This window comes from Roseovarius sp. (assembly GCF_040223625.1).
In the GTDB taxonomy this organism is placed as follows: domain Bacteria; phylum Pseudomonadota; class Alphaproteobacteria; order Rhodobacterales; family Rhodobacteraceae; genus Roseovarius.
The window spans coordinates 54362-109936 of sequence record NZ_JAVKFX010000003.1 but is presented as its reverse complement, the minus strand read 5'-3'; the positions used below and the strand labels follow the sequence as shown (position 1 = coordinate 109936).

Below are 55575 nucleotides of genomic sequence, written 5' to 3'. Positions count from 1 at the left end.
TCGGCGCGCGCGCTGCTCTATACCGAAATGGTGACGGCCCCCGCGCTGGTTCGCGGCGGGGCGGTACACCTGCTCGACTTTTCGCCCCAAGAACACCCGGTCGCGCTTCAACTCGGCGGCTCCGACCCGGATGAACTGGCCGAGGCGGCGCGCATGGGCGCCGAGGCCGGCTATGACGAGATCAACCTCAATGTGGGCTGCCCCTCCGACCGGGTGCAATCCGGCACCTTCGGCGCGGTCCTGATGAAGGAGCCGGCGCTTGTCGCCGATTGCTGCGCTGCCATGATCGCGGCCACCGATGTCGAGGTCACCGTCAAGTGCCGCATCGGCGTCGACGACCAGGACCCCGAACAGGTGCTCCCCGATTTCCTCTCCCGCGTCGCCGCCTCCGGCGTGTCGCGCTTCACGATCCACGCCCGCAAGGCGTGGCTTCAGGGCCTTTCGCCCAAGGAGAACCGCGACATCCCTCCGCTCGACTACGATCTCGTCCAGCGGATGAAAGCCCTTTTCCCGGCGCTGCACCTCTCCGTCAACGGTGGCATCTCCACCCTGGCCGAGGCAAAGGCCTTCCTCGATGCGGGGATGGACGGCGTCATGCTCGGCCGCGCCGCTTACCACAACCCGGCCGATATCCTCGGGCCCGCCGACCGGCTGATCTTCGGCGAAGACACCCCCGACCGCACGCCCGAAGACGCGGTCCGTGCCATGCAGCCCTATATCGACCACCACCTCGCCCAAGGCGGCAAACTCCACCAGATCACCCGCCACATGCTGGGCCTCTTCACCGGACGCCCCGGCGCCCGCGCGTGGCGCCGGGTCCTGTCGGAAGGCGCCACCCGGCCGGGCGCCGACTACGCCCTCGTCGAGGAGGCGCTCGCACAGGTCACCGGCGCACCGGTGGCGGGGTAGGGCGCCCTCAGGCGTATTGCTCCCGCGGCAGCATCATCACGGTCAGACCCGTCGCGATCACTCCGCAAAGCGCAATTGCCGCCAGCATCGGCAGCGCCGTACCGTCGAAAAACGGCCCCGCCGCCACGATCATCAGCCCGCCCGCCAGCATCTGCAGCGTGCCGCCCAGTGACGAGGCAAGCCCCGCGATATCGCCGTGATCGTCCAGCGCCAGCACCATCGAGGTGGGGATCACCACGCCCAGACAGGCATTGGCACAGAACAGCCCCGCCACCACCAGCGGCAGCGTCGGCCCAACCGTCGCCGCCACGCCCACCAGCGCCAGCGTGAACAGGGTAAACCCCGTCACGCCCCGCCGGATCAGCCGACGCATCCCCATCTTCGCGCCCAGCCACGATGCCATCTGCGACGCCGTGAAGAACCCGATCGCATTGAGCGCGAAGGCCACCGAAAACCCGGTCGGCGACAGCCCGAACTGCTCGACATAGACGAACGGCGCCGAGGCGAGGAACACGAAGAAACTCGCCATCCCGAACCCGCCGATCAGCGTCACGCCCATGAAGCCCGGATCAAACAGCAGAACCCGGCTGCCCCGCAGCATCGAACGCACCGAGATCCTCACCCGCTGCTCTTTCGGCAGCGTCTCGGGCTGCGCCAGCAGCGTCAGCACCGCCGACAGAACACCCAGCCCCGCCAGCACGAAGAACACCGCCCGCCAGCCGGAAAGCGCCATGATCCCGCTGCCCGCCAGCGGCGCCAGCATCGGCGAGATGGCGATCACCAGCATGATCATCGCCATCAGCTTCGTCGCCTCGACCCCGGTATACTGGTCGCGGATGATCGCCCGCGGCACCACCATCAGCGCGGCGCCGCCCAGGCCCTGCACGGCCCGCCACGCCACCAGCGCCTCGGCCGACCCGGCCAGCGCCGAGCCGAGCGCGCCGACCACGAATATCCCCAGCCCCAGAAAGATCGGCAGCCGCCGCCCGGCCTGATCGGCCAGCGGCCCGTAAACAAGCTGCGCCACGCCGAAGGCGATGAAATACCCCGTCAGCGTCATCTGCACCGCCGTCTCGGACGTGCCGAACTCCGCCGCGATCCGCGGCATCGCCGGAAGATACATATCGATCGCCGCAGGCCCGACCAGCGCCAGCAGGCCGAGCACCAACCCGGTTCGTAACATGGGATGTCCTTTCACAAACGCGGCCCGATACCCGGCCGCCCATCGCGCGCCGGAAACCTAGAAGCCGGTTTCGAAAAAGGCAATGCCGGGATTCCCGCTTGCTGCCGGTGCGGATTTCCGCTCAACATGGCGCCCGCGATCCGGCGCCAATATCAAGGATATCCCCCATGCCCGACACCATGCTGCTCCTCCAGATGCTGGCGCTTTTGCTGGTGATCGGCGGCGTCGCCGGCGTCCTTGCCGGCCTGCTGGGCGTGGGCGGCGGCATCGTGCTGGTGCCCGCTTTTTTCTATGCATTCCAAACGCTTGGCTATGACGGCCCGCAGCTCATGCAGATCTGCCTCGCCACCTCGCTGGCGACGATCATCGTCACCTCGATCCGCTCGGCCCTCAGCCACAACAAGAAGGGCGCGGTCGACTGGCATATCCTCAAGACATGGATGCCCGGCATCGTTGTCGGCGCCATTGCCGGGGTCATGGTGGCCGCCTCCCTGCGCTCGACCGTGCTGCAAGGCGTCTTCGGCGTGCTCGGCATCGTCATCGGGCTCTACCTCGGCCTCGGCCGGTCGGACTGGCGGCTGGGCCCGGCCATGCCCCGTGGCGTCACCCGCGGGCTGCTCTCGCCGATCCTGGGCTTCCTGTCGGTGCTGATGGGCATCGGCGGCGGCAGCTTCGGCGTGCCGTTGATGAGCCTCTACGGCGTGCCCATCCACCGCGCCGTGGCCACCGCGGCGGGCTTCGGCGTGACCATCGCGGTGCCCTCGGTCATCGGCTTCCTGTTCCTCACCATCGCGCCCGAGAACCGCCCGCCGCTCACCTTCGGCGCGGTCAACCTCGTGGCCTTCGTCGTGGTCATCGCCATGACGCTGATCACCGCGCCCTGGGGCGTGAAACTCGCCCACGCGATGGACCCCAAGCCGCTCAAACGCGTCTTCGCGGTCTTCCTGCTGCTGGTGGCGGTCAACATGTTGCGCAAGTCGCTCGGATGGTAGACCAGCTCCTCGACAAGGGCTGGATCAAGTTCCCCGCCGAGCCGGCGGTGCGAGACTGGGCCGCCTGGGCCCTTCAGGTTGCGAGGGAACAGGTGAAAGACCCTGGCCTGCGGGCGAAATGGCTCACCTGCGAAGGCACCTGGTTCGTGGGCGTCGATGCCCTGCCCAACGATACCGCGGGCGATGCGGGCGGCGGGCCGCTCACGGGCGAGGCCTACGACGCGGCCAGAACCCTCTACGGCACCCTGCCGCTCCACCGCGCGCAGGTCTCGGTGGTCTACCCCGGCTACCCCCGCCCGCGCGAAGGCGAAAGCGACGCCGCCTTCCGCTACCGCCTCAACCGCGACGCGGCCCATGTCGACGGCTTCCACGCCATCGGGCCCGACCGCCGCCGCATGCTCAAGGAGCGCCACGCCTATATCCTCGGCCTGCCGCTGACCGAATGCAGCGCCGGCGCCGCCCCGATGACCGTCTGGGAAGGCAGCCACCACGTCATGCGCGCGGCCTTCAAAGCGCTGAAGGACATCCCCGAAACCGATTGGGCCGACACCGACCTGACCGATATCTACAAGGCCACCCGCCGCGAGGTCTTCGACACCTGCCGCCGTATCACGCTGCCGGCCAAGCCGGGCGAGGCCTATCTCGTCCACCGCCTCGCCCTGCACGGCGTCGCGCCCTGGCAGGACGGCGCCACCGCCCCGCCCGACGGCCGGATGATCGCCTATTTCCGCCCCGAGCTTCCCGACGGCACCCGCGTCTGGCTCGATCTGCCCTGAACTAAAGGGGGCGCTTCCGGCCAGAAGAAGCAGCAGCCCAACCCTTCACCGTTCCGGAAATACTCCGGGGGAGGCGTTGAAAGCCGCAAGGATTTCAACGTCGGGGGCAGCGCCCCCAGCCACGTTTCAGGACAAACTCAGCCCCGGGACAGCCGCGCCGCCCGCCCGCCGCGCCGCTTGCGCAGCATCGGCGCGCGGTCGGGCAGGGCGGCCATGATCTCGCGCCGTTCCTCGGGGGTCATCTTCGACCAGCGGGCGATCTCGTCCACCGTGCGGAAACAGCCGGTGCAGATCCGCGCCTCGGGATGCACCACGCAGACCCTGACACAGGGACTCTCGATCTCGTCGCGCGTCCAGACTGGAGCGTTATCGTTCAATTGCCTGCCCTCACATGCCTCAGCCGGTCCAGTGCTCCCTGCAGGATATATGAGGCGGCGACCGCGTCGATAACCTCTTTCCGACGTTTTCGTGTCAAATCTGCCTCGATCAGTGCCCTTTCTGCCGCAACCGTCGACAGGCGCTCGTCCCAGTAGCCGATCGGCAGCTCGGTGAGTCGCTCGAGGTTGCGGGCAAAGGCCCGGGTCGACTGGCAGCGCGGCCCTTCCGAGCCGTCCATGTTGCGCGGCAGGCCGAGGATGATCCCGCCGGCCTCACGCCCCCCGGCAATCTCCAGAAGCCGCGCGGCATCCAGCCCGAACTTCTTCCGCTTGATCGTCTCCACCGCGTTGGCCGAGGACAGAATGCCGTCCGACGCCGCCACGCCGATGGTCTTTTCGCCCAGGTCCAGCCCAAGGATCGGCCGCATCGGGGGCAGGGCGGCGGCGAAGTCCTCGATCGTCTCGCAGATCATTCCATCACTCCCGCCTCACGCGCGGCGCCGCGCAGGATCTCCAACTCCGCCTCGCGCCCCTCGAACACCTGCTGCGCCTCCTGCCAGATCGCCCGGGCCTGCTCCGTCTCGCCCAGCACGCCATGCGCGCCGATCAACCGGGCCCATTCCTCGGCCGTGCCGCCTTCGCTGGCCAGCCGCTCCGACAGGCGGGTGACCATGCCCCGGATCATCTCTCCGCGTTCGGCATCGCTCATCTCGCCCGCGGCCTCCACGTCTTCGGCGCTGGGGCCGGGGGCCTCTTCCATCTCGGGCAGTTGGTATTCGACGCCCGCACGCCATGCCACCTCCTCGATCCGGCTGCGGATCAGCGGCACCCAGGGCGCCCCGGGCCGGCTTTCCTCCAGCAGCGTCCGCCACGTGCGGAAGGCCGCGTCGGGCCGGTCGACCTGCATGTAGTAAAGCCCGAGGTAATACCGCGCCCGCGGCTCCCGCGGCTCGAGCTCCAGCGCGGCGCGGATCGCTTCCTCCGCCTCCCGAGAGATATAGCCGCCCGCGGCCGACACCATCAGGTCGGTCAGCAGCGCGTAATGCGCCGCAGTGGCCGCATCGCCCTTCACCTCGATCAGCTGCCGCTGCGCCGCATAGGCCGCCTTCAGATCACCAAGCGCCGCCTCGTTGCGCACCAGAAGCTGCAGCCCGCGCTGATCGTCGGGCCGTTGTTCGACGGTTTCCCGCAGCTTCTCCATCAGCGCCAGGAACTCCTCGGACGCGTTCGACGGCACCTCCGCCTCGGGCACCTGCGCCTCGGCCTCAGCCTGCGTCTGCCGGTTGGCCCGCGCCGCGTCCGACGCGGCGATCCGGCCCTTCAGCGGCACATCCGTATAGCCCGGCGCCCCCAGTTCCGAATAGAGCAGCATCGCCCCGCCGCCCAGTCCGATCACCGCCAGCACGGTCATCGCCCAGCCCGCCAGCCTCGGTTGCCCGCCGCTCTCGCCGCCATCTCGCAGCTTGGCATCGGCCGCCAGGATCCGGCGCGACACCTCGACCCGCAGGCGCTCGGCATCCTCCGCGTTGATCACTCCGCGCGCGAGGTCGCGATCGACCTCCTTGAGCTGGTCGCGATAGACCCGCAGGTCATAGGCCGCGGGCGGCTCCTCCCCGGCACGCCCCCTGAGCACCGCGACCCCGAGGATCGCGCCACAGGAAAGGGCGATGGCACTGACGATGATCCAGAAGAGCATGGGGCCTCCGTAACTTGCCCCCATGTAGCCGGGCCGGCGCCCAAGCAAAAGAGGCAAGCAGGTGCAGATGGTCGCAGGTCAGCGCCCGCGCCCCCGCACCATCCGCGCCCATTCCCGCCCGGCATAGCCGATCGCGACGATGCGGACCTCCTGCCTCTCATCATCCACGGCGAAACAGATCACACCCTTGCGCGCCACGGGAATGGCCCTGAGACCGGGGTGAATATCGTCACGCACCGTGCCCACATGCGGCAGGTCGGCCAACCCACGCACGGCCGTCTCGATCTCGCCAAGAATGCGCAGGGCAGTGTCCTTCACGGAATACTCGGCAATCAGCGTGAGGATATCATCCAGATCGGTCGCAACCTGCGGATGCCGAAGCAGCCTGTACCGGCCCACGCCCCGTTACCGCCCGGCCAGCTTGGTCCGCGCCCCTTCGAACAGGTCGTCCACGCCTTCGCGCCATTCCTCGTCCGGCGCGGTCATCCGGTCGCGGATCGCCTGTTCCATCGCCGAAAGGGCCGCGTCGCGTTCAGCTTCATCCTGGATCATCTGTTCCAACCCGGCCGCCACCACGCTGCTGAGCGACCCGTGCCGGCCCTCCTCGGCCAACCGCCTGGCATAGGCGTGATGGCGGTCGGTCAGGCTGATGGTGGTCTTCACGGTCATGCACCGGTCTCCGATCTTCGAGGTATGACCAAGTATGACTATGGCCCGCCGGTCTGTCAATCCTCGCGACCCGAGCCCGCAATCAACCCATGTCGCGAATCGCATATCTTATGCCGCGCCGGATATCCTGCCTGCGCCGGAGATATCGCATTACCACCTCCATGCAGACCGGCTGCGAATCCATCTGATCTGAGAGCGCGCATGAAACGATATTCCGCCTTCGCCATCGCCAAAGAAGCCCTCCGGCATCACACGGGGTGGGAGAAGGCCTGGCACTCGCCCGAGCCGCGCAAGCGGTACGACGCCATCATCATCGGCGCCGGTGGCCACGGCCTCGCCACCGCTTATTACCTTGGCAAGAACCACGGCATCAAGAACGTCGCCATCCTCGAAAAGGGCTGGCTGGGCGGCGGCAACACCGGCCGCAACACCACCATCATCCGCTCCAACTACCTGCAGGATTCCTCGGCCGCCATGTACGAGAAATCCCGCAGCCTCTACGAAACCCTCAGCCAGGACCTGAACTACAACGTCATGTTCAGCCCCCGCGGCGTGATCATGCTCGCCCAGACCGAGCACGAGGTCCGCGGCTACAAGCGCACCGCCCAGGCCAACGCGCTGCAGGGCGTCCAGACCGAGTTCATCACGCCCCAGCGCGTCCGGGAAATCGTGCCGATCATCAACCTCGAAGGCCCGCGCTACCCCGTTCTCGGCGGTCTCTGGCAGGCGCGCGGCGGCACCGCCCGGCACGACGCCGTGGCCTGGGGCTTCGCCCGGGCCTGCTCGGCCATGGGCATGGACGTCATCCAGAAATGCGAAGTCACCGGCATCCGTTCCGAAAACGGCAAGGTGAAGGGCGTCAGCACCAACCGCGGCGATATCGACTGCGACAAGCTGGGCATCGTCGTGGCCGGCCATTCCGGCCACCTCGCCGACATGGCGGGCTTCCGTCTGCCGATCGAGTCGGTGGCACTTCAGGCGCTCGTCTCCGAACCCATCAAGCCCTGCATGGACGTGGTCGTCATGGCCAACACCGTCCACGGCTACATGAGCCAGTCGGACAAGGGCGAGATGGTGATCGGCGGCGGCGCCGACAATTACAACAACTACACCCAGCGCGGCAGCTTCCACCATGTCGAGGAAACCGTGCGCGCGCTTTGCGAAACCTTCCCGATGATCCAGCGGCTCAAGATGCTGCGGCAATGGGGCGGCATCGTCGACATGACCGGCGACCGCTCGCCCATCCTGTCGAAAACCCCGCTGGAAAACTGCTTCATCAACTGCGGCTGGGGCACCGGCGGCTTCAAGGCCACCCCCGGTTCGGGCTGGGGCTTCGCCGAGCTGATGGCGACGGGCTACTCGCCGCTGACCGACGAGTTCTCGCTCGACCGGTTCCGCGAAGGCCGCTTCATCGACGAATCCGTCGCGGCCGGGGTCGCGCACTGATGCACGCCCGGACCGTCAGCCTGCCCTTGAAGGCCGCCCCGGCATTTGACGCACAGATGGCGCCGATTTTCGTACTCTCTGTGCGAAAATCGCCTGTAAGCGACCGGCAGGCACGGAATCTGGCGGGAACCGGCCCATGCCAAACCCCTGAAATGGCACCAAATGGCCCGTCCCTGCAGGGCAGGCCGGTCCATCCTCCCCATGCATGTCCGGCGCTCCTATCTCTATCTCACCAAGGAGAGGAGATCGTCCCATGCCTAGTGAACTCGACTACGACCCGAACATCCAGCGCTACCAGCGCATGCCCCGGTACCAGCTCGAAGAAGGCCGTGGCAGCGGTTGGCAAATCTGGGCCCTCGTCGTCCTTATCGCCGGCGGTGCCCTGTTCCTCACCATCCTCACCGGCTTCGGCCCGGATGAGCAGACCGGCAGCGGCACCGAGCCTGCCGTCAGCGCACCGGCCGACGGTGAAGATGGCGGCGCCGTTCCGCAATCCGTCATGGAAGCCGACGGCCAGTAACGCACGCGACCTTTCCGGTCACGCAGGCGGGCGCCAGTGGGTGCCCGCCTTTGCCATGGCCAGGGTCGAGCGGGCGGAAAATGGCCCATACGCGTCACTTGCGCGGCAGAACGGGAACCGCGACCGCCTTGGCCTCGTTGATCTGGGAGAAACATGTCCGAAAGGAATCGACCCATGTCAAACCAGACCGATCATACCCGCGACACCAACCACGAACGCGACCACACCTATATCGAGCGCACCGAAGAGCGGCGAGGCGGCGGAGCCGGCATCGCCCTGCTCGTGGGCGGCCTCATCGTTGCGGTGGGCGTCCTGTTCTGGGCCATCTACGGAGGTTTCGAAACCAGCACGACCGGCGGTGACGTCGACGTCAACGTCGAAAGCAGCGAAGGCGCTGTCGATGACGCCGCAGGCGCGGTCGACGACGCGGCCGGCGCGGTGGAAGACGCCGCCGAGACTACGGCCGGCGCCGCCGAAGAAACGGCAGACGATGCCGCCGGCGCTGCCGACGAAGCTGCGGACGACGCCGCCAACTAACGGCCCGACCCGTCTCGAGACAACGAAGCCGCGTCCTTTCGGGCGTGGCTTCGCCCTGAGCGGCCGGGCCCCTGCAACAGCGGAAACCGGCCTACAGACTCCCGGCCCGTACGCGGTCCTTCGCACGGATCGGCCGGGGATTTCCGCTCATCCTTCCGCCGCCCTGCTCATGCGGGCAACCTCCCTGTCACCGAAACAGGAGGAATGCCCATGTCCTACGAATGGCAAAGATCGAGCAACATGCCCGACTTCACCCGCAGCGGCAATGATGTCGGCTCGGGCGGCGGGCGGCTCACCGTGCTCGTGGTCGTACTCGCGATACTCGGCGCGCTCGTGCTCTTCAGCGCGTTCAGCTACGCCCCCGCGGACACCGAAGGCGAGGCCAGCGCACCCGCTGCCGCTGACGGCGCGACCGGCACCGGCACAACAACAGCCGACTGACGACCTGACGACCGAATTCCAGGGCGGGTGCCTTCCGGCGCCCGCCCTTTCCGTGCGCCACGCACATCCCATCCCCCACAACCCAACTCAAGAACGGTGGAGACGCGCATGCTGATCCTTGAATGCCCCTATTGCGGCGTCAAAGGCGAGGAGACCGAGTTCGCCGGCGGCGGCGAGGCGCACCTGAAGCGCTTCGGTCCGGGCTCGTCGGATGACGAGTTCCACGGCTATCTCTTCGAAAAGGTGAACCCCAAGGGGGTCCATTTCGAACGCTGGCGCCACGCCCATGGCTGCGGCAAGTGGTTCCACGCCGCCCGCGACACCGTCACGCTCGAGGTCTACGGCACCTATCCCGCCCAGACCACCGAGCCCCCGCAGGACATCAAGGACAGGATCTCGGCCAAAAAGCCGGGCTGGAGCTGGAGAGAATTCGCATGAGCACGCGCCTTGCCACCGGCGGGCGGCTTCTGGACAAGAGCCAACCGCTGAACTTCACCTTCAACGGCAAGCGGCTGCGCGGCGTCGCGGGCGACACGCTCGCCTCGGCCCTGCTGGCCAATGACCAGATGCTGGTCGGGCGGTCCTTCAAGTACCACCGTCCGCGCGGCATCGTCGCCTCCGGCGTGGAAGAGCCCAACGCGCTCTTCAACATGGGCAAAGGCGCCGATTTCGAGCCCAACCAGCGCGCCTCCACGACCGAGCTGTTCGACGGCCTCACCGTCGAAAGCCAGAACCACTGGCCCAGCCTCGAGTTCGACGTGGGCGAGATCAACTCCAAGCTCTTCTCGCGCTTCCTGCCGGCGGGCTTCTACTACAAGATGTTCATGCATCCCCGCCCGCTCTGGAAACATGTCTACGAACCGTTCATCCGCCAGTCGGCGGGCCTGGGCCGCGCGCCCAAGGGCGGCGACAACGACACTTATGAGCATTTCTACGCCTTCGTCGACGTCGCCGTGATCGGCGGCGGCGTGGCGGGCCTGCAGGCGGCGAAAGCCGCGGCCGAGGCCGGCGCCCGCGTGCTCGTCATGGAACAGACCGCCCATTGGGGCGGCCGCTCTCCGGTCGATGGCGGCGAGGTCGACGGCCAGCCTGTGGATAAGTTCGTGGACGAAACCGTGGCGGCGCTTGAGGCTATGGAAAACGTCACCCTGCGCACCCGGATGATGGGGGCAGGGGTCTACGACCACGGCTACCTGTTGGGCTACGAGCGTGTCACCGACCACCAGCCAGATGCGAAAGGCCCCCGCCACCGCCTCTGGCGCATCCGCGCGGGTCAGATCATCACTGCAACCGGCGCCCTCGAGCGCCCGCTCAGCTTCGCTGGCAACGACATCCCCGGCGTCATGCTGGCCTCGGCGGTGCGCGACTACGCGGTCGATTACGGCGTCTCCGTCGGCGACCGTACCGTGGTCGTCACCAACAACGACGACGCCTACCGCACCGCGATCACCCTTAAAAACCTCGGCCTCGACGTGCCCGTCATCCTCGACGCCCGCCCCGAGGGCGGCAGCGCGCTCGCCCAGAAGGCCCGCACCATGGGCATCCGCGTCGAGAACGGCAAGGCCATCGCCAAGGTCAAGGGCGGCAAGCGGGTCGAAGCCGTCGAGATCTGTGCTCAGGCCGGTGAAGGCGCCGTCCTGGAAGAGATCAAGTGCGACGCCGTCGCCATGTCTGGCGGCTGGTCGCCCGTGGTGCACCTGTGGTCCCATTGCGGCGGCAAGCTGCTCTGGGACGAGGCGCAGGCCTGCTTCCGCCCGGATGTGGATAAGGCCCCGACCGGTGACGCCGGGGAACCCTTCGTGATCGCCGCCGGCGCCGCCAATGGCGAGCTGTCTCTCGCTGGTGTCCTCACCGACGCCCATGCAGCCGGCAAGGCCGCGGCCAAGGCCCTCGGCCATACGCCCAAGCAGACCGACGCGCCGAAAGCCGCCACTATCGGCGAGGCCCCGCTTCAGCCGGTCTGGCTCATGCCGCAGGGGGCCAAGATCCAGCTCCGCATGAAATCCTGGCTCGACTACCAGAACGACGTGAAGGTCTCCGACATCCAGCTCGCCGCCCGCGAGGGTTTCGAATCCGTTGAACATGCCAAGCGCTACACCACGCTCGGCATGGCCACCGACCAGGGGAAACTGAGCAACATCAACGGTCTCGCCATCCTGTCCGACTCCCTCGGCCAGCCGATCCCGCAGACCGGCACCACCACCTTCCGCCCGCCCTATACACCGATCTCCATGTCGGCCATCGCGGGCGAAGCGAAGGGCCCGCTGTTCCAGCCCCTTCGCAAGACGCCGATCTACGAATGGCACGCCGACAATCACGCCGATTTTGAACCTGTGGGCCAGTGGCGCCGCGCCTACAGCTACCCCAAACCGGGCGAAACCCGGCATGATGCCGTCAACCGCGAGATCAAACAGGTCCGCGACAGCCTCGGCCTGCTCGACGCCTCGACGCTCGGCAAGCTGATCGTCAAGGGGCCCGATGCCGGCCGATTCCTCGACATGCTCTACACCAACATGATGAGCACGCTGAAACCGGGCCGCTGCCGCTACGGCCTGATGTGCAACGAGAACGGCTTCCTGATGGATGACGGCGTCGTCGCCCGGATCGACGAGGACACCTTCCTCTGCCACACCACCACCGGCGGGGCTGAATCCATCCATGGCCACATGGAAGAATGGCTCCAGACCGAATGGTGGGACTGGAAGGTCTACGTCGCCAACGTGACCGAACAATACGCCCAGATCGGCGTGGCCGGCCCCAACTCCCGCAAGGTGCTGGAAAAGCTGACCCAGGATGACGTCAGCGCCGAGGCCCTGACCTTCATGGGCTGGAAGGACATCACCGTCGCGGGCGTGCCGGTGCGCTGCTACCGCATCTCCTTCGCGGGCGAGCTCTCCTTCGAGCTGGCGATCCCGGCCTCGCACGGTCGCGCCATCTGGGACGCGCTGATGGAGGCGGGCGCCGAGTTCGGCGTCATGCCCTACGGCACCGAGGCGATGCACGTCATGCGCGCCGAGAAGGGCTTCATCATGATCGGCGACGAGACCGACGGCACCGTGATCCCGCAGGATCTCGGCCTCGACTGGGCGATCTCGAAGAAGAAAGAGGACTACCTCGGCAAGCGTGCCCAGGAACGCAAGCACATGGCCGACCCCAAGCGCTGGAAGCTCGTGGGCTTGGAAACCACCGATGGCGGCGTCCTGCCCGACGGGGCCTACGCCACGCTTGAGGGCACCAACGCCAACGGCCAGCGCAAGACCCAAGGGCGCGTCACCTCGACCTACCATTCGCCCACGCTGGGTCGCGGCATCGCCATGGGCCTCGTGCTCGACGGTCCCGACCGAATGGGCGAGGTGATCGAGTTCCCGAAACTCGACGGCACCGTCATGAAGGCGAAAATCGTCGATCCCATCTTCTACGACAAGGACGGGGAGAAGCAGAATGTCTGACGCAGTCAGCGCGCTCAAGGGCGCATCCTTCGACGGCACGGTCTCCGTCCGCGACTCAGGGCTTCAGGGCATGATCACCCTGCGCGGCGATCTCGGCTCGACCAAGGTGACCAAGGCAGTGAAAGACGCCACCGGCGCCGCCATGCCCGGCCAGCGCGAAATCACCGCCTCCGGCGACAGTGGGGCCGCCTGGATGTCGCCCGACGAGCTGCTCGTCATGGTCCCCTACGCCAGCGCCACCGACGCGCTCTCGAAAATCGACACCGCGCTCAAGGGCGAGCACTACCTGGCCGTCAACGTCTCCGACGCCCGCGCCATGTTCGAGATCAGCGGGGCAGGGGTGCGCGAGGTGATCGCCAAGCTCTGCCCGGTCGACATGTCCCTGGGCGCCTTCGAGCCGGGCGCGATCCGCCGCACCCGCATGGCTCAGGTCGCCGCGGCCGTCTGGATGACCGACGCGGGAACCATCCGCATCGTCTGCTTCCGCTCGGTCGCCGAATACGTCTACGGCCTTCTCTGCGACGCGGCCGAACCGGGCGGCGAGGTCGGCTACTTCGCCTGATCCGCCCCAAGGCGGGCATCGCGCAATGAAACAAGGGGGGCGGCGCCATCGGCGGCCGCCCTCCGCCGTTTTCGCAAGTTACGCCTTGACGTCACTGCCCCCCCGATCACATGTATTGCCACAGGTTTAACGCAATAACGCACGAGAGGTCCGATATGGCTTTTGAACTTCCCGATCTTCCTTACGCACACGACGCGCTGGCCGACAGCGGCATGTCCAAGGAAACGCTGGAGTATCACCACGACATTCACCACAAGGCGTATGTCGACAACGGCAACAAGGCCATTTCCGGGACCGAGTGGGAAGGCAAATCCGCCGAAGAGATCATCAAGGGCACCTACGACCCGAACGCCGTCGCACAGTCGGGGATCTTCAACAACGCCTCGCAATACTGGAACCACAACCAGTTCTGGGAAATGATGGCGCCGGGCGGTACCGGCATGCCGGGCGAGCTCGAGAACGCGCTGAAAGAGTCTTTCGGCTCGGTCGACAAGTTCAAGGAAGAATTCGCCGCCGCCGGCGCCGGTCAGTTTGGCTCGGGCTGGGCCTGGCTGGTCAAGGACACCGACGGCAGCCTCAAGGTCACCAAGACCGAGAACGGCGTCAACCCGCTCTGCTTCAACCAGACAGCGCTTCTGGGCTGCGACGTGTGGGAGCATTCCTACTACATCGACTTCCGCAACAAGCGCCCGGCCTACCTGCAGAACTTCCTCGACAACCTGGTGAACTGGGAAAACGTCGCCGGCCGCATGTAAGCCAGGACCCTGCCATTCCAGCGAAAGGCCCCGCCATACGGCGGGGCCTTTTTGCGTCGAGCGGGCGCGTATCTGCCGGCGCCACCGGTGACAGGACGGCCAAGGATGATCTATTCCAGAGACTGTACAGGCGCCAATGCCTGCCCGACCAGAAGGCCACCGAAAGGGCAGCACATGCAAATCGTCCCGGTCCTCAAGGGCTGCCTTGCCGCCTACGCAGTCGGCGTCTTGTTCAACTGGGGCGGACAGCTATTGTCTGACGCCCAACGATCCGCCCGGCGTCTCGATCCATGGAACGACCTCTGGTTCTCTGCCATCTTCGGCGCGATCCTGGCCTTGCCGGTGACCGTGCTCGTCCTCCTCCTCTGGTTTTTCCTGGCACGGCGGTCCAGCACCGTAACCTACCGCGATGCCCTGGCATCGGGCGCCGCCGGCACGGGCCTCGTGTTCTGGGCCGTGGGCAACCCGCTTCCCTGGCTGCTCGTGGGGCTCGCCCTTGGCGCGGTCTTCGGCGCCGTATTCTGGCTCACGGCCTTCGGCCGCCGGCGGCAGGTCACGCTCACCCTGCGCTGACGCCGCCTTTTCCCCCGCGTCGCCCCCGGAACCCGGGCCTCGCCCTGCGCGTTTCCTATCCAGACCACCAACGATAAGGAGGCGCCAAGATGGCTGAGCGCAAGAGATCGAAGGACGGCAGCCGCGACAGCGACAAGTTCGTCGACAAATCCACCGAGAAGCCTGATCAGGAGGGCCGCGCGGGCGGCACATTGACCCGCAAGATCGGCACCCGCGACGAGGAAAAGCGCGCCAAGGAGAAGCCTGCCGGTGCGACCCGCGTCACCGGCGCCGACGAACGCGACCACGGATCGGACAGAGGAGACGAATGACATGAGCACGCTGACCCACGGCACTTGGGTACTGATCGCCGACGGCGAAAAGGCCCTCTTCCTGCGCAACGACCTTGACGAGAAGGACCCCGACCTGAACGTCATCCGCATCGAGGAACAGGAAAACCCCTCCGATTCCGACCAGGGCACGGACAAGCCCGGCCGGATGCAGGACACTGGCGTTCAACAGCTCTCCTCCATGCAGGAGGCCGACTGGCACCAGCTCGCCAAGGACCGTTTCGCCGACGAACTTGCCGAGATGCTCTACAAGTACGCCCACAAGAACGCCTTCGAGCGGATCGTCCTGATCGCCCCACCGCGGGTCCTGGGTGAGCTGCGCGACAAGATGCACAAGGAAGTGGCCTCGCGCGTCGTCGCCGACATGCCGAAGGACCTCACCAACCACCCGCTCGACAAGGTCGAGAAGCTGCTGAAGGACGAGCTCGACCCGGCCGCCTGAACCGCGCCCCTAAACCGGCTTGTCTTCCGCGCCGTCCTGCGTCAGCAAGGCGGCGCGGACAGGCAAGGCGAGGGGCGACATGACAGACAGCGGCAAGGGCATCGCGGCGATGGTGTCCGCCTGTACCATCTGGGGCCTCGCATCTCTCTACTACAAGCTGCTGGACCACGTGCCGCCATTTGAGGTTCTGGCCCACAGAAGCCTCTGGTCGCTCGTCTTTTTCGCCGGCGTCCTGACCGTTCAGGGCCGCCTCGGCGTCCTGCGACAGGCCATCTCGCACCGGCGCGATCTCGCGATCCTCGCCTTCGCCGCGCTGATGATTTCCAGCAACTGGCTGATCTTCATCACCTCCATCCAGATCGGCCACGCCATCGAGGCTTCGCTGGGCTACTACACCTTTCCGCTGGCCTCCGTCCTGATGGGCGCCATCTTCTTCCGCGAACGGTTGGGCCGGGCGCAGTCGGTCGCCGTCGCGCTGGCGGGGCTGGCGGTCGTGGTCCTGGCCGCGGGCTACGGCGCCGCGCCATGGATTCCACTCATCATCGCCACCACCTTCGCACTTTACGGCGTCGCCAAGAAATGGCTCAGCATCGGCCCCGTCGTATCGGTCACCGCCGAGGTGCTGCTCCTGGCGCCCATCGCGCTGGCAATTCTCTGGGTGGCCCACCGCGCCGGCACCGGCCATTTCGCCGCCGACACCTCCACTACGCTTCTGCTGATGCTGTCCGGCCCGCTCACTGGCCTGCCGCTCATCCTCTTCAGCTACGCCGCCCGCCGCCTGACGCTCGCGACCGTGGGCGTGCTGCAATATATCAATCCCAGCCTTCAGTTCCTTATCGCCACGCTCATATTCCGCGAACTCTTCAGCCTCTGGCACGCCATCGCCTTCGCGCTGATCTGGACCGCGCTGGCGATCTACACCACCGCCATGTGGCGTCAGGACAGGGCCGCGCGCAGGGTGCCGCCCAGCGTCTGAACGTCGTCGCAGACGGTGATGAACCCGCGGATCGTCTCGTCGGCGAACCCTTCGGCGATCACGTGGTCGATCAGCGCGGTCAGCGGGGTCCAGTACCCGTCGGTATTGAGAAGCACCACGGGCTTCTCATGCAGGCCCAGCTGCCGCCATGTCAGCACCTCGAAGAACTCGTCCAGCGACCCCGCACCGCCCGGCAGCACCACGATGGCGTCGCAATTCATGAACATCACCTTCTTGCGCTCGTGCATCGTCTCGGTCACGACATAGCGGGTCAGGTCGGTCTTCCCGACCTCCCAGCGCACAAGGTGCTCGGGGATCACCCCGAAGGTTTCGCCGCCTGCGGCCTGCGCCGACCGGGCCACCGCGCCCATCAGGCCCACATCGCCCGCGCCATACACCAGCCGCCAGCCCTCGTCCGCGATCCACCGCCCCAGCGCCGTCGCCTCGGCCTCGTAACGGGGCTTCGCCCCCGAACGTGAGCCGCAAAAGACACAGACCGAGCGTACTGCCATGAAATCACCGGAATTTGCAAAAGGGTTGTTTTGACCCTAGATAGCGGTGTTGATATTCTCCGGCAACCATGCGGCGCATGGCCTGGGGCGGAAGGATTTGAATGAGCAAAATGGCTGGACTGGGGGGCGGTCAATCCGTTGTCATCGTGGGGGCGGTGGCTGCCGGCCTCGTGGTGGTAGGGCTCTACGTGGCGGGTGTCTTCAACCCGGCACCCGAACGCCCCGAGGCGGAACCGACCGCGATGGTCCAGACCGAAGGGCAGGCGGCGCCGGACACCGAAACCGCACCCGAGGACCTTCCGGCCACCGACGCGGGCGCATCCGACCAACCCGAAACCGACAGCCCCGAACCGCTGGCCACCGCCACCACCGGCGACGCGCCCAACCCCGACACCGAGCCCGCCTCTCAGCCCGAGGGCACCGCGGCGACCGACCCGGCCGACCAAACCGGCGACACCGCCGGCACCGCCGAGGCCGAGGACAAGCCCGACGCCCCCGCTATCAGCCTCTTCCGCCTCACCCCAGACGGCCAGATGCTCGTCGCCGGCACCGGCAAGGCCGGCTGGGATGTCTCGATCCTTGTCGATGACGAGGTGCTGACCACCGTCACCCCCGATGCCAATGGTGATTTCGTCGAATTCATCGACGTCGACAGCAGCGATGACCCCCGCATCCTGACCCTCACCATGCACTCCCCCGACACGGGCGAGGATATCGTCTCGCTCGACGAGATCATCATCGCTCCCACGCCCCCCATCGCCATGGCCGAGGCCGGCACGAATGGCGCGACCCAAGACTCCACGCAAGGCACCTCCGGAACGGCGGACGTGGCGACTGGTACGACGGGCGAGACGGGCGCTGAGAGCCCGGTGGAAATCGCGGGCATCGACTCCACCGACCAGGTCGGCACCGCCTCCGGCACCAACGGCGCCACCAACGCCACGGTCGAAATCGGCACCGCCGAACCCGCTCCCCAGGACCAGCCCGCGGCAGACGGGCAGGCAGACACCGCCACCTCCGCCTCCACGAGCGCGCCCGGCGATGACACCGGTTCAACCGACACCCCGGTCGAGATCGCCAGCTCCGATACCGCGCCTCAGGACCAGGCCGCCACGGATCGACAAGCCGATGGCACCCCCTCGGCCAACGGGGCCGAGCCGGCACCCGGCACGGAGGACCGCGCAACCGAGACCGCCGAGCCCGCCACCGAAACGTCCGAGCCGGTCGACACCGCCGCTCTCGACGTGGAAACCGCCGAACCCGAGGAGCCGGAACCGGCCGACACCGCCACGACCGGCGTGGACGCGTCCGAAACAACCGATACCGATCCGGAAACCTCCGCTCCCGCCGAACCGGCGATCACCGCCGAAACCGACCCGCCCGCCGAGGCCGACACCTCCGACCCGGAAAACGTGACCGCCGCCACCGGCGCGGAAGAATTTCAGGAACAGGACGCGACGGCAGACCAACCGGACGAACCCGCCGAACTGGCCAGCGCCGATATCGGCACCTCCGCCCCCGAGCCGGCTGACCCGGCCCCGGCCGATCCCGAACCCGACACCGACGGCGCCACCTCGCAGGCTGTGCTGCGTTCCGACGCCTCCGGCGTAAGCGTCATCCAGCCGCCCAGCCCCGGCGACACCGCGCCCGAGGTCATGTCCACCGTCGCGCTCGACGCCATCACCTACAACGACGCGGGCGAGGTCGAACTCGCCGGCCGCGCCCAGGGCGACGGCTTCGTGCGCGTCTACCTCGACAACACCCCCATCACCACCTCGCGCATCTCCGAAGACGGCAACTGGCGCTCGGAACTGCCCGAGGTCGACACCGGCGTCTACACCCTCCGCATCGACGAGGTCGACGAAGACGGCACCGTTCTGTCGCGCGTCGAAACCCCTTTCAAGCGCGAGGATCAGGAACTTCTCGGCCCCCGCGACACGACCCGCAAGATCCAGGCCATCACCGTCCAGCCGGGCAACACGCTCTGGGCCATCTCCCGCGACAAATACGGCGAGGGCGTGCTCTACGTGCGCATCTTCCAGGCCAACCGCGACCGCATCCGCGACCCCGACCTGATCTACCCGGGCCAGGTCTTCACGGTCCCGAACTGAGCGCCCACACGGCAGGCAGGCCCCACCGGCACCCCACGAACACCCCCCTGTGCGCGCATTCGCACTGGCCTCCCCGCCGTGCCCGGCCTATCTGTGGCCAACGCCTCGAAGAAGTGACCGAATGCGCCGCCGCAGAACCCTGACCACCACAGAGCCGCCCAAGAACGGCTGGAAGACGATCCGCCAGGTCGCCCCCTACCTCTGGCCCAGGGGCGAGGGCTGGGTCAAATGGCGCGTGGTCCTCGCCCTCGCGGCCCTGATCTGCGCCAAGCTCGTCGCCGTCGGCACGCCGCTTCTCTACAAGGGTGCGGTCGACTCGCTCGCCGGTGAAAGCCAGTCCGAGGCCTGGATGCTCGCCATCGGCGCCGTGGGCCTCACCGTCGCCTACGGCATGGCGCGGCTCATGAACACCGGCTTCCAGCAGCTCCGCGACGTGCTCTTCGCCCGCGTCGCCCAACGGGCGCTGCGCAAGCTCGCCTTGCGCACCTTCCGGCACATCCACGCCATGTCGCTGCGCTACCACATCACCCGCAAGACCGGCGGCCTCTCCCGCATCATCGAGCGGGGCGTGAAGGGCGTCGAATTCCTGCTCCGCTTCCTCGTCTTCTCCATCGGCCCGCTGGTCCTCGAACTCCTGATGATCGGCATCGTCCTCTGGACCCTCTTCGACATATGGTATCTCGTCGTCGTCGCTGGCGTCATCGGCCTGTTCGTGCTCTTCACCTTCAAGGTCACCGAATGGCGGGTGAAACAGCGCAAACGCATGAACGACCAGGACACCGACGCCAACCAGAAGGCCATCGACAGCCTGCTCAACTTCGAGACCGTCAAGTATTTCGGCGCCGAACAGCGCGAGGCCGACCGCTACGACAAGGCGATGGAAGGCTACCAGGAAGCGGCGATCCAGACCTCCTATTCGCTGGCCTTCCTCAACGTGGGCCAGGCGCTGCTGATCACCGGCGGGCTGGTCATCGTCATGGTCATGGCCGCCACCGGCGTGCAATCGGGCGCCATGACCGTGGGCGATTTCGTCATGGTCAATTCCTACATGATCCAGATCACCATGCCGCTCAACTTCCTCGGCACGGTCTACCGCGAAATCCGCCAGGCCCTCGTCGACATGGGCGAAATGTTCGGCCTTCTGGAACAGGACCCGGACGTGCGCGACAAGCCCGGCGCAGGCGCGCTCAAGGTCACCGGCGGCACCGTCGAACTCGATGACGTCACCTTCGGCTACGAGCCCGACCGCCCGATCCTCAAGGGCGTCAGCCTGACCGTCCCGGCGGGCCAGACCGTCGCTATCGTCGGCCCCTCGGGCTCGGGCAAATCCACCATCGGCCGGCTGCTCTTCCGCTTCTACGACGTGGCCGGCGGCGCCCTGATGATCGACGGGCAGGACGTGCGCGACGTGACGCAAGACAGCCTGCACGACGCCATCGGCGTGGTCCCGCAGGACACCGTGCTCTTCAACGACACCATAGGCTACAACATCGCCTATGGCCGCGAAGGCGCCACCCGGGCCGAGGTCGAGGCCGCGGCGAAATCCGCCCAGATCCACGACTTCATCGCCAGCCTTCCCGAGGGCTACGACACCACCGTCGGCGAACGCGGGCTGAAGCTCTCCGGCGGCGAGAAACAGCGCGTCGGCATCGCCCGCACCCTGCTGAAGAACCCGCCGATCCTGCTGCTCGACGAGGCCACCAGCGCGCTCGACACCGAGACCGAGCAGGGCATCCAGGAAGCGCTCCGCCGCGCCGGGCAGGGGCGCACCGTCATCACCATTGCCCACCGCCTCTCGACCGTCGCCGATGCCGACCGGATCATCGTGCTGGAAGACGGCCGGATCGTCGAGGAAGGCAGCCACACCGAACTGCTTCTTCACGACGGCCGCTATGCCGGGCTCTGGCGCCGTCAGGCCAGCGAACGCGACCTCGCGGCGGAATAGGCCCATGGCCCGCAAGGAACGCCTCACCACGCCCGATGGCCGCTATTTCGTCACCCATGGCCGCCTCTGGCGCTGCACCGACCCGTCGCTCGACGACAGCACCCGCCGCGCGGCGGTCAAGGCGCTGATGCAGGCCCGCCGGGCGGTGCAGATGGCCGAGACGCCCGAGGCCGAACGCGCGGCCCGGGCCGATGTCGACGCCGCCAAGCACCGGCTGGGGGAACGCGGGCCGGTCTGGTGGGATGACGGCGCCCCCGACGAAGGCCGACGCCACCCGAAGAACACCAGCTATGCCGACTGGTGGGCCGGGCTCGACGCCGAAACCCGGGACAGGGCCGAGGGGAAGGGCTGACCGGGCCGTCCTCCCCGATCCGAACCGAAAACACCCGAGACCTGCCATGATTTCAACAGGATTCGCGCCTACCGCCTGAGGCGACAAGAACCGAGCGGACAAGAGCAACATGCCGAAACGGGCAATCTGGATTTGCGGCCTTTTCGCCGTCGAGATGGTGCTGATCATGCTGGCCTTTCAGGTGCTGGCCTCGGTCGAATGCCGCCTGACGCCGATCGAAGCCGCCTGCCGCGGTCTGCGCGGGGCGGTGGTGCGCGCCATGTGCCTCGCCGCGCTGATCGGCGTCTACCTCTGGGCCGCACCCTCGGCCCGCCACGGCTTCGCCCGCATGGCCCGCGGCCGCGATGGCGGCACGCCTTGGGTCCTGCTGCACGCCGCCGCCTTCGCCGCCGTTTTCGTTCCGCTCTTCGTCATCGCACCGCGCGACCTCAACGACCTGTTCGGCTATGTCTTCCCCGTCCTGACCGCCGGCGCGCTCACCGCCATGCTGGCAGGGCTCTTCTGGCTCGCCGCGCCCCGCGACTGGCAGCGATGGCTCCAGGGCCGCACCGGCACGCTTCTGGTCATCGCCGTGCTGGCCTTCCTTCTGCCCGACATCGCCGCGCTGCTGGGCCCGCTCTGGTACTGGAACATCCTGACCGAAACCACCTTCCAGGGCGTCGTGCTGCTGATGTCGCTCGTCGCCGACGACATGGTCATGGCGCCGCCCTTCCAGGTCATCGGCACGCCCGATTTCCTCGTCTCCGTCGCCGATTCCTGTTCGGGCATCGAAGGCTTCGCCCTGATCACCGCCTTCATGGGCATCTACGCCTGGCTCTTCCGCGACACGCTCCGCATGGGCCGTTTCTGGGGCGTGATCCTGCCCATTGCGCTGGCGCTGAGCTGGTTGCTCAACATCATCCGCATCACCCTGCTGATCCTGATCGGCGACCGCGTCTCGCCCACGCTGGCGCAGAACGGCTTCCACAGCTTCGCGGGCTGGCTCTTCTTCATGCTGCTGGCCTTCGGCGTGCTGGTCGCGGCCAGCCGCATCTCCTGGCTCCGCAAGGACACCGCCGTATCTGCCGCTCCGACGACCCCGCTTGCGCAGGACGACACGGCGGTCAAGCTCATCCCCTTCATTGTCTTCATGGTCTCCGGCGTCATCGCCCAGACCTTCTGGACCGCGCCGGAACTCGCCTACCCGGTGCAGGCGGCGCTGATGTTCGGCGCGCTCTGGTGGGGCAGGGCGGTGCTTGTGCGCTATGCCCAATGGCCCGACATGGTTTCCGTGCTGGCAGGCCTTGCCATCGGCATCGGCTGGCTCGCCATGGCGCCCGAGGCGGAAGCGACGTCAGAGGCGCTGATGGCGCTGCCGCTCTGGGCCTTCCTGCTCTGGGCCATGACGCGCATCGCCGGCACAGTGCTGTTCGTGCCGGTCATCGAAGAACTGTTTTTCCGGGGCTACCTGCAATCGCGGCTCGATATCGGCGGCTGGCCGGGCAAGGCGCTTGCCATTGTCGTGCCCACCGCCGCCTTCGCGGCGCTGCACGGCCGCTATCTCGAGGCCGGCATCGCCGGCGTCATCTTCGCGCTGCTGGTCCTGCGGCGCGGGCGGCTCGCTGACGCGATCGCCGCCCATGCCATTGCCAATGCGCTCATCGCCGCTGTCGCGGCGTGGCGTGGCGACTGGGGCCTGATCTGATCAGGCGCTGCGGCGGCGCTTGATTTCCCACGCCAGGATCAGCATCGCGCCCACGGCCGCCAGCGCCAGCGCGCCGCTCGACACGTCGATTTCCGGCGCCGGGGTCGTGTTGTTGTGGCCGCCCGAGCCGCCGCAATAGATCCCGTAGCGGCTGCAAAGATAGTCGCTCCAGCTCTGCGCCGACACCACCGCGGCGGTCGACAGGTACATCGTCGTCGCGGTCCCCACTGTCATCATGATGCGTTTCATGGTTCACCCTTCCTCGTGCTTTAACACTAATTAAACACTTTCATCCCGCCATGGTATTGCCACATTCCCGGCCGCCTGGGTGAGGTTTTTCTCCGATTGTGCGCCTTTCGCGAACAATGCTGCGCCTGCCGGAAATACTGTTCTCCCGAACGCCGTAAAGCGATGCGAAAAAAGGCAAAATTCAGGCACGGCCCCGGTCCGACCCGCCCGCCCGAAGGCATCCGATAAGTGATTCGCCTACTCGGCCGCCTTCAACGGCTTGCTGCCCCGCGCGCCCAGCACTTTGCGGAACGCATCGAGGCTGGGGCCGTCATCGCCCATGTCCCCCTCGAACCCGTCCCTGGCCTCGCGCTCGTCGCCCCAGATGATCTCCGGCGCCTTCAGACGCCGCGCCTCGCGGTTGAGAACCCAGTCCTGCGCCGCCCGGCTCGTCCGGCCCAGCGACAGCTTCGCCATCAGCCGCGCGAACCACGTGACATAGGTCGTCGTCCACACCCTCAGCGCCAGCATCGACGGCGTAAAGATCAGCGTCAGCACCGTCGCGATCCCCAGCCCGAAGACCACCGCGGTCGCCAGTTGCTTCCACCAAAGCGCCGTGGGGCTGTTCACCGTGTACCCCCCGCCAATGAAATCGAGGCTCAGCCCGAACATCATCGGCGCCAGCCCCGCCATCGTCGTGATCGTCGTCAGCAGCACCGGCCGGATCCGCGCCTCGGCCGTGCGCGTGATCGCCTCGATCCGCGGCATGTAACGGCTGAACTCCTGGTAGGTGTCGATCAGCACGATATTGTTGTTCACCACGATCCCGGCCAGCGCCACGATCCCCGTGCCCGTCATGATGATCGAGAAGGGCTGGTTCATCACCAGCATCCCGATCAGCACGCCCGTGGTCGACAGCACCACCGCCAGCAGCACCAGAACCGCGTTGTAGACGCTGTTGAACTGCGCCAGCAGGATGATGAACATCAGCCCCAGCGCCCCGAGGAACGCCTGCTGCAGGAAGGCCCCGGATTCCTCCTGGTCCTCCTGGTCGCCGGTCCATTCATACTCGACCCCGGCCGGCAGCACGCCGCTCTCCAGCCATTCGGTCAGCGTCGCGATCCGCTCGTTGGCGTTGACCGGCACCTCCTGGCTGTCGCCGCTCTCGTCGGTCACCGTCTTGGTCAGCCCTTCCTGCACCGCCGCCTTCACGTCGAAGAACCGCGTCTGGTCGACCCGGTCGATCTGCGCCAGCTTCTGCACCGGCTTGCGGGTGATGAAGTTCGACAGCGGCACCAGCCCGTCATCGGTACGCACCTTCAGCGTATCCAGCGTGCTCAGAACCCGGTCTTCCTCCGGAAGCCTGACCCGGATCTCGATCTCCTCGTCCGACGACGGCACCCGCATCGTGTCCAGCAGGATCCCCCGCGTCACGAGCTGCACCATCGCGCCCACGGTCGCCACGTCCGCCCCGTACCGGCCCGCCTTCTCGACATCCACGTCGATCTGCCAGTCGATGCCGGGCAGGGGCAGCGTGTCCTCCACCAGAGTCAGGCCCCGCGTCTCGTCGAACTTCTCCCGCGCTTCCTCGGTGAACGCCTTCAGCGTCTCCCAGTCATCGCCCTTGATCCTGAGATGCACCGGCTTGGCCGAGGCCGGGCCCTGTTCCAGCGACAGGATCTCGAACTGGATACCCGGTATCTCGCGCAGCGAGGCGGTCAGCTGATCGATCGTCAGGTCGCCATCGGCCGCCGGGTCCAGCACGGTACGCTGCACCTCGTAGCCGATGAAGGGGATGGTGAACCACGTCTCGGTCGTGGTCGGCCGGTCCTCCCACTTGACGATTTCGAACTGCACCTGCCCGATCGTATCGAGCGGCGGCTGCGCGCCGCCGGTGTTGTTGTTCAGCCCGCTTTCCCCGGCAAAGGCAAAGGCGCTCAGCACGTTGGGATGGGCAAGCACAACCTGCTCGGCCTCCTCGACCAGCGCACTTTTCTGCTCGATCGACAGGTTGCCGCGTGCCTTGACATAGGCGATGGCATTCTCCGGCTCGGATTCCACGAAGAACTCCGTGCCGTTGTTGTTGTTCATGTAATAAAGCAGCACCGAGCCCACGAAGACGAAGATCGCGCAGAAGGCCAGCAGCGGCGCCACCGGGTTGCCCGCGATTAGGTGGATGCACGAGCCGAACAGCGTCCGCCGATAGCCTGCCTTCACCTTGCCCTCGCGCCGGGGCATGACCTTGCCGCCGACCCAGCGCATCCCGTATTTCACCCGCCGGAACACCGCCATCAGCCCCAGCAGGATGGCCACCACCCCCGACACCCCGGTCGCGGCCAGGGCCACCACGCCAAGCAGAAGCACGAACACCGTCGCCAGCGTCGGCACGACCGAGCCCAGGATATTGCCGCCGTCCATCTGCCCGAACTGCGCGTTCACCATCCCCAGCAGCACCGGCGCCAGCGCACCCGCCGCCGCCACGGCCACTGCCGCGATCGGGAACAGCAGGATGTGCCACAGCCAGAACCCGTGCGCGATCTGCCGGATGCGGTTGTCGAACCACCGCTCGATCCGCCCCGTCACCCCGCCCATCACCGGCAGGTAGATCAACGCCACTAGCAACGAGGCCGACAGCACGAAGATCAGCGTCACCGGCAGCATCCCCATGAACTGCCCCGGCACACCCGGCCAGAAAAGCATGGGCAGAAAGGCGCACAAGGTCGTCGCGGTCGAACTCACCACCGGCCAGAACATCCGCTTGGCGGCGGCCACATAGGCATGCATCGGCCCTTCGCCCTCGGCGATGCGCTTGTCGGCGTACTCCACCACCACGATGGCGCCATCCACCAGCATCCCCACCGCCAGGATCAGCCCGAACATCACGATGTTCGACACCGACACGCCCATCACCGCCAGCAGCGCAAAGCACAACAGGAACGAGGTCGGAATGGCAAACCCCACCAGCAGGGCAGGGCGGATGCCAAGCGCGGCCAGCGTCACGATCATCACCAGCGCGATGGCCGTCAGCACCGAGCCTTCAAGCTGGCTGACCATCGACTCGATGATCCGCGACTGGTCGTTCGACGTGCCGACCTGCACGACGGCCCGCAACTGCTCGGGCCAGGTCTCTTCCGCCTCCGCCACCGTCTCGCGGATCAGCGCCGCGGTGTCGATGATGTTGAACCCCTTCCGCTTGACCACCTGAAGCGCGACGGTGTTCTCGCCGTTGAACCGCGCCGTGCCCACCCGGTCCTCGAAGGTCAGGTTGATCGTCGCCAGGTCCCCCAGTGTCACCACCCGGTCGCCATTGGTCTTCACCGGCAGGTCATAGATGTCCCGCGTCTCGTCGAACGAAGACGGGATCTTGACCGAGAACGCCCCTTCCGAGGTATCGACCTCGCCCGCCGCGATCAGCTGGTTGTTGTTCTGCACCACGTTGATCAGCTCGATCGCGGTGACGTTGTACGCCTCCAGCCGCAGCGGGTCGATCACCACCTCGACCATCTCGTCGCGGTTGCCCGCGATCCCGGCCTCCAGCACCGGCTCGAGGCCCTCCAGCCGGTCCTGCAGATCCTTGGCGAGATGCGCCATGGTCCGCTCGGGCACATCGCCCGACAGGTTCACGATGATGATCGGGAATTCCGAGAAGTTGATCTCGGAAATCGTGTACTTCTCGGCCCCGTCCGGAAACTCGGCCTCGGCCGCGTTCATGGAATCGCGCACGTCGGCCATGATCTTGGTTTTGTCCCAGCCGAACTCGAATTCCAGCGCCACCCCGGCGTAATTCTCCGCCGCGGTGCCTGTCATGGTCTTCAGCCCATCAAGGTCGGAAAGCTCGGTCTCCATCACCTTGACCAGAAGCTTCTCGCTGTCCTCGGCGGAAATGCCCGGGAACTGCACCGACACGAAGAGGGCAGGGATCTCGATATCCGGCTCGCCTTCCTTGGGCAGCCCGACATAGGCCATCGACCCGGCAAGGATCGACAGCACGATGAACGCCACGACCATCCGCGCCCGTGACGCGGCCCAATCGACGATACCCGTCATTGCCCGACCTCTCGGAACGTGGGCGCCACCTTGACGCCTTCGGTCACGTATTCCTGCCCAATCACGATCACGGCGGCCTCCTCGGGCAGCCCGCCCAGCCACGCGCCATTGGGCGTATCCCGCAGCAGGCTCACCGGCACGAAGGCCACGTTCCGGTCCTCGCCCACCGTGCGCACGCCCAGCGTGCCCTTGTCATTCAACGTCATCGCCGAGGTGGGCAGCAAATGCGCCGTCGTGCCCTCGGCGGCAATCTCGATCTCGGCCGTCTGCCCGTCCCGCAGGGTCAACTCGGGGTTCGGCACCCGGATATCCACCCGGAAGGTCCGCGTCGTCTCGTCCGCGGCGCGCGAGATGAACACCACCTCGCCCTCGACCGTCTCGCCCGAGGCCAGCTCCGCCGTGGCCTTCGCCCCCATCTCGACCCGGCTCACCGCCGTCTCCGGAACAAACCCCACCAGCATCATCGGATCGAGCCGGATCACCGTCGCGCACAGGCTGCCCGGCTGTAACAGGCTGCCCCGCTCGGCGCTGTCGCTCTCCAACAGGCCCGAGAAGGGCGCGATGATCTGCAACTGCCGGATTTCCCGCTTGGCCGACGCCACGGCGGCCTCCGCGCTCTGCACGCCTGCCTTGGCGGCCTCGATATTCGCGGCGACCGTATCCAGCCCCGATTCCGCGGCCCGCAGCCCGGCCCGCGCGCTCACGATCCCCGCCTCGGCGCCGCGCACGGCGGCCTCCGTCGCGGCCACCCGCGTCTGCGGCGCGTATCCATCCTCGCTCAGCCGGCTCGCGGCATTGGCGTTGATCTCCGCCTCGGCCAGCCGCGATTCCGCCTCCGTCACCCGCGCCTCGGCCTCTTCCACCCGTGCCTCGGCCTCGGGCTGCTTCGCCTGCGCCTCGGGCACCCGGGCCTTGGCCTCGGCCAGCCGCGCCTCGGCCTCGGCCAGCACCGACTCCCGCGTGCCCGGATCGAGCTCGCACAGAACGTCACCCTCTTCGACGAAATTGCCCTTGCGCAGCGGCTCCGACACCACCTGGCCCGAGGTCTCGGCCCGCAATTCCACCTGCCGGTCCGCCTCGGTCTGGCCGCGCACCACCACCGCCCGATCGATCGGCCGCGCCTTGGAATGCACCGCCACCACGCTCACACCGTCCGCAGGCTCGCCGTCCTCGACCTCCGCGTCGGCCGTGGCCTCCGCCCCTTCGGCCGCCTCGGTGGCCTGCTCGACCTCTTCCGCGGCCGGTTCCGGCAACAGGGCAAGCACCCGATCCCGCTCGAAGACGAACGCGTAGATGGCCGCAATCACCAGCAGGGCCGCCAGGATAGGAAACAGTCGCATATATCAACTTTCTGCACAGACCGGGCCCGAACGGACGTCACATGGGGCGCCGGGCCCATTTTGCAACGGCTCCTTAACCTGAACCAACCAGTTCAGTTTAAGGTTTTTGACGGCGAGGTTCAAGACGTACAAATCCGGGGCCGTCCGGCAACACCGCGCGCCTCTTGGCAGCGCCCGGCGCACACTGTAAGAGGGGGCGACCGGCCCGGACCACGAAGGGCACAGACACAACAGGCGCGAGGCAGCGTGAGCGACAGCGACAGTTTCATCAACGAGGTTTCCGAAGAGGTCCGCCGCGAGCGGCTTTACCGTTACGTCCGCCGCTACGGCTGGATCGCGATTCTCGCCGTGGTCCTGCTCGTCGGCGCCGCCGGCTGGTACGAATGGCAGAAGGCCCAGACACGGCAACAGGCCCAGGCCTTCGGCGACGCCATCCTCGCCGCCCTCAACGAACCGGAACGCGCCGCCCGGGCCGAGGCGCTCGCCGCCATCGACGCCCCCTCCGACGGCGGCCGCGCCGTCCTGGCGCTGCTCACCGCCGCGGAACAGGGCTCCGAGAACCCCGAAGCCGCCGCAGAGCGCCTCCTGACCATGGCCGACAGCCAGGGCGTGCCGATGGTCTACCGCCAACTCGCCACGCTCAAGGCCGTCACCATCCAGGACTCCGGCCTCAGCGTCGAAGACCGCCGCGCCCGGCTCGAGGCGCTGGCCGGCACCGGCGGCCTCGTCCGCCTGCTGGCCGAGGAACAACTGGCCCTGCTCGACCTCGAACAGGGCAACCGCGACGCCGCCCTTGAACGGCTTCAGCGGATCGTCGAAGATGCCGAGGCAACGGCAGGCTTGCGCCAACGCGCCGGGCAAGTGATTGTGGCTCTGGGTGAGGAGCCGGCCGCATAGGGCGGTCTTGATGTATATTAGCCGGGCCCGGCCCGGCGGCACGCACCAAAGACGGGGGCGAAAGCGTTGAAACGAACTGCGATTTCTCTTGGACTGGCGGGCATCGTCCTGCTGGCGGCCTGCGAAAAAAAAGAGGTCATCCTGACCGGCGAGCGCGAGAATATCGACGCCGTCCTGTCCGAGGGCAACGTCGAAACCACGCTGGCCTCGAACCAGGCGCCGGCCGCGGCCCCGCCGCTCAGCCTGCCGGCCACCCGCGCCAACACCGACTGGACCCAAAGCATCGCCAGCCCCGCGACCCGCACCGCGCACCCCGCGCTCGGCCCCACGCCCCGCCTGGCCTGGTCGGTCGATATCGGCGCCGGCGACGGCAAGCGCAATCGCATCAACGCCGATCCCGTGGTGGCCGGCGGCCGCATCTTCACCCTCGATTCGGAGGCCCGCGTCAGCGCCGTCTCCACCTCGGGCCAGCTCCTGTGGACCCGCGACCTCACCCCGCCCAACGATTCCGGCTCCGACGCCAGCGGCGGCGGGCTCGCCTACGGGGCAGGCAAGGTCTTCGTCTCCTCCGGTTTCGGCCTGATGACCGCGCTCGACGCCGCCACCGGTGCCGAGGTCTGGCAACAGGACCTGCGCACCACCGGCACTGGCAGCCCGACCGTCTATGACGGGCTGGTCTACCTCGTCTCGGGCGACGAGATCGGCTGGGCGCTCGACGCCAACAATGGCCGCATCAAGTGGCAACTGAGCGGCACGGCCGACCGCAACAATGTGCTTGGCGCGCCCGCACCGGCGATTTCCAGCAAGTACGCCGTCTTCGCCTTCGGATCGGGCCAGGTCCAGGGCGCCTTCCGCAAGGGCGGCCTGCGCCGCTGGGATGCCCAGGTTGCCGGGCGCCGCCTCGGTTTCGGCACCGGCAGCGTCACCGACATCACCACCGACCCGGTGATCGAGGGCAACACCGTCTATGTCGGCAGCCACGCCGGGCGCACCGTCGCGCTCGACATCGGCAACGGCGAACGGCTCTGGACGGCACCCGACGGCCCGCTCAACCCGGTCTGGCCGGCGGGCGACTCGATCTTCATGGTCTCCGATCGCAACGAGCTTCTGCGCCTCTCGGCCCGCGACGGCAGCCGCCTCTGGGCCCGCAAGCTGCCCTTCTTCACCAATGCCAAGCCCCGCCGCCAGAACGAGATCTACGCCCATCACGGCCCGATCATCGCCGGCGGACGGCTGATCATCGCCTCCAATGACGGGCTGATGCGCTTCTTCAACCCGCAGAACGGCCAGTCGCTGGGCTCCGTCGAGCTGCCGGGCGGCGCCACCACCGAACCGGTCGTCGCGGGCAGAACCCTCTACGTCGTCTCCACGCAGGGGCAATTGCTGGCTTTCCGTTGACCGCGGAATGCGTTAACAGGGCGGCTTGATCCGCTTTGGAGCATAGGTAAATGACGTTCTCCCTCGCCATCGTGGGCCGCCCGAACGTGGGCAAGTCCACGCTGTTCAACCGTTTCGTCGGCAAGCGTCTGGCGCTGGTCGACAATCAGCCCGGCGTCACCCGCGACCTGCGCGAGGGCGAGGGGCGGCTGGGCGACCTGCGCTTCACCGTGATCGACACCGCCGGGCTGGAAGAGGCCACCGACGCCTCGCTCGAAGGCCGGATGCGCAAGCTGACCGAGCGCGCGGTCGACATGGCCGATGTCTGCCTCTTCCTGATCGACGCCCGCACCGGGGTTACCCCCACCGACGAGCTTTTCGCCGACATCCTGCGCAAGCGCTGTGACCACGTGATCCTCGCCGCCAACAAGGCCGAAGGCTCCGCCGCCGATGCCGGCGTGATCGAGGCCTATTCGCTGGGCCTCGGCGAGCCCGTCCGCCTCTCCGCCGAACATGGCGAAGGCATGAACGACATCTACACGCACCTGATGCCCTTGGCCGATGCATTCGCCAAGCGCGCCGCGGCCGAGGCACCGGATACCGACATCACCCTCGACGAGGCCGAGACCGAGGCGGAAGAGGACGGCATCCGCCGCCCCACCGCCGAGCGTCCGCTTCAGGTCGCCGTGGTGGGCCGGCCCAATGCCGGAAAATCCACCCTTATCAACAAGATACTGGGCGAAGATCGCCTGCTCACCGGCCCCGAGGCCGGGATCACCCGCGATGCCATCTCGCTCAAGCTCGACTGGGAGGGCCTGCCGGTCCGCATCTTCGACACCGCGGGCATGCGCAAGAAGGCCCGCGTGCAGGACAAGCTCGAGAAGCTCTCGGTCTCCGACGGCCTGCGCGCGGTCAAGTTCGCCGAGGTGGTCGTCGTCCTGCTCGACGCGGCCATCCCCTTCGAACAGCAGGACCTTCGCATCGCCGACCTGGCCGAGCGCGAGGGCCGCGCCGTGGTCGTCGCCGTCAACAAGTGGGATATCGAGACCGAGAAGCAGCAGAAGCTCCGCGACCTGCGCGAGGCCTTCGACCGCCTCCTGCCGCAGCTTCGCGGCGCGCCGCTCGTCACCGTGTCCGCCAAGACGGGGCAGGGGCTCGACCGCCTCCGCGCCGCCGTCGAAAAGGCCCATGACGTCTGGAACCGCCGCGTCTCGACCGCCCGCCTCAACCGCTGGCTCACCGGCATGCTCGAGGCGCACCCGCCGCCCGCCCCCGGCGGCCGCCGCATCAGGCTGCGCTACATGACCCAGGCGAAAACCCGGCCGCCCGGCTTCGTCGTCATGTGCTCGCTGCCGGAAAAACTCCCCGAAAGCTACTCGCGCTACCTCATCAACGGGCTGCGCGACGATTTCGACATGCCCGGCACCCCCATCCGCCTGCACATGCGCTCGCAGGCCGACAAGAACCCCTACAAGGGCAAGAAGAAATCCACGCCCTCGCGCCTGCGCAAACACCTGAAAGACAAGTAAGGCCGGGCGGCTCAGGCCGTCCGCCAGCTCATCACGCCCAGCCCGACGATCCCGGCCACGGCCAGCCCCAGCACCGGCGCGTTCACCGGTGCCGCGTTGGCCACGGCCACGCCCAGCAGCGCCCAGATCACCGCCAGCCCGTATTCCGGCGTCCCCGGCCGCATCGCCAGCACCGCCGCGGCCAGCACCAGCGCCAGGACCAGGGCCCCCAGCGCCGCCACCTGCGCGCTCACCACGCCATACCCCGCCAGCACCAGCGCCAGCGCCACGCAGGACGCCGCGGTCAGCCACCCGGCATACACCGCCACCGGCGCCTGCAGCCAGAGCCGGTCGCTCCGCCCCGCCTGCATCAGCGCCGCCAGCGCCGTGCCCAGCATCACCCAGATCATCACCGTCGCCGCCACCGGCGACACCTGCGCCACCGGAAGCCACGCCGCCCCCACCGCAAGGCTCAGGAACAGCGGCCCCCGATGCGCCGCCCACCGCCCGTCATCGGCCCGCATAAGCAATCCGAACCCGGCCCCCGCGATCAACCACACATAGATCAGCAACCAGATCGAGAACGCCCACCCCGCAGGCTGCGCCGGCGGGTCGTCCTGCGGCACCGGGAACTGGTCCGCCTCGAACCCGTTGAAACCCGGCACCATCAGGGGCGACACGGCAAAGGCAATCGCGGCAGTCAGCACAAGTATGGCAAGCATTCTGGTCATGTCGGTAATACTGGGGCGATATCCCGCCGCTTCAACCGCGCTTCCCGATTTCCCATTCCACGCCCCTTGCCAAGTTATTAATCTGTTCCAAATAACAGTTAAGTGATCAGTGTAACGAATTGCGATCCTGTAGTTTTTGACGACCCGGGACAGACATGATGACTGATATACGCGAGTACACACGCCAATACGCGGTCAAGAGCGACGCGATGGGCGCGCTGAGCTTTTTCGCTTCCCTCGCCGCCTACGGCACGGCCCTTTCCATCGCCGCCATCCACGCCTCCACCCTCTGGATCTCCGTGCCGATGGTGGTGATCCTCGCCTTCGCCTCCGTCCGGCTCTACGTGCTCCAGCACGATTGCGGCCACCACTCGCTGTTCGAGACCAAGTGGATGAACGACGCGGCCGGCTACGTGCTCTCGATCTTCTCCCTCACGCCCTTCCGGGTGATGCAGTACAACCACAACCTGCATCACGCCTATCTCGGCAACCTCGAACACCGCGAGACGACCGAGGTCTACACCATGACCCTGCGCGAATGGGAGGAGGCCGGGTTCCTCACCCGCCTCTGGTACCGGCTCTACCGCAACCCGGCCATCATGCTGTCGCTGGGCGGGATCTACACCTATTTCATCGCCTACCGCTGGCCCCGCAACACACGCAAGGTCGGGGCAGGGGGCGTCATCGCCCACAACCTGATGCTCGCCACCTACGTGGTACTCGTCTACCTGGCCTTCGGGCTTCCGGGCCTCGTCGTGCTCGGCCTCAGCGCCGTCATCGCCGGCGTCATCGGCGTCTTCCTCGTCTACCTCCAGCACAATTTCGAGGAAACCTACTGGGACCGCAAACCGGACCTCGATTTCCGCAAGGCCACGCTGGTGGGCTCCAGCTCGCTCGATCTCGGCCACTGGTGGGATATCGGCACCGGCAACATCGCCTATCACGACCTGCACCATTTCAACCCGTCGATCCCCTCCTTCATGCTCCGCAGATGCCAGAACAACCTGCCCGACGAGTTGAAAAGCCACGACGTGATCCGCTGGCCCGAGGCGATCCGCTCCTTCCGGCTCAAGCTCTGGGACGAAGACGCCGAGCGCCTCGTGCCCTTCCCGAAGGAGCGCGCCCACAGCATGGCCGCGGCGGGCTGACGGGCCCGCCGGGATCAGCCGAAAGGCGCTCATGGCCGCAGACCGAACCCGAAGATTCCCGTTGCGAAAAAAGGGCTTTGTGGCAGATTCGCGGCGAAGGCGATTTTGCCTTCGATTCGGCGGCAGATGCCGCCTTGGAGAGACCCCTGAAATGATCACCCGTGCTCTGTGCCTTGCCGCCATCCTGGCGGTTTCCGCGGTTCAGGCCCACGCCGAAACCGCGGTGGAAGACGCCGACGGCAACGGCTCCTACTCGATGGACGAGATGACCGCAGCCTTCCCCGAGCTGACCGAAGACCAGTTCGTCGAGATCGATGCCGACGCCTCCGGCGAAGTGAGCGAGGAAGAGCTCGCCGCTGCCATGGAAGGCGGCGTGCTGGCCGAATAACCCCGGCCGCAAACCTATTTCTGACTGTCCCTTCTACTGCCCCGGTGGTCTCCCCAGCCTCCGGGGCTTTTTGATGGGCCGGGCAAAGCCCCATCAATGCTCCGTAGGCCGGGCTTCAGCCCGGCCCCACCGACACCACGAATGTTACGCCAACACCCCGTCCGCGCCCAACCGCGTCTTGCCGCGCAGGTACGGATGCAGCGCCTCCGGCAACTCGACCGAGCCGTCTTCCTGCTGCCCGTTCTCCAGCACCGCGATCAGGCACCGCCCCACCGCCAGCCCCGAGCCGTTCAGCGTATGCAGGAATTGCGGCTTGCCGCCATCCGCCGGCTTGAACCGCGCGTTCATCCGCCGCGCCTGGAAATCCCCGCAGACCGAGCAGGACGAGATCTCGCGATACAGGTTCTGCCCCGGCAGCCACACCTCGATATCATGCGTCCGCCGCGCGCCGAACCCCATGTCCCCCGTGCACAGCACGATCGTCCGGTAGGGCAGGCCCAGCCGTTCCAGGATCCCCTGCGCACAGCCCGTCATCCGGTCCAGCTCCTCGCGGCTCTTCTCGGGATGCGTCACGCTCACCATCTCGACCTTCTCGAACTGGTGCTGCCGCAGCATCCCGGCCGTGTCCTTGCCGGCGCTGCCGGCTTCCGAGCGGAAGCACTGCGTATGCGCCACGTAGCGCCGGGGCAGGGTGGCTTCCTCCACCGTCAACCCGTTGACGATATTGGTCAGCGTCACCTCCGCCGTCGGCACCAGCCACCAGCCATTCGTCGTCCGATAGCTGTCCTCGCCGAATTTCGGCAACTGACCGGTGCCATACATCATCTCGTCGCGCACCAGCACCGGCGTCCATGTCTCCGACAGGCCGTTCTCCTCGGTGTGCACGTCCAGCATGAACTGCGCCAGCGCCCGGTGAATGCGCGCCACGCCCCCCGACAGCACCACGAAGCGCGAGCCGCTGAGCTTCGCCGCCGTCTCGAAATCCATCCCCGGCTTCACGCCGTCGAGCTCGTAATGCTCCCTGGGCTGGAAGTTGAAACCCCGCGGCTCACCCCAGCGATGGATTTCCACATTGTCGGCCTCGTCCTCGCCGTCCGGCACATCCTCCATCGGCAGGTTGGGCAGCGACATCAGCAGGTCGGTCAGAGCGCCGTCCAGCTCCTTCGCCTCGGCCTGCATCGCCGCCACCTCGGCCTTCTTCTCGCCCACCAGCGCCCGCAGCCGCTCGAACTCGGCCTCGTCACCCTTGGCCTTCGCGGCGCCCACTTCCTTGCTGGCCCGGTTCTGCTCCGCCTGCGCCGTCTCCGCCGCCTGGATCCTTGCCCGGCGTGCCTCATCGGCCTTCAGGATCTCCGACGACGCATCCGACACCCCCCGACGGGCCATGGCGGCGTCGAACTGGGCAGGGTTTTCACGGATCGCGCGGATGTCGTGCATCGGACTGGTTCCTTGGATTGATTGAGTCGTGGGTCGGGTTATGCACCAGTTTGCCGCGGAGGTGTAGGGCGGGGTTTCGGCTCGCCCACATCCTCGACGCACGAAACGCGCCGGGCCCGACCCGGGGCCTCAGACAACGGGCGAGGTCCCGGCTCGGAGGCCGGGACGATCACAGCTCAAACCCACCCGCCCCGGGCCTGACCCGGGGCCTCTCACCACGCACCACCCCCGACTCAAACACCGACAAAATACCGACGTTATACCGACGCGATACCGACACCCGTTTCCCGCCTTGCAAATACCCGCCCCCGGACTTAGGTTCCCGCAAAATTTTACGCGGCCAAGGCCGCCTTCAACCGACAAGGAAAGCGCGCATGGAAGCCCTTGGCCAATTCGTCCCCCTCATCCTGATCTTCGCCATCATGTGGTTCCTGCTGATCCGGCCCCAGCAGAAAAAACTCAAGGAACACAAGGCGATGGTCGCCGCTCTTCGCCGTGGCGACCAGGTGGTCACGCAAGGCGGTCTGATCGGCAAGGTCGCCAAGGTCAAGGACGAGGACGAGATCGAGGTCGAGATCGCCCAGGGGGTCAAGGTGCGGGTTGTCAAATCGACCGTGGCACAGGTTCTCTCGAAGACCGAACCGGCCGAATCCTGACCCTGAGCTTCGACCTCTATCCTGTTGTAAAGGCTGAATAATGGTACAGATCGACCTGTGGAAGCGCGTTGTCATCTGGGCGGTCGTGGCCCTCGGCCTGTTCATGGCGCTGCCCAACGCGTTCTACCCCCGGGTCGAGTCCCATAACGACGCCGTCGCCGCCATCGAGCGCGGCACCGAGGCGACGCCGGAACTGGCGGAACAGGCCAGCCAATGGCCCGACTGGATGCCCTCCAGCCTCGTCAATCTCGGCCTCGACCTGCGCGGCGGCGCCCACCTCCTGGCCGAGGTCCAGGTGGGGGACGTCTACGAATCCCGGATCGAGGCGATGTGGCCGGAGATCCGCGACGTGCTCCGCGAAGAGCGCGACCGCGTCGGCCCGATCCGCCTGCAACCCATTGAAAACGCGGAACTTCGCGTCCGCCTTGTCGAGAACGCGGACGAGGTGCAGTACGCCGCCTCCGTCGTACGCGAACTGGCCCGCCCGGTCACCAGCCTCACCGGGGCGGCCGCCAACGACATCGAGGTCGCCACCGACGGCGACGAGATCGTCGTGCGGCTCAGCGAGGCCGAGCAGCGCGCGACCGATGAGCGCACCGTGCGGCAGGCGCTCGAGATCGTCCGCCGCCGGATCGACGAGGTCGGCACCCGCGAACCCACCATCCAGCGGCAGGGCTCGGACCGCATCCTGATCCAGGTCCCCGGTATCGGCAGCGCCGCCGAGCTCAAGGAAATCATCGGCACCACCGCCCAGTTGACCTTCCAGCCCGTCGTCAGCCGCAGTTCGAACGCCGACGAAAGCCCCGGAGCTGGCAACGAGATCCTGCCCTCGCTCGACCAGGAAGGCGTTTACTACATACTCGAAAGCGCCCCCGTGGTGACCGGCGAGGAGCTTGTCGATGCGCAGCCCGATTTCGATCAGAACGGCCGCCCGGCGGTCTCGTTCCGGTTCAACCCGTCGGGCGCCCGTAAATTCGGCGACTACACGGCCGCGAATGTCGGCAATCCCTTCGCCATCGTCCTCGACGAGGAGGTGATCAGCGCCCCGGTCATCCAGGCCCATATCGCCGGCGGCTCGGGGATCATCACCGGGGATTTCACCGTCGAGGAAAGCACCAACCTCGCCGTCCTTCTCCGGGCCGGCGCCCTTCCCGCGGGGCTGGAGTTTCTCGAGGAACGCACCATCGGGCCCGAGCTTGGCGCCGACAGCATCGAGGCGGGCAAGATCGCCTGTATCGCGGCCTTCGGGCTGGTGCTGATCTACATGGTCTTGAGCTACGGCATATTCGGCATTTTCGCCAATATTGCCCTGATCATCAACGTCGGTCTGATCTTCGGCCTGCTCAGCACGATCGGCGCCACGCTGACCTTGCCGGGGATCGCCGGGATCGTCCTGACGATCGGCATGGCGGTTGACGCCAACGTGCTTGTCTTCGAGCGGATACGCGAGGAGATGCTGACATCCAAAGGCCCGGCCCGGGCGATCCAGCTTGGTTATGAAAAGGCGCTGAGCGCGATTACGGATGCCAATATCACCACCTTCATGACGGCCGTGATCCTGTTTGCCATGGGCAGCGGGCCGGTCAGGGGATTTGCCATCACGCTGGGCCTCGGGATCGTGACGTCGGTGTTCACCGCGATCTTCGTGACCCGGCTGATGGTGGTCATGTGGTTCGAGCGCAAGCGGCCCAAGACCGTGCTGCAGGGGCGTGCCCTTCGGCTGGTACCGAAAGAGACCAACTGGGATTTCTTCCGGCGCTGGAAGCTGTCGCTGGGGGTGTCGGCGGTGCTGATCCTGCTGGCGCTGGGGTCCTTCGGGCTTCAGGGGCTGAACTTCGGGATCGACTTCCGCGGCGGCACGACCATCCGCACGCAGAGCGAGCAACAGATCGATATTGGCGAGTATCGCGACGCCATCCAGCAGCTCGAGCTGGGCGACATCACCATCACCGAGGTGTTCGACCCGACCTTCGGACCCGACGAGAACGTCGCCATGATCCGCATCCAGGCGCAGGACGACCAGGAGAGCGTGAGCGCGGACACCATCCAGGCGGTCGAGGCGGCCCTGCAGGAGGTCGTACCGGATATCGAGTTCACCTCGGTCGAAAGTGTCGGCCCGAAAGTGTCGAACGAGTTGATCCAGACGGCGGTGATTGCCGTGCTGCTGGCGATCGGGGCGGTGCTTGTCTACATCTGGCTCAGGTTCGAATGGCAGTTCGCGCTGGGGGCGGTGGCTGCGCTGGTGCATGACGTGGTGCTGACCATCGGCATATTCTCGGAGCTGCAGATACAGTTCGACCTGGCCATCATCGCGGCCCTTCTGACCATCGTCGGCTACTCGCTCAACGACACCGTGGTCGTCTTCGACCGGGTGCGCGAGAACCTGCGGAAGTACAAGAAGAAGGCGCTGAGCGAGGTTCTCAACATCTCGATCAACGAAACCCTCAGCCGGACGATGATGACCTCTGTCACCACGTTGCTGGCACTGGTGGCGCTCTTCATCCTGGGCGGCGACGTGATCCGCGGCTTTGTCTTCGCGATGATCTGGGGCGTGATCGTGGGCACCTATTCCTCGATCTTCGTGGCCAGCACCATCCTGCTTTGGCTCGGCGTCAAGCGGGACTGGTCGAAACCCGACAAGGGCGCCGGGACACAGTTCGCCGACGTGGATGCCTGAGGCACTCAACCAGGCCCTGGCCACGCCGGGGCTGGTCTGGCTGATCTGCGCCATCGGCGTGGCGGGCATCGTCAGGGGGTTTTCCGGCTTCGGCACGGCGCTGATCTTCGTGCCGGTTGCCAACATCTTCCTCGAGCCGAAGATCGTCGTTGCGGTGATTGCCCTCACGGGGATTGCCAGCAATGCCGTGGTCCTGCCGCGTGCGTGGCACCAGGGCAGCCGGGGCGAGGTGGGCCGGCTTGTCGTGGCGGCGCTGCTGACCGTGCCCGTGGGGCTGTGGCTGCTCGACGTGCTGGACAAGACGACGGTGCGATGGGTCGTCACCTTCATCGCCGGGGGCATGCTGGCGGCGCTGGTGTCGGGCTGGCGATTCTCGGGCGTGGTCTCGAAACCGATGCTGTTCGTGATCGGGGCGGCGGCGGGCCTTGTGGGCGGCATGACCGGCCTGACCGGGCCGGTGGTGATTCTCTTCTACCTGGCGGGACAGGCGGTGGCGCAGTCGGTGCGGGCCAACACCATCCTGTTCCTTGCCGCGCTCGACGTGGTGATCCTTGTGACGCTGTTCGTGAAGGGCGACGTGACCCTGTATATCGTCCTGATGGCGGCGATCCTGTCGGTGCCATATGCCGCCACGACGATGCTGGGACAGTCGCTGTTTGACCCGAAACACGAACGGCTTTACCGCTGGGCCGCCTACGGGGTGATCGGGCTGGCGGTTGTCAGCGGGCTGCCCGTCTGGAACAATGGGGCCTGACATGCAACTGAACGAGATGAGTTTCGACGGCGCCACCCCCATCGAGGGGTACGGCCCGGGTTTCTTCCGCATCGGCGGGCAGGCCTTCGAGGGCGGTGTGCTGGTCACGGCGCGGGGCGCCAGAAGCTGGGGCGGGTACGAGGATACCGGGCCCTTGCTGGCGCTGAAGGAGGATGTCGACGTGCTTTTCGTGGGCACCGGGGCGGAAACCGGGCACATCCCGTCCGAGCTTCGTCAGCCGCTCGAGGCCGCGGGGCTGGGGGTCGAGGCGATGAACTCGCCCGCCGCGTGCCGCACCTACAACGTGCTGCTGTCCGAGGGCCGCCGGGTTGCCGTTGCGGTGTTGCCGGTCTGAGGCACGGCCGCTGACGGCCTTGCCGTGCGTGGCTTGCTTGGAACTCCGTCTTTCCCGCCCCGAGCCTTTGCGCTAAGGGGTGGCCATGAGCCTTGAGGTCAACGATCTGTCGATCGCACGTGGCGGCGTGCGGGTGCTGGAGGGGGTGAGCTTTACCCTCGCGCCGGGCCGGGCGCTCGTGTTGCGGGGGCCGAACGGGATCGGCAAGACCACGTTGCTGCGCACCGTGGCCGGGCTCCAGCCGCCGGTCAGCGGCGCGGTTCGAGTGGAGGCGGAAAGCCTTGTCTATGCCGGCCATTCCGACGGGATCAAGGCGACGCTGAGCGTGGCCGAGAACCTGAACTTCTGGGCGCAGGTCTTTGGAAAGTCGGACATTTTGCCAGCGATCGAGGCATTCGATCTGGCCCCGCTGGCGGATCGGGCGGCCGGGATGCTGTCGGCCGGGCAAAAACGCCGGCTGGGCCTCGCCCGGCTGCTGGTGACGGGCCGGCCCGTCTGGGTGCTGGACGAGCCGACCGTCTCGCTCGACCGGGAGGCGGTGGCGATGTTCGCGCGGGCGGTGGGCAGGCACCTGGCGGGGGGCGGCTCGGCCCTGCTGGCCACGCATATCGAGCTTGGCCTGGAGGGGGCGGAGACGCTGGACCTGGCGCCCTATCGCGCCCGGGCGGCCGAGGTGGACGATTTCGACGAGGCCTTCCTGTGATCGCGCTGCTTCTTCGCGACCTGCGTCTTGCCATGCGGGCGGGTGGCGGCTTTGGCCTTGGCCTTGCCTTCTTTCTGATCGTGGTCACGCTGGTGCCCTTCGGGGTGGGCCCGCAAAGCGGGCTGCTGGCCACGATCGCGCCGGGCATCCTGTGGCTGGGGGCGCTGCTGGCCTGCCTGTTGTCGCTCGACCGAATCTTCGCGCTCGACTGGGAGGATGGTAGCCTCGACCTGCTGGCGACCGCGCCCTTGCCGATGGAGGCCGTGGTGAGCGTCAAGGCGCTGGCGCATTGGCTGACCACGGGCCTGCCGCTGGTGCTGGCGACGCCGGTCTTCGGGCTGCTTCTGAGCCTGCCGGGGGCGGGTTACGGGCCGCTTCTGGTGTCGCTGCTGTTGGGCACGCCTGCGCTGTCGGTGATCGGCACGTTCGGCGCCGCGCTGACCGTAGGGCTCAAGCGGGGCGGGCTTCTGCTGTCGCTGCTGGTGCTGCCGCTTTACGTGCCCACGCTGATCTTCGGGGCCGAGATGGCGCGGCGGGGCGTCGACGGGCTCGACTACACGACACCGCTTCTGATGCTGGCGGGGATCACCTGCGGCACCATCGCGCTTTTGCCTTTCGCGTCGGCTGCGGTATTGAAGGTCAATCTGAGGTAGCCAGCGGGAATCGATGATGACTCTCAACAGGCTCTGGGAATATGCGAACCCCAAGAAGTTCATGGAGACCACCGGCAGGGTGCTGCCCACGGTCTCGGTGCTGGCGGCGCTGTGCCTCGTGACGGGGCTTGTCTGGGGGTTCTTCTTCACGCCGGACGATTACCGTCAGGGGGCGACCGTCAAGATCATCTACATCCACGTGCCGAGCGCCCTGATGGCGATCAACGCGTGGCTGATGATGCTGGTCACCTCGCTGATCTGGATCGTGCGGCGGCACCATGTGAGCGCGCTGGCGGCGCGTGCGGCGGCGCCGGTGGGGATGGTGATGACGGTGATCGCGCTGCTGACCGGGGCGATCTGGGGCCAGCCGATGTGGGGGACGTGGTGGGCGTGGGACCCGCGGCTGACCTCGTTCCTGATCCTGTTCCTGTTCTACCTGGGCTATATCGCGCTGTGGGAGGCGATCGAGAACGATGACACGGCGGCGGACCTGACCTCGATCCTGTGTCTCGTCGGCTCGGTCTTCGCGCTGCTCAGCCGGTACGCGGTGAATTTCTGGAACCAGGGCCTGCACCAGGGGGCGTCGCTCAGCCTCGACAAGGAGGAGAACGTGGCGGACGTGTTCTATTACCCGCTGCTGGTTTCCATCGCGGGATTCGTGCTGTTGTTCGTGGCGCTGGTGCTGTTGCGGACGCGGACGGAAATTCGGGCCCGGCGGATGCGGGCGCTGCTGGCGCGGGAGCGGATGGGATGATGCCGGACCTCGGAAAATATGCAGAGACGGTGCTGTCGGCCTACGCGGTGTCGCTGGTGCTGGTCGTGGTGCTGGTGTGGCTCAGCGTCCGGCGTGGGCGCAAGGTGAAGGCCGAGCTGGAAGCGGTTGAAAAGAAAGTCGGAAAGAATGGCTAAGGTGTCGCCCCTCATGATTGCGCCGCCGGTGATCTTCGCCGCGCTGGCCGCGCTTTTCTATTTCGGGATGCAGCGGGAGAATCCCGACGATCTGCCCTCGACCTTCATCGGGCGGGAGGCGCCGCCGGTGCCCGAGGCACATCTCGAAGGCCGGAGAAATTTCACTGATGCCGACCTGCGGGAGGGTCAGGTGACGGTGGTGAACTTCTGGGCGAGCTGGTGCCCGCCCTGCCGGGCCGAGCACCCGACGCTGCACCGGCTGGCCGAGGAGGGCATTCAGCTTTACGGCATCAACTTCAAGGACGAGGCGGGGCAGGCCAACACCTATCTGGACGATGACGGCAACCCGTTCCTTGGCGTGGCCTTCGACCCGAAAGGGCGCACGGCGATCGACTGGGGGGTCACGGCGCCGCCGGAAACCTTCATCATCGGCGGCGACGGCACGGTGCTTTACAAGTTCATCGGGCCTTTGGTGGGCAGCGATTACGAGCAGCGGTTCCGGCCCGAGCTTGAAAAGGCGCTGGAGGCCGCGCGGTGACTGCTCCCGCCCCAAGATTAGAGGCCCGGCACCTGGTGCGGCGCTATGGCGGGCGCGTGGTGGTCGACGACGTGTCGCTGCACGTGGAGCCCGGGCAGGTGACCTGCCTGCTGGGGCCGTCGGGCTGTGGCAAGTCGACGACGTTGCGGATGATCGCCGGGGTCGAGATGCAGGATGCGGGCGAGATCCATGTCGACGGCAAGCTGATCTGTGACACAGTCTTCCGGGTGCCGCCGGAGCGGCGGAATATTGGCCTTATGTTTCAAGACTTTGCGCTGTTTCCGCACCTGAAGGTGGGGGAGAACGTGGCGTTCGGGCTGTCGGGGGACAAGGCCGCGATGGCGCGGCGGGTGGGCGAGCTGCTCGAACGGGTGGGGCTGGCCGATTACGAGACCGCCTATCCGCACGAGCTGTCCGGCGGCGAGCAGCAGCGCGTGGCGCTGGCGCGGGCGCTGGCGCCGGGGCCGTCGATCATGCTGATGGACGAGCCGTTTTCCGGGCTCGACAACCGGCTGCGGGATGGCATCCGGGACGAGACGCTGGAGATCCTGCGGGAGCAGGACACCGCCGTTCTGCTGGTCACGCACGAGCCGGAGGAGGCGATGCGGATGGCCGACAACATCGCCCTGATGCGCGACGGGCGGATCGTGCAGGAGGGGGCGCCCTACAATATCTACAATGCTCCGGCCGACCGGGATGCGGTGGCTTTCTTCAGCGATATCAACGTTCTGCGGGGCAAAGTTGAAGGATCGCTCGTGCAGACGCCGTTCGGCCAGTTCCTTGCGCCCGGCGCACATGAAGGCCACGAGGTCGAGATCGTCATCCGGCCGCAGCACGTGAAGATCGACTTCGACCGCAGCGGGCGCGGGCCGGACCCGACGATCGAGTATGGCACGCCGGCGCGGGGGGTGGTGAAGCGGGCAAGGTTCATGGGGTCGGAGAGCCTTGTGGAGTTCCGGATGGACCACGACGGCTCGATCTTCCGGGTGACGGTGCCGAACGTGTTTCTGCCGGCGGCGGGCAAGGTGATGTGGTTGATGATCCGGCGGGACAAGTGTTTCCTGTTCCCGGTGAAGACGGGCGGCAGGGCCTGAGTTAACAGGGGTTTCGGACGAAAACGGCGTGTCGGTATCGCGTCGGTATAACGTCGGTATTTTGTCGGTGTTTTTTGCCGAAACCCTTGAGTTTCAATTGGTTAACGCACCGGGCGTTGCGGTTTGGCGGGCCCGGGTCGATGGCGCGAGGTCCCGGCTCGGGGGCCGGGACGGGGGGGGAGTGGTGGGTTGGCACCCACCCTACGGGTCGTCCTCGGGTACGAGGAGTTTGATTTCGCCTGCGGCTTCGAGCGTGCGGATGGCGTTGGTCACGGCGGTCATCGCGGCCTCACCATCCTTGGCCGAGACGGTGCCCAGCTCCTCGATCTCGTCGCGCAGCGCGTCGCCCATGCGTTTCGACAGGCTGTCGAGGAGGAAATTGGCGGCCTGCACGAGGTCTTCGTCATCGGAGGCCATCGCGGCGGCGAGTGCCGGGGCGAGATCCTGTCGGGGCAGGTCGCGGGTGATGGCGGGCACATCGAGCGGGTTCACGCGGTCGGGGATGTTGGCGAAGGTGAAGATCGCCTTGCGCACGAGGCGGGCGAAGTCGAGATCGGTTTCCTCGAGCCCGGTGAGCACGTCGTCGCGGGTGGCGGCCTGAGAGTAGTTGAGGATGGCGCCGACCCGTTCCACCGGGCCGTTCTCGAAGGCGGTGGGCGGCACCTCGTGCAGCTGGGCGGCGAGCGACAGGCCGATCCGGTCGACGGCGTCGGGCGTCGCGGCCTCGGTCTGGGAGACGGCGTAGGTGATGCGTCGGGTCACGGGGCCCGGCAGGCGGCCCAGAAGCTCGGCCGCGCGGGTGACGTCGAGCTTCGACAAAAGGATCGCCGCCACCTCGGTGCTTTCGGATTGCAGGATGTTTAGGAGGTGCTGGGCCTCGGCGTTGCAGACCTGCTGCCACGGGTCGCCGAACTGGCGCACGCCGGCCTCTTTCCTCAGCCGCGCGGCGGTCTGGGCGCTGATCCGGCCGTCGAGGGCGGACAGCGCGCCGGCGACGCCGCGCGGGAAGGTGAGGCCCATCGCCTCCAACTCCTCCGAAAACTCGGCGACGACGTCGGTCAGGGTGGTGCGGTCGACATAGCGCATCGAGCCCATCTGGGTGGTGAGCTCGGCCTGCAGCCCTTCGGGCAGGTCGGTGAGCGGCACGTCTGCCCCTTCATTGAGCAGGAAGCGAACGATGATGGCAGCTTTCTGCCGACGGGTCAGCCGCGCGGCGGCGGAGCCGGCGCCCGAACCGGGGCCAGAGGGCAGGGCGAGGCGCGCAAGGTCGGTGGAGGACATACCGATTCCCGAACTGGTGACGGCGTGAGACTAGGCCGGGAAGGTGAACAAAGGTCTAAGGCAAAACAGGCGGCCCGAGGCCGCCCGTTGCATTGGGATTTGGGCCGCGATCAGCTTGTCGTCGGCACGCAGGACTTCGATTCCGAGTCGTATGTGGTGCCTTCGGCACAGGTCATGGCCTGCTGTTCATGGTAGGTGCAGCCGGCATAGGCCGAGACGGCCGATGCGAGGGTGAGGGCGGCTGCGGTCAGAATGGTCTTCACTTGCATGGTGTACCTTTCCTGTTCGAACGGGTGGATCATAACATAGATCGTCTTTCCGCAGGGTCACATTTTGCGGGGGCTAGTAGCTGTAGGTCACGCCGGTCATGATCGCCTGCCGGAGGGAGGTTTCGGACCAGGTGCCGCGGCCGCCATGTGCCTCGATTTCGAGCAGTTGCTGCCGGGCGCCGACGAGGTCGCCGGTTTCGACGAGGGCCTGCCCCATGTAGGAGCGGGCGGCGATGTTGCCGGGGTTCTTCGCAAGCGCGGCCCTGTAGAAGGCCATGCCTTCGTCCATGTCGCCCAGCTTGCGGGTGGTGAAGCCCCAGTAGGTGAGCACGCGATCCTCGGACTGGTCGGACATGGCCGAGAGGGCGGCCTGGGCGTTCTCGTGCTGGCCGGCATAGGCGAATTCGCGGACCGCGCCGTAGAGCGTGTCGTCATCCAGCGCGCCGCTTTGCGGGTTGACGCAGCGCCCGGTGCGGCTGTCCCAGACCTGGCCGTTGGTGCAGGTCTGGGTGGTGGGCGAGGGCTTGGGCGGGTCGTCGTCAAACCGGTCCTTGGCGAAGGCCGTGCCCGGGATCAGGGTGGCGGCGAGGATGATGGCGCGTAGCATGGCAACTCCCTGTGATCGGTGTTGCCCCTAGCTACGCAGCCGCGCGGGAAACAGTTGCAAAATACCCGGCCCGATCACGGGGTTGTGAGGTCAGCTTTCGCCGAAGACGCGGCGGAAGATCGTGTCGACATGCTTGGTGTGGTAGTCCATGTCGAACTTTTCCTCGATCTGCTCGGGGCTCAGCGCGGCGCAGACTTCGGCGTCGGCGAGGAGCTCTTCCTTGAAGTCGGTGCGGTGTTCCCAGACCTTGAGCGCGTTGCGCTGGACCATGGCGTAGGCATCCTCGCGGCTGACGCCCGCCTGGGTCAGGGCGAGCAGGACGCGCTGGGACATGACGAGACCGGGGAACTTGTTCATGTTCTCGAGCATGTTCTCGGGGAAGATGATCATCTTGTCGACGACGCCGGTGAGGCGGGCGAGGGCAAAGTCGAGGGTGACGGTGGCGTCGGGGCCGATCATGCGCTCGACCGAGGAGTGGGAGATGTCGCGCTCGTGCCAGAGGGCCACGTTTTCCATTGCCGGGATGACCGACATGCGCACGAGGCGGGCGAGGCCGGTGAGGTTCTCGGTGAGCACGGGGTTCTTCTTGTGCGGCATGGCCGAGGAGCCCTTCTGGCCCATCGAGAAGAACTCGGCCCCTTCCAGCACCTCGGTGCGCTGCATGTGGCGGATCTCGATCGCGACGTTTTCGACCGATGAGGCGATGACGCCCAGCGTGGCGAAGAAGGCGGCGTGGCGGTCGCGGGGGATGACCTGCGTGGAGATGGGCTCGGGCTTGAGGCCGAGCTTGGCGCAGACATGCTCCTCGACCGCAGGGTCGATATTGGCGAAGGTGCCGACGGCGCCGGAGATGGCGCCGGTGGCGACCTCCTCGCGGGCGGTGCGCAGGCGGGTGAGGTTGCGCTCCATCTCGGCGTAGAAGCGGGCGAAGGTGAGGCCCATGGTGGTGGGTTCGGCATGGATGCCGTGGGAGCGGCCGACGCGCAGGGTCATCTTGTGCTCGAAAGCGCGGCGCTTGAGGGCGGCCAGCAGGCCCTCGAGGTCGGCGATGAGGATGTCGGCGGCGCGGGTGAGCTGGATGTTGAAGCAGGTGTCCAGCACGTCCGAGGAGGTCATGCCCTGGTGGACGAAGCGGGCCTCGTCGGAGCCCACGTGTTCGGCCAGGTGGGTGAGGAAGGCGATGACGTCGTGCTTGGTGACGGCCTCGATCTCGTCGATGCGGGCGACGTCGAATTCCACGTCGTTGGCTTTCCAGACGGCCTCGGCATTTTCCCGCGGGATGACGCCCAGGTCGGCCATGGCGTCACAGGCATGGGCCTCGATCTCGTACCAGATGCGGAACTTGGTGGCGGGGTCCCAGATCTGGACCATGTCGGGGCGGGAATAGCGGGGAATCATGCTGGGCGGTTTTCCGGTTTGAATGGGCTGTCGCGGGGGGTTTAGACTTATGCGCGCGGGGCAGCAAGGCGGGAGCGGGTGCGTGGGACTTGGGCTGATGGATTTCGAGGGCGTGTGGCAGGTGGTGCGGCGGATCGAGAATGCCGCGGGGCCCGATGCGCGGTTCGAGGGCGTGGCGCGGTTCGAGCGGGATGGCGCGGGGCTGAGCTATGCCGAGGAAGGGGAGTTGCGGCTGGAGGGGCAGGCGCCGATCCGGGGGGAGCGGCGGTATTTGTGGCGGGAAGAAGAGGACGGGAGGATCGCGGTGTTCTTCGATGACGGGCGCGATTTTCACCGGTTCGATCCGGGGGCCGAGGCGCCGGGGGACCGGCATCATTGCGCGCCGGATGTGTATGACGTGACGTATGATTTCAGCGGCTGGCCGGAGTGGGAGAGCCGCTGGCGGGTGACGGGGCCGCGGAAGGATTACGCGATGGTCTCGCGGTATCGGCGGTGAGTTGAGGCGGGAGGGGTGCCTTTTATGTGAGAAAGTCGGCTGTGCGGGACTGAGCGGTCAGTGAACCCCGAGGGTGCGAAGCCGTGCATCGACGGGCCGTGGTGCGGCGAACCGAGGGTGGTGAGGGGCAGTTTATGTCTGCGAAGTGCATCTGACCTACGAGCGTGGCACTCCAACTGCCAAATCGCCGTGCCGTCGGGGCGGCCCGTCGTTGCGCGGCGGGCTGAAGCCCTTTGTTCCGCGCAGGCGCTTCATCGGTAGATCACGCTGGGCTCGAAGCGGGCATTAGCCGCGTCGTGGATATGTTGTCGGCATTGCAGAACAGCGCGGGCAGTGGGCTTCGCAGGTGATGGCCCCGATTTTCCGGATGTCGGGGTAATTGTGCCATCTTATGGACAAACTGTTCCGGCAGGGTTGAGGGCAGCCCGACGGAAAAGTGCTCCCCAAGGCGGTTCAGAGAAGTGCAAACTTGAAGCGGTGCAGCGAGGCTGTGCCGCTTTCTTTCGTTTTGCGGATGCGGGCCGCCGTGGGGCTGGGTAGGGTTTCGGCATGACCGAGATTCTGCAGACCCGCACGCCCCATGATGTCACCGCGCCCAAGCCCCTGCCGGGGGTCGCGCCGCTGGAGGTGGCGGAGTGGCTGCTGGTGGACGAGGCGTTCGCGGGACAGATGGCGGAGCGGGAGCGGCTGCTGGCCGAGCGGCGGGACGAGGTGCTGGCCGTCACCGAGGCGGGGCAGGCTGCGGCGGCGGAGTTGCTGGAGCACGTGCTGGGCTGGCTGGCGGTGCATGCGCCGGCCTACGAGGTGTCGGGGACGCAGGTGCTTCGGCCTGACGGGGTGACCGTGACGGTCGACCGGGGCGATCCGATGGGCACGCTGGGGCGGCTGGTGCAGGAGGACCTGTGCCTGCTGGAGAAGCAGGGGGAGGAGCATGTGCTGACGGCCGCCGTGCTGTGCTTTCCGGCGAGCTGGCGGCTGGCCGACAAGATCGGGCGGCCGCTGACGGGGATTCACGTGCCGGTGCCGGCCTATGACGACGGCATCGCGCGGCGGGTGCAGCGGCTCTTCGACGGGGTCAGGGTGGGGCGGCCGCTGTGGCGGTTCAACGTGCTGAGCTATGCCGATGCGGAGCTGTTCCAGCCGGTGCGGCGGGAGGCGCCCGCCTTGCCAGAGGATCCGGCGGCCTGTCCCTACCTGCGGTCGGAGCGGCAATGCGTGCTGCGCCTGCCGGAGACGCAGGCCTGCGTCTTCTCGATTCACACCTACGTGTTGCGCAAGCCCGGTCAGACGGCCTGAGCGGCCATCGGGAAGACGTCGCGCAGCATGGTGTAGGCGAACATCGCGGCGCCGAGCGGCGGCACGTAGAGGCAGAGCGACAGCGCGAGCGTGTGGATCGTCAGGCGCAGGGGCTTGGTGGGCTCGGCGCGGGTCAGGAGCATCTGGCCCAGGTCGTTGGTGAAGGTGCGCGTGCGGCCCATGGCCGTCCTGTCGCTGGTGCGGCCCTTGGCGGTGCCGGCCCGGAAGGCGGCGTCGCTGTCCATCCAGGGCGGCGGCATCGTGCCCTCGGCCCCGGCGTCGAGATCCGGTTCCGCCGCGGGCGCGAACCGGTCATCGCGAGGGAACTGGCTGTCGCCATGCATGTCCCGGGTGTTCATCCGCAGCAGGTCGAACGTCTTGTCGACGAGGTCGGCGCTGATCGGCTGGCGCGCGTCGCCGTGCAGGACGGCGGTCGAGGGCAGGAACTCTTGCGTGCGCTCGACGATGCGGTCGGCGAGGTAGCGGAAGGAGTTGGGGTCGATGCCGATCTCGTCAGAGGCGCCGGGGCTTCCCACGGCGATGACGAGGTGCCAGGACTGGCCCTCTTGCCGGGCGGGGAGCCAGCCCAGGGCCACGCGCACGTTGTCGCGGTCGATGATCGCGATATCGTTGCAGTCCCATGTCAGCGAGCGGGTGCGGGAATCGACCATCTGGAAGGCGATGTCGAATTCCTCGACGATATCCGCGAAACCGATGCTTGGTTTGCGGCTGAATTCCATCGCGACGATCGAACCGAAGGTTTGACTTTCCATTTCTACAACGCCTTTGTTGCCCTGTTAAGGCGATGTTAAGCATCCAATTCGGTTTGGAGTTGGGACAGAATGTGGCTCTTTCATGGTGTCGGGCCGAAATCCTGCACACGCATTGCGGCGTGCAAGCACCTGATCCGCCACGGGTTTTGCCGTGTCAGCCCCCGTCGATCCGGGCGGCCATGATGGCGATGGCCTTCTGGTACACGCCGGCGGCGTTCCAGGCCTGGATAGCCTGGAAGTTGGGCTCGCCCGGCTGGTAGCCCAGCCCCGGGCGCCAGCCTTTCTGGCGCAGGAAATTGGCGGTCGAGGCCAGCGCGTCGGCCTGGTTGTAGAAATCGACGCGGCCGTTGCGGTCGGCATCGACGCCGTAGGCCAGCGCGTTGCCGGGCAGGAACTGGGTATGGCCCAGCTCGCCATGCATGGCGCCCTTGGTCTGGCCGGTGATCGAGCCCATGTCGACCAGCTTGAGCGCGCCGATGGCGTGGGGGACGAAGAAGGCCGAGCGGCGGCAGTCATAGGCGAGGGTGGTGATGGCCGAGACGACCTCGGCATCGCCCATGAACCCGCCGAAGCCAGTTTCCATGCCGTGGATGGCGATCAGCACGCCGGCGGGCACCCCGTAGGAGCGTTCGAGCGCGTCGTAGAAGGCGGCGTTGCGCGCCTTGCGCTGGCGCCCCTGCGAGATGATCGTGGAGGAGCCGCGCACCTGCATGAACTTTTCCAGCGTGTAGCCGAAGCTTTTCTGGTTGCGGTCGGCGGCGATGGTGCGGCTGGCGTAGCGGGTGGCGGCGAGGGCCTGAAGCCCGCGCTGGCCGACACCGGCGCGCTGGGCCTCGCCGGCGAAGGCGGCTTTCCACGCCTCGAAGCCGGCCGAATTGTTGCCGCAGGATGCGGCGTTCGCGGATTGTGCGGAAAAGATTGTGAGACTGCCTAGAAGGGCGAGGGCCGTCGCAAGCCGGGTCATGGGAGCGCCTCCGATTGAAGTTTCGGAGGAAGTCTAACCCGGCGCGGCGGCCCTAGGAAGCGTTTCGTTGCGCGGATATCAGCCGATGAAACCCTGCAGCGCGGTCATCGCCTGGGCGGTGGTGCCGAAGGTCTGGAAGCCGATGAACGTGCCGGTCAGCGCCGCGGTCTGGGAGGCGAGGCGCAGGTTCTCGCCCTTGGCGCAGTTGAGCACCAGCAGCATGATCCCCAGCGGCAGCGCGAAGAGCGCCACGGCGAAGGAGAGCAGCCAGGCCGAGAGCCGCAGGGGCGCGGCGCGGACGATATCCTCCTGGTCGCGGGCGACCTTTTCGGCCGCGGCCTCGGAGGCGAGAATGTCGGGATCGACCCAGTTCTCGGTGAAGACCTTGCGCAGCCGGTCGGGGGAGGCGGCGTGATCGAAGATCGCCGGATCCTGGCTGGTGATGCGGTGCTGGAGGAGGTCGTTGGTTTCCTCGATATCCGGCAGGGCGCGGGCGGAGGTCACCCGGCGGGGGGTGATTTTTGCCGGCTGCGTCGTGGCCGCCGGGGCAAGGCCCGTGGCGCGGGCGAAATCGGCGGCGGAGAGGACGACATCGGTGTCGATCCACTTGACGAAATCGGGCGTCAGTTCGGTGAAGAGCTTCTGCAGCACGCGGGCGACGGCGGAATCGCGCGAGAAGGTCGAGGTGCGCCGGTCGTCCTTGCTGGCCATGGCCACGGACAGGTAGCTGGGCGAGGGCGCAGGCAGGGCGGAGAGCGTGACGTCATCCTGGGTGGTGAGGTACAGCTCGAGCTGTTCGGTGGTGACCAGCGCCCGGTTGCCGGACAGGATATGCGAGCCCAGTACACGGTGCCCCAGCGCCTCGAAGCTGCCAACGGCGTGGTTGGCGATCTCGGTGATGTCGAGCGGGCGGTAGCGTGTGAACGCCAGCCCCGCGGTTGCCCATGTGTTGCCTGTCGTCATGATCAGCCCGTTCATGCATTCTTTTGTTGTCATTGCCGGCGACACTGGCCCCGAAAGGCGGAGTCAGTTTGTTGCAAATGTGGAACTAATTGGGCAATTTGCCCGGCCATTGATGAGCCGGCCTCGCGCGCGGGCGCAAGGGTGGCCTGCAAGTCTCTGATAGAAAAAAGAAAAGGCGCCCCGAGGGGCGCCTTTCCGGATGGTGGTGAAAGCCGGCTCAGCAGCTGTAGTACATCTGGAATTCGACCGGGTGCGGCGTGTGCTCGTACATCTCGATCTCTTCCATCTTCAGCGCGATGTAGCCGTCGATCTGGTCCTTGGTGAAGACGTCGCCGGCCAGCAGGAAGGCGTGATCCGCGGCCAGCGCGTCGATCGCTTCGCGCAGGCTGCCACAGACGGTGGGGATGCCTTCGAGCTCTTCGGCGGGCAGGTCGTAGAGGTTCTTGTCCATCGCCTCGCCCGGGTCGATCTTGTTCTTGATCCCGTCGAGACCGGCCATCAGCAGGGCCGAGAAGGCCAGGTAGGGGTTGGCCGAGGGATCGGGGAAGCGGGCCTCGACGCGCTTGGCTTTCGGGCTTTCCGTCCACGGGATCCGGACGCAGCCGGAGCGGTTGCGGGCCGAGTAGGCGCGCAGCACGGGGGCCTCGAAGCCCGGGATCAGCCGCTTGTAGCTGTTGGTCGAGGGGTTGGTGAAGGCGTTCAGCGTCTTGGCATGCTTGAGGATGCCGCCGATGAACCAAAGCGCTTCCTGGCTCAGGTCGGCATACTTGTCGCCGGCGAAGAGCGGCTTGCCGTCCTTCCAGATCGACATGTTGACGTGCATCCCGGTGCCGTTGTCGCCCGCGATGGGCTTGGGCATGAAGGTGGCCGTCTTGCCATAGGCTTGCGCGACGTTATGGATGACGTACTTGTATTTCTGCAGCTCGTCGCCCTGCTTGGTGAGCGTGCCGAAGATCAGGCCGAGCTCGTGCTGGCAGGAGGCCACCTCGTGGTGGTGCTTGTCGACCTTCATGCCGAGGCGTTTCATGGTCGAGAGCATTTCCGAGCGGATGTCCTGGGCATCGTCGGTGGGGTTCACCGGGAAGTAGCCGCCCTTGACGCCGGGGCGGTGGCCCATGTTGCCCATCTCGTACTCGGTGTCGGTGTTCCACGAGGCGTCGAGCGCGTCGACCTCGTAGCCGACCTTGTTGATCGAGTTCGAGAAGCGGACGTCGTCGAACAGGAAGAACTCGGCCTCGGGGCCGAAGAAGGCGCTGTCGCCGATGCCCGAGGATTTCAGGTAGGCCTCGGCCTTTTCGGCGGTGCCGCGGGGGTCGCGCTCGTAGGGTTCGCCGGTGTCGGGTTCGACCACCGAGCAGTGCACGCAGACGGTCTTCTCGGCATAGAACGGGTCGATATAGGCCGACTCGGTGTCGGGCATGAGTTTCATGTCCGAGGCTTCGATCGATTTCCAGCCGGCGATGGACGAGCCGTCGAACATGAAGCCTTCCTCGAGGAAGTCCTCGTCGACCTGGTCGCTCAGCACGGTGACGTGCTGCAGCTTGCCGCGCGGGTCGGTGAAGCGGATGTCGACATACTCGACGTCCTCGTCCTTGATCAGTTTGAGCAGATCGCTTGCGCTCATGGTTACAGATCCCCTTCGTTGGTTGATGTTGCTTGGGTGTTGGTTAAAGCGCGTCCGAGCCGGATTCGCCGGTGCGGATGCGGATGGCCTGTTCGATGGGCGAGACGAAGATCTTGCCGTCGCCGATCTTGTCGGTCTTGGCGGCCTCGACGATCGCCTCGATGGCGCTGTCGACCTGATCGTCGTCGAGCACGACGTCGATCTTCACCTTGGGCAGGAAATCCACGACATATTCGGCGCCGCGGTAGAGCTCGGTATGGCCCTTCTGCCGGCCGAAGCCCTTGACCTCGATCACCGAGAGCCCCTGAACGCCAATCTCCTGCAGCGCCTCCTTGACCTCATCAAGCTTGAACGGCTTGATGATCGCTTCGATCTTTTTCATGCGCCCGACCTCCTTGCGGCTGTGTTCGGGGATTTCGATCACTTCTCCAACGGGCACACAATCGTATAGGCTGGCCGCGCGGGCATGGGGCCGGGCCGAATGGGGTGTTGCCCAAAATTTAGGCAAAACGCCGCGAAACCTGGCGGAATTGAATCGAGGGAGAGCGGAATTGACGGAATTGCTGACCGCCGCGCAGATGCGGGCCGTGGAACGGGCGGCCATCGAGTCGGGGCAGGTGACCGGGCTGGAGCTGATGGAACGCGCCGGGCGGGGCGTTGTCGAGGCGGTGTTCGAGGAATGGCCGGAGCTGGCGAAGGCGCCGCACCGGGCGGTGGTACTGTGCGGCCCGGGGAACAATGGCGGCGACGGGTTCGTGGTGGCGCGGCTGTTGAAGGAATGGGGGTGGGAGGTGGAGGTGTTCCTTTACGGGGATGCGGGGAAGCTGCCGCCGGATGCGCGGGTGAATTATGAGCGGTGGGGTGGGGATGTCCGGCCGATCCCGGTGACCGGCACGCCTCATGACCCTTGGGAGAGTGATCTGATCGTCGATGCGCTGTTCGGGACCGGCCTGACGCGCGGCATTGAAGAGGGCCTTGGGTCTTTACTTCCGGAATGGGATCATCGGTTCGAGCCGGACTTCCCGAAAATCGTCGCGATCGACATGCCGTCGGGGCTATGCAGCGATAGCGGGAAGGTGCTGGAGGGCGACGGGCTCTGGGCGGACCTTACGGTGTCGTTTCATACGGACAAGGTCGGGCATCACCTGGCACGCGGGCCGTTCACATGCGGCAAGCTCGTGGTCGCGGATATCGGGCTAAAACGGTCGAAGCGGGAGTTGCAGACCAC

58 protein-coding genes (2 of these 58 only partly in view) are annotated in these 55575 nt (G+C 66.8%); 37 read left to right on the top strand and 21 right to left on the bottom strand.

The window, feature by feature from the left end; translation table 11 throughout:
* A protein-coding gene (gene dusA, locus RLN94_RS00955) for a tRNA dihydrouridine(20/20a) synthase DusA (protein ID WP_350125085.1) crosses the window boundary here: on the top strand, positions 1–909 show its 3' portion. 105 nt of this gene lie to the left of the window's left edge; only the last 909 of its 1014 coding nucleotides appear in the window; its start codon lies beyond the left edge, outside the window; it ends in the stop codon at positions 907–909.
* A 7-nt stretch (positions 910–916) separates the two neighbouring features.
* Here dusA and RLN94_RS00950 read toward each other — a convergent pair whose 3' ends face one another.
* Complete coding sequence (locus RLN94_RS00950; protein WP_350125082.1) at positions 917–2092, bottom strand: multidrug effflux MFS transporter; 1176 nt, start codon at positions 2090–2092, stop codon at positions 917–919.
* A 167-nt stretch (positions 2093–2259) separates the two neighbouring features.
* Here RLN94_RS00950 and RLN94_RS00945 point away from each other — a divergent pair, with 167 nt between their 5' ends.
* Entirely contained in the window at positions 2260–3084 is an 825-nt protein-coding gene (locus RLN94_RS00945) for a sulfite exporter TauE/SafE family protein (protein WP_350125079.1), read from the top strand.
* On the top strand, positions 3078–3860 hold the full coding sequence (locus tag RLN94_RS00940) for a hypothetical protein (protein WP_350125076.1): 783 nt from the start codon (positions 3078–3080) through the stop codon (positions 3858–3860). The genes RLN94_RS00945 and RLN94_RS00940 overlap by 7 nt, the downstream gene beginning before the upstream one ends.
* A 137-nt stretch (positions 3861–3997) precedes the next feature.
* Here the strand turns inward: RLN94_RS00940 and RLN94_RS00935 are convergent, their stop codons facing one another.
* The 5 genes from RLN94_RS00935 to RLN94_RS00915 form a co-directional block, all read right to left on the bottom strand.
* The gene (locus RLN94_RS00935) at positions 3998–4237 is read right to left on the bottom strand and encodes a DUF1289 domain-containing protein (RefSeq protein WP_350125073.1); all 240 of its coding nucleotides are present in this window, start codon (positions 4235–4237) and stop codon (positions 3998–4000) included.
* Complete coding sequence (gene ruvX, locus RLN94_RS00930) at positions 4234–4710, bottom strand: Holliday junction resolvase RuvX (protein WP_350125070.1); 477 nt, start codon at positions 4708–4710, stop codon at positions 4234–4236. Before ruvX ends, RLN94_RS00935 begins: the two co-directional genes overlap by 4 nt.
* On the bottom strand, positions 4707–5933 hold the full coding sequence (gene ccmI / locus RLN94_RS00925) for a c-type cytochrome biogenesis protein CcmI (protein WP_350125067.1): 1227 nt from the start codon (positions 5931–5933) through the stop codon (positions 4707–4709). Before ccmI ends, ruvX begins: the two co-directional genes overlap by 4 nt.
* A 78-nt stretch (positions 5934–6011) precedes the next feature.
* The gene (locus RLN94_RS00920) at positions 6012–6332 is read right to left on the bottom strand and encodes a type II toxin-antitoxin system RelE/ParE family toxin (RefSeq protein WP_350125064.1); all 321 of its coding nucleotides are present in this window, start codon (positions 6330–6332) and stop codon (positions 6012–6014) included.
* A 6-nt stretch (positions 6333–6338) separates the two neighbouring features.
* Positions 6339–6602, bottom strand: coding sequence for a ribbon-helix-helix domain-containing protein (locus RLN94_RS00915; protein WP_350125061.1), 264 nt, complete (start codon positions 6600–6602; stop codon positions 6339–6341).
* 201 nt (positions 6603–6803) lie between these two features.
* Between RLN94_RS00915 and RLN94_RS00910 the strand changes: the two genes are divergently transcribed.
* From RLN94_RS00910 to rarD, 12 genes are all read left to right on the top strand, one after another.
* Complete coding sequence (locus RLN94_RS00910) at positions 6804–8048, top strand: sarcosine oxidase subunit beta family protein (protein ID WP_350125058.1); 1245 nt, start codon at positions 6804–6806, stop codon at positions 8046–8048.
* A gap of 253 nt (positions 8049–8301) precedes the next feature.
* Positions 8302–8568, top strand: coding sequence for a hypothetical protein (locus tag RLN94_RS00905; protein ID WP_350125055.1), 267 nt, complete (start codon positions 8302–8304; stop codon positions 8566–8568).
* A gap of 174 nt (positions 8569–8742) precedes the next feature.
* On the top strand, positions 8743–9105 hold the full coding sequence (locus tag RLN94_RS00900) for a hypothetical protein (RefSeq protein ID WP_350125052.1): 363 nt from the start codon (positions 8743–8745) through the stop codon (positions 9103–9105).
* A 210-nt stretch (positions 9106–9315) separates the two neighbouring features.
* Positions 9316–9546 carry a hypothetical protein gene (locus tag RLN94_RS00895; protein WP_350125049.1) on the top strand — a complete coding sequence of 77 codons (231 nt, stop codon included), beginning with the start codon at positions 9316–9318 and terminating at the stop codon, positions 9544–9546.
* A gap of 108 nt (positions 9547–9654) precedes the next feature.
* A complete protein-coding gene (locus RLN94_RS00890) occupies positions 9655–9984 on the top strand; it encodes a sarcosine oxidase subunit delta (protein ID WP_350125046.1) in 330 nt (109 codons plus the stop codon).
* Positions 9981–12995 (top strand): sarcosine oxidase subunit alpha family protein, encoded by a 3015-nt coding sequence (locus RLN94_RS00885; protein WP_350125043.1) that lies wholly within the window; start codon positions 9981–9983, stop codon positions 12993–12995. Before RLN94_RS00890 ends, RLN94_RS00885 begins: the two co-directional genes overlap by 4 nt.
* Positions 12988–13557, top strand: a complete 570-nt coding sequence (locus RLN94_RS00880; protein ID WP_350125040.1) for a sarcosine oxidase subunit gamma — start codon at positions 12988–12990, stop codon at positions 13555–13557. The genes RLN94_RS00885 and RLN94_RS00880 overlap by 8 nt, the downstream gene beginning before the upstream one ends.
* A gap of 155 nt (positions 13558–13712) precedes the next feature.
* Positions 13713–14312, top strand: a complete 600-nt coding sequence (locus RLN94_RS00875) for a superoxide dismutase (RefSeq protein ID WP_350125037.1) — start codon at positions 13713–13715, stop codon at positions 14310–14312.
* Between the two features lie 105 nt (positions 14313–14417).
* Entirely contained in the window at positions 14418–14885 is a 468-nt protein-coding gene (locus tag RLN94_RS00870; RefSeq protein WP_350125034.1) for a hypothetical protein, read from the top strand.
* A gap of 89 nt (positions 14886–14974) precedes the next feature.
* Positions 14975–15196 (top strand): hypothetical protein, encoded by a 222-nt coding sequence (locus RLN94_RS00865; protein ID WP_350125031.1) that lies wholly within the window; start codon positions 14975–14977, stop codon positions 15194–15196.
* Between the two features lies 1 nt (position 15197).
* Positions 15198–15656 carry a baeRF12 domain-containing protein gene (locus RLN94_RS00860; RefSeq protein ID WP_350125028.1) on the top strand — a complete coding sequence of 153 codons (459 nt, stop codon included), beginning with the start codon at positions 15198–15200 and terminating at the stop codon, positions 15654–15656.
* Positions 15657–15735: 79 nt separating this feature from the next.
* A complete protein-coding gene (rarD, locus tag RLN94_RS00855; protein ID WP_350125025.1) occupies positions 15736–16632 on the top strand; it encodes an EamA family transporter RarD in 897 nt (298 codons plus the stop codon).
* On the opposite strand, the gene RLN94_RS00850 is transcribed toward rarD, so the two are convergent.
* The gene (locus RLN94_RS00850; protein ID WP_350125022.1) at positions 16593–17144 is read right to left on the bottom strand and encodes an LOG family protein; all 552 of its coding nucleotides are present in this window, start codon (positions 17142–17144) and stop codon (positions 16593–16595) included. The genes rarD and RLN94_RS00850 overlap by 40 nt on opposite strands.
* A gap of 101 nt (positions 17145–17245) precedes the next feature.
* Here RLN94_RS00850 and RLN94_RS00845 point away from each other — a divergent pair, with 101 nt between their 5' ends.
* The 4 genes from RLN94_RS00845 to xrtE all read left to right on the top strand — a co-directional run bounded on the left by RLN94_RS00845 (position 17246) and on the right by xrtE (position 23236).
* Positions 17246–19255, top strand: a complete 2010-nt coding sequence (locus RLN94_RS00845) for a LysM peptidoglycan-binding domain-containing protein (protein WP_350125019.1) — start codon at positions 17246–17248, stop codon at positions 19253–19255.
* Positions 19256–19376: 121 nt separating this feature from the next.
* Complete coding sequence (locus RLN94_RS00840) at positions 19377–21200, top strand: ABCB family ABC transporter ATP-binding protein/permease (protein ID WP_350125017.1); 1824 nt, start codon at positions 19377–19379, stop codon at positions 21198–21200.
* A 4-nt stretch (positions 21201–21204) separates the two neighbouring features.
* Complete coding sequence (locus RLN94_RS00835) at positions 21205–21552, top strand: hypothetical protein (protein WP_350125014.1); 348 nt, start codon at positions 21205–21207, stop codon at positions 21550–21552.
* A gap of 109 nt (positions 21553–21661) precedes the next feature.
* Positions 21662–23236: an exosortase E/protease, VPEID-CTERM system gene (gene xrtE, locus RLN94_RS00830; protein WP_350125011.1), complete on the top strand. Its 1575-nt coding sequence runs from the start codon at positions 21662–21664 to the stop codon at positions 23234–23236.
* Here the strand turns inward: xrtE and RLN94_RS00825 are convergent, their stop codons facing one another.
* The 3 genes from RLN94_RS00825 to RLN94_RS00815 form a co-directional block, all read right to left on the bottom strand.
* Complete coding sequence (locus RLN94_RS00825) at positions 23237–23485, bottom strand: VPEID-CTERM sorting domain-containing protein (RefSeq protein ID WP_350125008.1); 249 nt, start codon at positions 23483–23485, stop codon at positions 23237–23239.
* Between the two features lie 237 nt (positions 23486–23722).
* The gene (locus RLN94_RS00820; RefSeq protein WP_350125005.1) at positions 23723–27511 is read right to left on the bottom strand and encodes an efflux RND transporter permease subunit; all 3789 of its coding nucleotides are present in this window, start codon (positions 27509–27511) and stop codon (positions 23723–23725) included.
* A complete protein-coding gene (locus tag RLN94_RS00815; RefSeq protein ID WP_350125002.1) occupies positions 27508–28851 on the bottom strand; it encodes an efflux RND transporter periplasmic adaptor subunit in 1344 nt (447 codons plus the stop codon). Before RLN94_RS00815 ends, RLN94_RS00820 begins: the two co-directional genes overlap by 4 nt.
* Before the next feature lie 246 nt (positions 28852–29097).
* Between RLN94_RS00815 and RLN94_RS00810 the strand changes: the two genes are divergently transcribed.
* The 3 genes from RLN94_RS00810 to der all read left to right on the top strand — a co-directional run bounded on the left by RLN94_RS00810 (position 29098) and on the right by der (position 32654).
* Positions 29098–29748, top strand: coding sequence for a tetratricopeptide repeat protein (locus tag RLN94_RS00810; protein ID WP_350124999.1), 651 nt, complete (start codon positions 29098–29100; stop codon positions 29746–29748).
* Positions 29749–29814: 66 nt separating this feature from the next.
* Complete coding sequence (locus RLN94_RS00805; protein WP_350124996.1) at positions 29815–31146, top strand: PQQ-like beta-propeller repeat protein; 1332 nt, start codon at positions 29815–29817, stop codon at positions 31144–31146.
* A 50-nt stretch (positions 31147–31196) separates the two neighbouring features.
* Positions 31197–32654 (top strand): ribosome biogenesis GTPase Der, encoded by a 1458-nt coding sequence (der, locus tag RLN94_RS00800; RefSeq protein ID WP_350124993.1) that lies wholly within the window; start codon positions 31197–31199, stop codon positions 32652–32654.
* A gap of 11 nt (positions 32655–32665) precedes the next feature.
* On the opposite strand, the gene RLN94_RS00795 is transcribed toward der, so the two are convergent.
* Positions 32666–33364: a TspO-related membrane protein gene (locus RLN94_RS00795; RefSeq protein WP_350124990.1), complete on the bottom strand. Its 699-nt coding sequence runs from the start codon at positions 33362–33364 to the stop codon at positions 32666–32668.
* A 155-nt stretch (positions 33365–33519) separates the two neighbouring features.
* Between RLN94_RS00795 and RLN94_RS00790 the strand changes: the two genes are divergently transcribed.
* The gene (locus tag RLN94_RS00790) at positions 33520–34512 is read left to right on the top strand and encodes a fatty acid desaturase (RefSeq protein ID WP_502949413.1); all 993 of its coding nucleotides are present in this window, start codon (positions 33520–33522) and stop codon (positions 34510–34512) included.
* A 151-nt stretch (positions 34513–34663) separates the two neighbouring features.
* Complete coding sequence (locus RLN94_RS00785; protein WP_350124984.1) at positions 34664–34900, top strand: EF-hand domain-containing protein; 237 nt, start codon at positions 34664–34666, stop codon at positions 34898–34900.
* A 144-nt stretch (positions 34901–35044) separates the two neighbouring features.
* On the opposite strand, the gene serS is transcribed toward RLN94_RS00785, so the two are convergent.
* Positions 35045–36337 carry a serine--tRNA ligase gene (serS, locus tag RLN94_RS00780; protein ID WP_350124981.1) on the bottom strand — a complete coding sequence of 431 codons (1293 nt, stop codon included), beginning with the start codon at positions 36335–36337 and terminating at the stop codon, positions 35045–35047.
* A 374-nt stretch (positions 36338–36711) separates the two neighbouring features.
* Between serS and yajC the strand changes: the two genes are divergently transcribed.
* The 10 genes from yajC to RLN94_RS00730 all read left to right on the top strand — a co-directional run bounded on the left by yajC (position 36712) and on the right by RLN94_RS00730 (position 44676).
* A complete protein-coding gene (gene yajC, locus RLN94_RS00775; RefSeq protein ID WP_300892342.1) occupies positions 36712–36993 on the top strand; it encodes a preprotein translocase subunit YajC in 282 nt (93 codons plus the stop codon).
* Between the two features lie 40 nt (positions 36994–37033).
* Positions 37034–39670, top strand: a complete 2637-nt coding sequence (gene secD, locus RLN94_RS00770) for a protein translocase subunit SecD (RefSeq protein ID WP_350124978.1) — start codon at positions 37034–37036, stop codon at positions 39668–39670.
* Positions 39663–40424, top strand: coding sequence for a TSUP family transporter (locus tag RLN94_RS00765; protein ID WP_350124975.1), 762 nt, complete (start codon positions 39663–39665; stop codon positions 40422–40424). The genes secD and RLN94_RS00765 overlap by 8 nt, the downstream gene beginning before the upstream one ends.
* Position 40425: 1 nt before the next feature.
* Positions 40426–40779: an Mth938-like domain-containing protein gene (locus tag RLN94_RS00760; protein WP_350124972.1), complete on the top strand. Its 354-nt coding sequence runs from the start codon at positions 40426–40428 to the stop codon at positions 40777–40779.
* 85 nt (positions 40780–40864) lie between these two features.
* A complete protein-coding gene (gene ccmA / locus RLN94_RS00755; RefSeq protein ID WP_350124970.1) occupies positions 40865–41482 on the top strand; it encodes a heme ABC exporter ATP-binding protein CcmA in 618 nt (205 codons plus the stop codon).
* Positions 41479–42135, top strand: a complete 657-nt coding sequence (ccmB, locus tag RLN94_RS00750) for a heme exporter protein CcmB (protein WP_350124967.1) — start codon at positions 41479–41481, stop codon at positions 42133–42135. Before ccmA ends, ccmB begins: the two co-directional genes overlap by 4 nt.
* Positions 42136–42151: 16 nt before the next feature.
* Positions 42152–42889: a heme ABC transporter permease gene (locus RLN94_RS00745; RefSeq protein ID WP_350125106.1), complete on the top strand. Its 738-nt coding sequence runs from the start codon at positions 42152–42154 to the stop codon at positions 42887–42889.
* A complete protein-coding gene (gene ccmD / locus RLN94_RS00740; RefSeq protein WP_350124964.1) occupies positions 42886–43044 on the top strand; it encodes a heme exporter protein CcmD in 159 nt (52 codons plus the stop codon). The genes RLN94_RS00745 and ccmD overlap by 4 nt, the downstream gene beginning before the upstream one ends.
* Entirely contained in the window at positions 43037–43582 is a 546-nt protein-coding gene (locus RLN94_RS00735) for a DsbE family thiol:disulfide interchange protein (RefSeq protein WP_350124961.1), read from the top strand. Before ccmD ends, RLN94_RS00735 begins: the two co-directional genes overlap by 8 nt.
* Positions 43579–44676 (top strand): ABC transporter ATP-binding protein, encoded by a 1098-nt coding sequence (locus RLN94_RS00730; RefSeq protein WP_350124958.1) that lies wholly within the window; start codon positions 43579–43581, stop codon positions 44674–44676. Before RLN94_RS00735 ends, RLN94_RS00730 begins: the two co-directional genes overlap by 4 nt.
* Positions 44677–44877: 201 nt before the next feature.
* Here RLN94_RS00730 and RLN94_RS00725 read toward each other — a convergent pair whose 3' ends face one another.
* From RLN94_RS00725 to purB, 4 genes are all read right to left on the bottom strand, one after another.
* Positions 44878–45957 (bottom strand): flagellar motor switch protein FliG, encoded by a 1080-nt coding sequence (locus RLN94_RS00725; RefSeq protein ID WP_350168347.1) that lies wholly within the window; start codon positions 45955–45957, stop codon positions 44878–44880.
* 110 nt (positions 45958–46067) lie between these two features.
* Complete coding sequence (locus tag RLN94_RS00720) at positions 46068–46226, bottom strand: chitin-binding domain-containing protein (protein WP_350124952.1); 159 nt, start codon at positions 46224–46226, stop codon at positions 46068–46070.
* A 73-nt stretch (positions 46227–46299) separates the two neighbouring features.
* The gene (locus RLN94_RS00715; protein WP_350124949.1) at positions 46300–46833 is read right to left on the bottom strand and encodes a tetratricopeptide repeat protein; all 534 of its coding nucleotides are present in this window, start codon (positions 46831–46833) and stop codon (positions 46300–46302) included.
* Positions 46834–46923: 90 nt separating this feature from the next.
* Entirely contained in the window at positions 46924–48231 is a 1308-nt protein-coding gene (gene purB / locus RLN94_RS00710) for an adenylosuccinate lyase (protein WP_350124946.1), read from the bottom strand.
* A gap of 82 nt (positions 48232–48313) precedes the next feature.
* Here purB and RLN94_RS00705 point away from each other — a divergent pair, with 82 nt between their 5' ends.
* Positions 48314–48727: a DUF6314 family protein gene (locus RLN94_RS00705; RefSeq protein WP_350124943.1), complete on the top strand. Its 414-nt coding sequence runs from the start codon at positions 48314–48316 to the stop codon at positions 48725–48727.
* 549 nt (positions 48728–49276) lie between these two features.
* Positions 49277–50023: a heme-dependent oxidative N-demethylase family protein gene (locus RLN94_RS00700; RefSeq protein ID WP_350124940.1), complete on the top strand. Its 747-nt coding sequence runs from the start codon at positions 49277–49279 to the stop codon at positions 50021–50023.
* On the opposite strand, the gene RLN94_RS00695 is transcribed toward RLN94_RS00700, so the two are convergent.
* The 5 genes from RLN94_RS00695 to RLN94_RS00675 all read right to left on the bottom strand — a co-directional run bounded on the left by RLN94_RS00695 (position 50011) and on the right by RLN94_RS00675 (position 54729).
* Entirely contained in the window at positions 50011–50796 is a 786-nt protein-coding gene (locus tag RLN94_RS00695) for a hypothetical protein (RefSeq protein WP_350124937.1), read from the bottom strand. The two genes, RLN94_RS00700 and RLN94_RS00695, sit on opposite strands and share 13 nt — an antisense overlap.
* Before the next feature lie 154 nt (positions 50797–50950).
* Positions 50951–51760 (bottom strand): lytic murein transglycosylase, encoded by an 810-nt coding sequence (locus tag RLN94_RS00690; RefSeq protein WP_350124934.1) that lies wholly within the window; start codon positions 51758–51760, stop codon positions 50951–50953.
* Positions 51761–51838: 78 nt separating this feature from the next.
* A complete protein-coding gene (locus tag RLN94_RS00685) occupies positions 51839–52738 on the bottom strand; it encodes a hypothetical protein (RefSeq protein ID WP_350124931.1) in 900 nt (299 codons plus the stop codon).
* Positions 52739–52940: 202 nt separating this feature from the next.
* Positions 52941–54347, bottom strand: coding sequence for a type I glutamate--ammonia ligase (glnA, locus tag RLN94_RS00680; protein WP_350124928.1), 1407 nt, complete (start codon positions 54345–54347; stop codon positions 52941–52943).
* 43 nt (positions 54348–54390) lie between these two features.
* Positions 54391–54729: a P-II family nitrogen regulator gene (locus tag RLN94_RS00675; RefSeq protein WP_300892363.1), complete on the bottom strand. Its 339-nt coding sequence runs from the start codon at positions 54727–54729 to the stop codon at positions 54391–54393.
* Positions 54730–54898: 169 nt separating this feature from the next.
* Here RLN94_RS00675 and RLN94_RS00670 point away from each other — a divergent pair, with 169 nt between their 5' ends.
* Positions 54899–55575, top strand: the 5' end (the start) of a protein-coding gene (locus RLN94_RS00670) for an NAD(P)H-hydrate dehydratase (protein WP_350124924.1). It continues 943 nt past the right edge of the window; only the first 677 of its 1620 coding nucleotides appear in the window; it begins with the start codon at positions 54899–54901; the stop codon falls past the right edge of the window.

Bases quoted from the DNA above. Each gene is read 5' to 3' on its own strand.
- RLN94_RS00950 (WP_350125082.1), bottom strand. From the start codon at position 2,092: ATGTTACGAACCGGGTTGGTGCTCGGCCTGCTGGCGCTGGTCGGGCCT.
- RLN94_RS00945 (WP_350125079.1), top strand. From the start codon at position 2,260: ATGCCCGACACCATGCTGCTCCTCCAGATGCTGGCGCTTTTGCTGGTG.
- RLN94_RS00940 (WP_350125076.1), top strand. From the start codon at position 3,078: ATGGTAGACCAGCTCCTCGACAAGGGCTGGATCAAGTTCCCCGCCGAG.
- ruvX (WP_350125070.1), bottom strand. From the start codon at position 4,710: ATGATCTGCGAGACGATCGAGGACTTCGCCGCCGCCCTGCCCCCGATG.
- ccmI (WP_350125067.1), bottom strand. From the start codon at position 5,933: ATGCTCTTCTGGATCATCGTCAGTGCCATCGCCCTTTCCTGTGGCGCG.
- RLN94_RS00915 (WP_350125061.1), bottom strand. From the start codon at position 6,602: ATGACCGTGAAGACCACCATCAGCCTGACCGACCGCCATCACGCCTAT.
- RLN94_RS00910 (WP_350125058.1), top strand. From the start codon at position 6,804: ATGAAACGATATTCCGCCTTCGCCATCGCCAAAGAAGCCCTCCGGCAT.
- RLN94_RS00905 (WP_350125055.1), top strand. From the start codon at position 8,302: ATGCCTAGTGAACTCGACTACGACCCGAACATCCAGCGCTACCAGCGC.
- RLN94_RS00900 (WP_350125052.1), top strand. From the start codon at position 8,743: ATGTCAAACCAGACCGATCATACCCGCGACACCAACCACGAACGCGAC.
- RLN94_RS00895 (WP_350125049.1), top strand. From the start codon at position 9,316: ATGTCCTACGAATGGCAAAGATCGAGCAACATGCCCGACTTCACCCGC.
- RLN94_RS00890 (WP_350125046.1), top strand. From the start codon at position 9,655: ATGCTGATCCTTGAATGCCCCTATTGCGGCGTCAAAGGCGAGGAGACC.
- RLN94_RS00885 (WP_350125043.1), top strand. From the start codon at position 9,981: ATGAGCACGCGCCTTGCCACCGGCGGGCGGCTTCTGGACAAGAGCCAA.
- RLN94_RS00880 (WP_350125040.1), top strand. From the start codon at position 12,988: ATGTCTGACGCAGTCAGCGCGCTCAAGGGCGCATCCTTCGACGGCACG.
- RLN94_RS00875 (WP_350125037.1), top strand. From the start codon at position 13,713: ATGGCTTTTGAACTTCCCGATCTTCCTTACGCACACGACGCGCTGGCC.
- RLN94_RS00870 (WP_350125034.1), top strand. From the start codon at position 14,418: ATGATCTATTCCAGAGACTGTACAGGCGCCAATGCCTGCCCGACCAGA.
- RLN94_RS00865 (WP_350125031.1), top strand. From the start codon at position 14,975: ATGGCTGAGCGCAAGAGATCGAAGGACGGCAGCCGCGACAGCGACAAG.
- RLN94_RS00860 (WP_350125028.1), top strand. From the start codon at position 15,198: ATGAGCACGCTGACCCACGGCACTTGGGTACTGATCGCCGACGGCGAA.
- rarD (WP_350125025.1), top strand. From the start codon at position 15,736: ATGACAGACAGCGGCAAGGGCATCGCGGCGATGGTGTCCGCCTGTACC.
- RLN94_RS00850 (WP_350125022.1), bottom strand. From the start codon at position 17,144: ATGGCAGTACGCTCGGTCTGTGTCTTTTGCGGCTCACGTTCGGGGGCG.
- RLN94_RS00845 (WP_350125019.1), top strand. From the start codon at position 17,246: ATGAGCAAAATGGCTGGACTGGGGGGCGGTCAATCCGTTGTCATCGTG.
- RLN94_RS00840 (WP_350125017.1), top strand. From the start codon at position 19,377: ATGCGCCGCCGCAGAACCCTGACCACCACAGAGCCGCCCAAGAACGGC.
- RLN94_RS00835 (WP_350125014.1), top strand. From the start codon at position 21,205: ATGGCCCGCAAGGAACGCCTCACCACGCCCGATGGCCGCTATTTCGTC.
- xrtE (WP_350125011.1), top strand. From the start codon at position 21,662: ATGCCGAAACGGGCAATCTGGATTTGCGGCCTTTTCGCCGTCGAGATG.
- RLN94_RS00825 (WP_350125008.1), bottom strand. From the start codon at position 23,485: ATGAAACGCATCATGATGACAGTGGGGACCGCGACGACGATGTACCTG.
- RLN94_RS00820 (WP_350125005.1), bottom strand. From the start codon at position 27,511: ATGACGGGTATCGTCGATTGGGCCGCGTCACGGGCGCGGATGGTCGTG.
- RLN94_RS00815 (WP_350125002.1), bottom strand. From the start codon at position 28,851: ATGCGACTGTTTCCTATCCTGGCGGCCCTGCTGGTGATTGCGGCCATC.
- der (WP_350124993.1), top strand. From the start codon at position 31,197: ATGACGTTCTCCCTCGCCATCGTGGGCCGCCCGAACGTGGGCAAGTCC.
- RLN94_RS00795 (WP_350124990.1), bottom strand. From the start codon at position 33,364: ATGACCAGAATGCTTGCCATACTTGTGCTGACTGCCGCGATTGCCTTT.
- RLN94_RS00790 (WP_502949413.1), top strand. From the start codon at position 33,520: ATGATGACTGATATACGCGAGTACACACGCCAATACGCGGTCAAGAGC.
- RLN94_RS00785 (WP_350124984.1), top strand. From the start codon at position 34,664: ATGATCACCCGTGCTCTGTGCCTTGCCGCCATCCTGGCGGTTTCCGCG.
- serS (WP_350124981.1), bottom strand. From the start codon at position 36,337: ATGCACGACATCCGCGCGATCCGTGAAAACCCTGCCCAGTTCGACGCC.
- yajC (WP_300892342.1), top strand. From the start codon at position 36,712: ATGGAAGCCCTTGGCCAATTCGTCCCCCTCATCCTGATCTTCGCCATC.
- secD (WP_350124978.1), top strand. From the start codon at position 37,034: ATGGTACAGATCGACCTGTGGAAGCGCGTTGTCATCTGGGCGGTCGTG.
- RLN94_RS00765 (WP_350124975.1), top strand. From the start codon at position 39,663: ATGCCTGAGGCACTCAACCAGGCCCTGGCCACGCCGGGGCTGGTCTGG.
- RLN94_RS00760 (WP_350124972.1), top strand. From the start codon at position 40,426: ATGCAACTGAACGAGATGAGTTTCGACGGCGCCACCCCCATCGAGGGG.
- ccmA (WP_350124970.1), top strand. From the start codon at position 40,865: ATGAGCCTTGAGGTCAACGATCTGTCGATCGCACGTGGCGGCGTGCGG.
- RLN94_RS00745 (WP_350125106.1), top strand. From the start codon at position 42,152: ATGACTCTCAACAGGCTCTGGGAATATGCGAACCCCAAGAAGTTCATG.
- ccmD (WP_350124964.1), top strand. From the start codon at position 42,886: ATGATGCCGGACCTCGGAAAATATGCAGAGACGGTGCTGTCGGCCTAC.
- RLN94_RS00735 (WP_350124961.1), top strand. From the start codon at position 43,037: ATGGCTAAGGTGTCGCCCCTCATGATTGCGCCGCCGGTGATCTTCGCC.
- RLN94_RS00725 (WP_350168347.1), bottom strand. From the start codon at position 45,957: ATGTCCTCCACCGACCTTGCGCGCCTCGCCCTGCCCTCTGGCCCCGGT.
- RLN94_RS00720 (WP_350124952.1), bottom strand. From the start codon at position 46,226: ATGCAAGTGAAGACCATTCTGACCGCAGCCGCCCTCACCCTCGCATCG.
- RLN94_RS00715 (WP_350124949.1), bottom strand. From the start codon at position 46,833: ATGCTACGCGCCATCATCCTCGCCGCCACCCTGATCCCGGGCACGGCC.
- purB (WP_350124946.1), bottom strand. From the start codon at position 48,231: ATGATTCCCCGCTATTCCCGCCCCGACATGGTCCAGATCTGGGACCCC.
- RLN94_RS00700 (WP_350124940.1), top strand. From the start codon at position 49,277: ATGACCGAGATTCTGCAGACCCGCACGCCCCATGATGTCACCGCGCCC.
- RLN94_RS00695 (WP_350124937.1), bottom strand. From the start codon at position 50,796: ATGGAAAGTCAAACCTTCGGTTCGATCGTCGCGATGGAATTCAGCCGC.
- RLN94_RS00690 (WP_350124934.1), bottom strand. From the start codon at position 51,760: ATGACCCGGCTTGCGACGGCCCTCGCCCTTCTAGGCAGTCTCACAATC.
- RLN94_RS00685 (WP_350124931.1), bottom strand. From the start codon at position 52,738: ATGAACGGGCTGATCATGACGACAGGCAACACATGGGCAACCGCGGGG.
- glnA (WP_350124928.1), bottom strand. From the start codon at position 54,347: ATGAGCGCAAGCGATCTGCTCAAACTGATCAAGGACGAGGACGTCGAG.
- RLN94_RS00675 (WP_300892363.1), bottom strand. From the start codon at position 54,729: ATGAAAAAGATCGAAGCGATCATCAAGCCGTTCAAGCTTGATGAGGTC.